Origin of the sequence: Rhodococcus sp. 21391, assembly GCF_016772255.1 — a bacterium.
Classification (GTDB): Bacteria; Actinomycetota; Actinomycetes; order Mycobacteriales; family Mycobacteriaceae; genus Rhodococcus_F; species Rhodococcus_F opacus.
The window spans coordinates 4,304,799-4,362,125 of the sequence record NZ_CP063781.1; the positions used below are offsets into that span (position 1 = coordinate 4,304,799).

The following is a 57,327-nucleotide window of genomic DNA, read 5'->3' on the forward strand; positions in this document are numbered from 1 at the left end:
ACACGCGGCGCGCAGTTCCTCGGCGAAGTTCGGGGACCGGTGGTCGACGGCGGCGTCGAATCCGAGTTCGTCCAGCAGGTAGGCACACTTCTCCGGTCCGCCTGCGATCCCGACGGCACGGGCGCCCTTCAGTTTCGCGATCTGCCCCACCGCCGAGCCGACCGGACCACTGGCCGCCGCGACGACCACCGTCTCACCCGCCTTCGGTTGCCCGATCTTCAACAGGCCGGAGTACGCGGTGAAGCCCGGCATGCCGAGAACTCCGACGGCGGTCGACAGCGGCGCGGCGTCGCGGTCGAGTGTGCGGAGTTGGTTGCCGTCGACCACGGCGTGCGACTGCCAGCCCGCATACCCGAGAACGTAGTCACCGGTTGCGAAATCCGGGTGCCGGGAATCGACCACCTGCCCGACGGTGCCACCGACCATGACCTCGTCGATCTCGACCGGGTCGGCGTAGGACTCCGCCGCACTCATCCGGCCGCGCATGTACGGGTCGAGGGACAGGTAGATGACGCGGACCAGCACCTGACCGTCGGCGGGTTCGGGCAGGTTCACCGCCTCGAGCCGGAAGTTGTCGGCGGTCGGCGCACCGTCCGGCCGTGACGCGAGGACGATTCGGGTGCTCTGAACGATGCTCTCCACACTCACTGTGCGCCTGCCAATCCGTGTCGGGCCGGTATCGTTCGCCAGCCTACCGATTTCAGAACAGTTGCTTCTTCTGCACCTTGCCCATCGCGTTGCGCGGAAGCGACTCGACGACGCGGATCTCGCGGGGCCGCTTGTGCACCGACAGTTCGGTGGCCACATGCTCGATCAGCTCGGATTCCGACACGTCGTCCCCCACGACGAACGCCACCAGCCGCTGCCCGAGGTCCGGGTCGGGAAGGCCGACCACCGCGGCTTCCCGCACACTCGGGTGGCCGAGAAGAGAGGTCTCCACCTCCCCCGCCCCGACCCGGAATCCGCCCGACTTGATGAGGTCCGTGGATTCGCGGCCGACGATGCGGTGGAACCCGTCCGGGTCGATGACGGCGACGTCGCCGGTCTTGAAGAAGCCGTCGTCCGTGAAGGATTCGGCCGTCGCGTCGGGCCGGCCCAGATAGCCGTCGAAGAGCATCGGGCCCCGCACCTGCAGACCGCCGATGGATTCGCCGTCGTGGGGGACGTCGCCGCCGCGCTCGTCGCGCAGCCGGGTCTCGACGCCGCGGACCGGCACACCGACCCACCCCGGGCGACGCTCGCCGTCGGCCCGGGTGCTGAGCGTGAGCATCGTCTCGCTCATGCCGTACCGCTCGATCGGTGCGAGCCCGGTCAGCTCGTGCAGCTTCTCGAACACCGGCACGGGCAACGGGGCGCTGCCCGACACCAGCAGTCGCGCACCCGACAACGCGCGCGCCGACTCGGGGTCGTCGGCGATGCGACTCCACACCGTGGGAACACCGAAGTACATCGTTCCCCGTGCCGCGGCGTAGGCCGCCGGGGTGGGCTTGACCGTGTGGACGAGACGGCTGCCGATACGCAACGGTCCCAGCACACCGAGGATGAGACCGTGGACGTGGAACAGCGGAAGTCCCTGCACCAGTGTGTCGTTGCCGGTCCACTGCCAGGCGTCCGCGAGGGCATCGAGGCCGGCGGCGACGGCCTTCCTGCTGATCAGAACCCCCTTGGGCGGCCCCGTGGTGCCGGAGGTGTAGAGCACGAACGCGATGTCCGACTCGGGCGGCTCCGGGTAGCTGTGCCACGACCGGGCGTGGACGCGGACCGGAACGACGGGCAGGCCCGCCGCGTCCGCGGGCGCCTCGCCCAGCCACGCCTGCGCGCCGGAATCGCGCAGGATGTGCTCGAGTTCGGCGGAGCCGGAATCGGGCGGCACCGGCACCGCGGTCACCCCGGCGATGAGGCAGCCCACGACGGCGAGGACGGTGGTGACGGTGGGGGTGGCGAGGATCGCGACCCGATCCGCGCGTGCCACACGTTCGGCCACGGACGTCGCCGCACCGAGCACGTCGCCGCGCGACAGGGTGGTGTCGCCGATCCGGATGGCGTCGGGAATGTCGGCGCCCTGGGCGACGGCCAGAGGGTTCAGAGATCGCAGCAGCACACGGTCAGCTTCTCACAGGGCCCGGACGTCACAGGGCCCGGACGCGGTCCGGTGGGTCTCCCGGTGGCGGACTGACGGTGGCCAGCGCCGCGCCCAGCAGCGCCCCGGTCAGAACAGCCAGTCCGTGGGCGTCGTCGACGACCACCAGCAGGACACCGGCGACGACGATGCTGCCGCTCGCGGCGAGTGCTCGCCGCTCCTTGGACTGCATCACCACCAGACCGGCGAGGGACGCGGCCAGCGCGAGCGTGGCACCCGAGTTGCCCGCGCCGGGCGACGGGAACAGGAACGCGGTGAACAGGCCGAAGATGATCTGGCTCGCCACGAACAGCAGTACGGCCCGCGCTCCACCCCAGACCCGGACCGCGAGCGGGGCCACCCAGGCGAGAACGAGCAGATTCACCACGGTTCCGGCCAGTCCCCCGTCCTGCACCGCAACCGAGGTGACGATCCGCCACCACTGGTGGTCCCGGATCTGGGTGGGGTCACGCTCGAGGGCGTCGAGGACTGCGGGGACGACGAACTGCAGCAGCGACGGCACCGCGATCAGCAACCACAACACCACCGCGGTGCGCGGCGGACGGGTGAGCCGGACCTCGCCGATGCGCGTCGAACCGAGCAGCGTCGCGAGTACGAGAACGACCGCGAAGAGGACCGCGCTGGTCCATCCCGCGCCAGAAGTCGTCACCGCGAAACTCTACAACGGCGCGCCCTCGCGGGAACCGAACCGCGACTGCACCGGTCAGTCCCGGGTGACCACCGAGCGCAGGAAGAACCGCAGGTTCGAGGGACGCTCGGCCAGCCGCCGCATGAAGTACGCGTACCACTGACTTCCGTACGGCACGTACACCCGAACCTGCTTGTCCTCGTTCGCGAGCCGACGCTGCTCGACGTCCCGGATCCCGAACAGCATCTGGTGCTCGTAGGCGTCCGCGGCGCGGCCGGTGCGCCCGACCAGCGGGGCGACCGCGTCGATGACGGCCGGATCGTGCGAGGCCACCATCGGGTACCCGGATCCGTCCATCAGGATCCCGAGGCAGCGCAGATACGACGCGTCCACGGCGGCGCGGTCCTGGAAGGCCACGGACTCGGGTTCCCGGTACGCCCCCTTGCAGAGCCGGACTCTCGAACCGGGGCCGGCGAGGGCACGGCAGTCGTCCTCGGTGCGTCGCAGGTACGACTGCACCACCGCACCGAGCCAGGGGTAGTCGCTGCGGAGTTCACGCACGATCGCCAGCGTCGAATCGGTGGTCGTGTGGTCTTCGGCGTCCACGGTCACCCACACCCCGGCCGCCTCCGCGGCGGCGCAGATCGTGCGGGCGTTGTCGGTGGCGATCCTGCGACCGTCGCCGGCGAGTGCCAGCCCGAGCGCCGACAGTTTCATCGACACCTCGAGGCGGCGAACACCCGAAGTCCCTTCCGCGGCTTCCGGTAGCGCTCCGAGATCGGCTACGAGCGCCAGATATTCGTCGACCGTCGCCTGGGCTCCGGCCGCGTCACGCGTGTCCTCACCGAGGAAGTCGATCGACACCGACCGGCCCGAATCGAGGATCTCCCGGACGGTTGCGAGCGCCGACTCCCGGTTCTCCCCGGCGACGAAGCGGTCGACGAGTTTCCGTGTGACGGGGGCGCCGGTGACCGCCCGTTTGACGCGGGAAGACCGGGCCGCCGCGAGGATCGCCGGGCGCAGCGGATTCGCCAGAACCGTGGGCGCTTTCATTCCGACCCCATGTGCGGATATCGGTAATCGGTGGCGGGGACGAACGTCTCCTTGATGGTGCGGGCCGACACCCACCGCAGCAGGTTGAGCTTGGACCCGGCCTTGTCGTTCGTGCCCGAGGCGCGGGCCCCACCGAACGGCTGTTGCCCGACGACGGCACCGGTCGGCTTGTCGTTGACGTAGAAGTTTCCGGCGGTGAACCGGAGAGCAGACGTTGCCTGCTCGACGGCCTGGCGGTCGTCGGCGATCACCGCACCGGTCAGCGCGTACGGGGCCGCCGAGTCGACCGTGGCGAGCACGTCGGCGAACGCGTTCGGCGCCGAGTCGTCGTACACGTGCACCGTCAGGATCGGACCGAAGTACTCGGTGGTCATCGCCTCGTCGGCTGGGTCGTCGGCGAGGAGCACGGTGGGGCGGACGAAGTAGCCGACGCTGTCGTCGTACTTGCCGCCGACGGCGATCTCGAGGCCAGTAGCGCTGCGGGCGCGTTCGATGGCCGCGACGTTCTTGTCGTACGCACGCCGGTCGATGAGGGCACCGCCGAAATTCTCCAGATCCGTCACGTCACCGTAGGTGAGGGCGTCGACTTCCGCGGTGAACGTGTCCCGCATCCGCCGCCACAGCGACTTCGGGACGTACGCACGGGAAGCGGCCGAACACTTCTGGCCCTGGTATTCGAACGCGCCGCGGATCAGTGCCGTCCGCAACACGTCCTCGTCGGCCGACGCGTGCGCGACCACGAAGTCCTTCCCGCCGGTCTCCCCCACCAGCCGGGGGTAGCCGGCGTACTTCCCGATGTTCGCGCCCACCTCGCTCCACAGATGCTGGAACGTCCGGGTCGACCCGGTGAAGTGGATACCCGCGAGGCGAGGATCGCTCAGCAGCACCTCCGAGACCGCCTGCCCGCTGCCGGTGAGCAGATTGATCACACCCGGAGGCATTCCCGCAGCCTCGAGCAGCTTGATGGTCCAGTACGCGGCGACGGTCTGCGTCGACGACGGCTTCCAGATCACCGTGTTGCCCATCAACGCGGGCGCGGTCGGCAGGTTGCCCGCGATCGCGCTGAAGTTGAACGGCGTGATGGCATAGACGAAGCCCTCGAGCGGACGGTATTCGAGCCGGTTCCACACACCCGGTGAGGAGATCGGCTGATCGGCGAGGATCTGGCGGGCGAAGTGAACGTTGAAGCGCCAGAAGTCGATCAGCTCGCACGGCGCGTCGATCTCCGCCTGCTGAACCGACTTCGACTGGCCGAGCATCGTCGCCGCGGCGAGCGTCTCGCGCCACGGCCCGGACAGCAGGTCAGCGGCGCGCAGGATGACCGCGGCCCGGTCGTCGAACGAGAGGGCCCGCCAGTGCGGTGCCGCGGCCGTGGCCGCCTCCACCGCCGCCGACGCGTCGTCGTGGGTGGCGCTGCGCAGTGTGCCGAGCACGGCGGCGTGCCGGTGGGGTTGCACGACGTCGACGCGCTCGCCGTTGCCGTGCCGGTGTTTCCCGCCGATCACGTGCGGGATGTCGACGGGATTGGTGGCGATGTCGGTGAGTGCCGATTGCACTCGGGAACGTTCGGGACTGCCCGGCGCGTACGTGTGGACCGGCTCGTTGGTGGGCACCGGAACCTGGGTGATGGCGTCCATGCTGCCTGCCTCCTGCCCTCAGATCGTGAGGAACTGCGACCGGGACCGCGGGCGGACGGGGACACCCGTCCGAGCGGAACCCTTGAGCCCAGGTTAGCGCCGGATGGGGGTACTCATCCGGTTTTGACGCGCGGGTCGGCTGGCTACCATCGGCACATGGCCGAACAGAATCGCGTGTCACCCCGATCCGAGATCGTCGCCATTCCACTCCGTGGCCGGTTCATGGGGAACCGGGGCTGCCTGCACCGCGCGCACACCGTCGTGCGCAACCATTCCGGCAAGCGGTGGATCATCTGCGTCACCGACTACCCGGCCCGCACCGTCGCCCAGTGGAGCGAGGGCCATTACACGGTCCTGTTCTTCCACGACGAGGCGGTGGCCCTCGCGGCCGGGCACCGGCCGTGCGCCCTGTGCCGACGCGAGCGGTACAACGACTTTCGCGCCGCCTGGCAGTCGGCACACGGGGGCGGGCAGCCCGGCGCGGACGAGATGGACGCCCGGTTGCACGCGGAACGGCTGGTCGGTTCCCACCAGCGCACGCACGAGGCCCCGTGGTCGTCGTTGCCCGACGGCGCCTTCGCACTGTTCGACGGCGGCCCCGCCCTCGTGCTGGGTGAGACCGTCGTTTCGTGGTCGGCCGAGGGATACGGGACTCCGGCGAACCGGCCGACCGGCACCGCCACCGTCCTGACACCGCCGCCCACCGTCGCCGTCCTCGCAGCCGGCTACCGCCCGGACGTCGCGTAGGACTGGTGGTGTGCGGTATTCGAAAGGTGCGGTATTCCTCCACCGTGGCACGTGGGTCAGCCCGGCGCATCTCATGCGTGACCCCGGCATAAGCGATCCGGTGTGACCGTCCACCCTGCGGCCGAGAGCCATCGTTGAACCGGCTCAGTCAGGTTGCCGTTCTTCGCTTGCTCGGCGAGTGTGCCGGCGAGGATGGGCCCGTCGCCGCAAATGCTGCAGGCGACATCGAATGAAGGTTGCCCGGGTTCGCAATACCGACAGTGGTGACGGCTGGCGACTGTCCCTCGGTGGTCGGGATCGGCGTGGAGCCAGGCCACCACGAGGTCCGCAGTTTGGTGCGCTACCTCGGCGCGAGTGGTGGGTTCATGTCCACAGGTCGGGCACGTCCGAGACGTCGGCAGCGGTGCAGGTGGATCGGCGACTACGCTGATCTCCTGCGTAACCGGCGCGATGTCCACGCGCTTGTTCAAATGCCCATACACCGTGGTGCGCGGCACTTTCAGCATGCCCGCCATCTGCGCGACGGTGTGTTCCCCCGCGTCGTACAGGCGTTGAGCGAGTTCGATCTGATCCGAGCTGAGCTTCGAGGGCCGGCCACCCTTCCGGCCGCGGGCAAGGGCGGCGGCCAGGCCGTCGCCGGTGTTAACCATGACCGGCCTGACGGCAGTGACGTTGTCGCCACCATCGACCCGGGCGGTTCGATTGTGACCAACCGCGGGGTGTTAGAAGTCGCACCTGAGGTGTCCGTTTGTTCACCCTAGGGCTGGTGCACCTTCCGGTGCGTGAGGACGAGGGTTGTCCGCAACCACGAGGGTGTTCCCAACCGAAGGGATGCTCCAGACGATAGAAGAAGAATCCCAATGACCGAGCCAGGAATACCCTGGGCAACAATCATCGAGAAACTGCGGTACGGGCAGATGACCGTGGCCGAAGCTGCCGCAGCGGCGAACACCACCGTCGCGACAGTCGAGGCGGAGCTTCAGACAGCAGCTTTCCTCGGAAAGCACGGCCCCGAAGCTGCGCAGATGGCCGAGAAGTTCTTTGAGATGCGCAAGTTCGTAGACGCTAAGAACGCCGCCCAGGCCGCTCGGGCGGTCCAGACACTCAGCCGGGGCGCCAGGCTCGCCAATAGTGCCGCCCAGGCGGCCCGACCCTTTGGTGTCGTGAAGAGGGCTCGGGAGGCACGGCTGCTCCTTGGCCTCAGCGGGCCCGCTGTGGTTCTCCTTGTCGTCGGCATCGCCGCGATCGGCCTGATCGGTGCCGTTTACGTGAACTACGGGAACACCCCGGTCCAACCCGGCCCGAAGATGTTGAACCGCCCGGCCGCCCAGATCGAGGCGCCCGATCCGGGGAGCGAGGTGGCCGCCCCGGTCGAGCCCGCACCGGGTCCGGAAGTGCCTCCTGAATCCGTATCCGATCCGCCCGCGCCGGTTCCCGTACCGGCTGCTGCGCCGGCGCCGCCAGCTCCCCCTGCCCCCGGCCCCGCAAATTCTGCACCCGGTGATCTACCTGCTGAGATCCCCGATCCTCCGGCGGATCCCGCGGCGGCGGCTCCTCCGGTGCCCATACCGGCCCCGGTGATAGCACCCGTCCCAGTGCCCTCGGCCACCGAACCGGGCCATGACGAGACGGCACCCGCGCCGCTCGCCCAGCCAGTTCCCGCACCCCCGGTCGAGGCCGCTCCCGAGCCCCCACCGCAGGGCCCTGTCCAAGGAGGGACAGCGCCAGCGCTCGTTGCACCGGCTCCGGTGCAACCGATGGCGGGCACGGACCAACACAGTGCGCCGGATCCCGGCACCACCTATGGCGGGACGGACCCCGGCACCACCTACGGCGGGACAGACCCCGGCACCACCTACGGCGGGACAGACCCCGGCACCACCTACGGCGGGACAGACCCCGGCACCACCTACGGCGGGACAGACCCCGGCACCACCTACGGCGGGACAGACCCCGGCACCACCTACGGCGGGACAGACCCCGGCACCACCTACGGCGGGACAGATCCCGGAACCTATGGCGCGACGGACCCCGTGAATCCGGGCTACACCTACACCCCGGACTGTGCTACGCCCGAGAAACCCTCCCCGGTGTGGTGCCACGGGCTTTGACCCGACGGCGACATCCCGAGCCTTACCCAAGGTTCGGGGATGTCGCATATGCGGCCAGGGTGCCGTTCAGGATTGGGCCGTTCCCAGCGCCCAGACACGGCTGCGCACGTCACACAGCACGGGGAGGCTGGCGAGGTTTTGCCGCCGCAGGTGGTACTCGGTGCGGTGGTCAGGGTTCTGGTCTGCGCTGGAGACCCGTGCGTAGCCAGCGCCGGGGCAGGGCGGGAGAATCCTACCGCCGACGCTCACCGCAGTTCCCGCGCGATCGCTCGGGCCGCGCGGCGAGCCTGCTTCGCCGCGAACCCGATCTGCGACGGCCTGGGCATGAGGTTGCCCCCTTGGAGTGGACACCCCTGACAATGGTTCTAGGAGAGCCAGGAGGGATGTCGAGGTGGGACGCCAGTCTCTGTACACAGAGGAATTCCGGAAAGACGCGGTCGCGTTGTACCGCGCGGCCGACGGTAAACGCACGTACGCGGATGTGGCCGCGGATGTGGGCGTCAGTGGCGAGACGCTACGGACGTGGGTCCGCAAGGACACCGCCCGTAACGCGCGGTCGCAGGACCGCAGTACCGGCGCCGACGGGACCGAGGCGGACGAGCTCGCGCGCCTGCGGGCGGAGAACGCCCGGCTACGGGGTGCGGAAAAGGAATGGCAGCTCGAACGCGAGATCCTGCGCCGGGCAGCCGCGTATTTCGCAAAGGAGGTGAAGTGAAGACCCGCCGCTGGGACTTCATCTCCGACCATCGCGCCGAGTTCGGCGTGCAGCGGCTGTGCCGGGTGCTCGGGACCTCCCGCTCCGGCTACTACAAGCACCTGGCCACCGAGGATGCTCGCGCCGACCGCCAGGCCGACGAGGCCACGACGGTCGCCGAGATCCGCGCCATCCATGCCAAGCACCGCAGCGCCTACGGCGCCCCGCGGGTGCACGCCGAACTCCGCTCCAGCGGGCGCAAGATCAACCGCAAGCGGGTGACTCGGCTGATGCGAATCAACCACGTCGTGGGCCGGCACCTGCGCCGCACCAAGCGCACGACCATCGTGGACAAGTCAGCTCCACCGGTCCCGGATCTGGTGATGCGGGACTTCACCGCTTCGGCTGTGGATACCAAGTGGTGTGGGGACGTCACCTACATTCCGGTGGGCTCGTCGTGGTTGTTTTTGGCGACGGTGATCGACATCTGTTCACGTCGGGTGGTGGGGTGGTCCATCGCCGACCATATGCGCACCGAGCTCGTCACGGACGCGATCGAGATGGCGGTGCGCACCCGCGGTGGTGATGTCCATGGGGTCGTATTCCATAGCGATCGCGGATCTCAGTACACCGCAAAGGCTTTCGGCGATGTATGCCGCCGTCATGGGATCCGCCCGAGTCGAGGCCGGGTCGGCTCGAGTTACGACAATGCTCTCGCCGAGTCGTTCTTCCAAGGACTCAAGAGGGAGTGGCTGCACGGACGGAGTTGGACGTCGAAGTCGCAGGCACGGCTGGAGCTGTTCGAGTGGCTCTCGTACTTCAATCGACGTCGCCGTCACTCCGCGCTGGGATACCTCTCCCCGGTGGAGTTCGAACAACGACTGATCGCGTCGTCTACGCTGTCAGTTGCCGCATGAAATCCGGTGTCCACTCTCAAGGGGCAACCTCAGGCACGAACCCGATGAAACGCAACCTCTCGGCGGCCGGCTTTTCACCGGTGGCGTGCGGCCAACCTCGCTCGTCCAGTACGCCGAGGTGCCCGACCAGCTTTTCGAGTTCCTGGCGGAACCCCGTCGCGCAGACCATCGCCTCCGGGTCGATTCGCACACCGTCCACCAGCCACACGCTGTCCGCGTCGAGTGACTCGACTCCGCGAACGACCTCGATGGACCTGTCTCGGATCGCGGCGATGAGCTCCTTGTCGACGATCGCCGGTGCCACGCCGAGGCGGGCGCTGCGGGCGAAGATCCCCTCGTCGGGGATCGGTAATCCGAACTCGCGCAGGTCGCCGATGCTCCTCTCCCGGCCGAACCGAGCGATTGCGTCCGCGATAGGGACCGGGGCATGGTAGAGCGGCGTCGCGATGAAGTCTCCCGGCATGCCACCAGGTCCCTGGCGGAGCATGATGTTCGGCGGCGTGCGAGCCGAAAGCCAGACCTTTGCCGCGCCTCCGGTGGCGAGGTCGTAGGCAATTTCCATGCCCGAGCAGCCCGCTCCCACCACGAGGACCCGTTTCCCGTTGTACTGCGAGGGATTCCGGTACTGCGAGGAATGAACCAGTGCACCCCGCCAGTCCCCGCGTCCGGGCCAGTCCGGGACGAAGGGCTCATGATCGAAGCCGGTCGCGACCACCACCTCGGCAGCGTCGACCGAACCGGCAGCGGTGGTCAACCGCCAGTGCCCGTCCGTTAGGTCGAGCCGTTCCACCGGGCAGCCCAGGCGCAGCTCGATCCCGTCCGCACGTGCGTGCCGCTCGAGATGCTCGATCACCTGTTCCCGCGTGGGAAAGGTCGGTGTGCCCTTGGGGTAGGGGCGGTTCGGCAGGTGGGAGAACTGCCTGCCGGTGTTCAGTCGCAGCCGGTCATAACGAGTGTGCCACGACGAACCGACTTGGTCGGCTCGGTCGATCAGCAACGGGTTGATGCCACGGTCGGCGAGGGCCACCGCCGCCGCGACCCCGGAGGTGCCGGCACCGACGATTGCGACTTGATGCTCGCTCATCGTGTGCTCCTTGGGTGTTGTCTTGTTTCATGCGGTTTCGGCGACAATGACGCTCATCGGGCCGGTGAGCGAGCGATGGTCGTGGTCGCGCCAGCCAGTGTCCTGCAGCCAGGCGATGCCTTCTCCGGCGCTGTAGACGTCGCCGTGTTCGAGGTGGACCGCGAATTCGCCCGCCATCAGGGCGGCCGCGACCGGGTGGGTGTGGGTGGGGTCGGTCCAGAAGTCGGCAATCAGCAGCGTGGCGCCGGGTGCGGCGACGTCGCGAATGCGTTGGAGCAGCGCACGATTCTGCTCCGGCGACCAGTAATGCACCAGGTTCGCGACCAGGAAGGCGTCGTATCCGGCGGGCAGCGGGTCGGCCATCGCGTCGCCGGCGCATACGTCGATTCGCCCCTCCAGCCCGACCGACGCGATGCGGTCCTGCGCGGTCTGGGCAACCGCCGGCAGCTCGAACACGGTCGCGCTCAGTTGCGGGCAGTGGCGGGCCACCGCGATGGACCAGGAGCCGGTGCCGCCGCCGATGTCGAGGAGTCGATGACTGCCGGACAGATCGACCGTGTCCGGCAGGGCGAGCGAGGGGCCGGCCGAAAACGCCTCGACACCGATCGAGGCGATGGGTTGCAGGGCGGCGTCGAGGTCGAAGATCTGGCGTTTCGGCCCGCGGGCGAGTGCGCCGGCCAGGTCTTCCCACGCCGGGAAGCTGATCTTGTCCCAGAACCGCAGCAGCGGACGCAGGTCGGCGGGCGATCCGCCGGCGAGGAACGCGGCCGCCGTCTCGGTATTGACATACTGTTCGCCTCGGCGTTCGAGCATACCCAGCGCGACCATGGCGTCGGCGCTGATCCGGGTGGCTCGGGCAGTAAGCCCGGTGCGGGCGGCCAGGCCATGCAGGTCGGTGGGGCCCTCGCCCAACGCCTCGAACAAACCGAGTTCGCTGGCGGCGAAGAGGTGTTTGGCGGCCATGAACCCGGACGCCAGCTGCATGATCGGCTCCGGGTTAGGCAGGTCGTGGTCGGTTTCGGCGGAGGTATGGGCTGTCATCGTCATGAAACCAGCGTCGTCGTTGTCGGTTCTGCGTCATATCCCTGAATCCTGGGGAATTCACCCAGATTTCTGGGGTAGGCAGCCCTAACCTGCTGCGATATACTCCGGACATGGCGCAGAGCTTGCTGCCACGCGTCCGCGATCAAATCTCGCGTGCCGCCGCCGACCAGCTGGACTGGGTGGGGTACAGCGCGCGAATGAGCGAGGCCCTGCGCACGGTGATTCCACATGAGCGCTGCTGCTGGCACACCGTCGACCCGGGCACCATCTTGTTCACCGGCAGCGTCAACCGGAACGTTGGGTGTTCCGGATCCTGGTTGGCGCACTACGAATACGAGGTCGAGGACGTCGGCAAGTGGGCGTTTCTTGCGCACAGTGGCCGCCTGGCGGGTGCACTGAGTCTGGATACCCACGGAGATTTGTCCCGCAGTGCACGGCACCGTTCGCATGAGGCGTACGGAATCGGCGACGAGCTGCGGGTCTCCCTGGTGTCGGACGGGGTCTATTGGGGTGCAGCGGCATTCCTGCGCGATGCGGGTGCGCCGTGGTACACCGCCGAGCACGTCCGCGCATTAGCCGCGCTGGCGCCCGCGCTCGCGACCGGTCTGCGACGGTCGATGCTCCACGAGGTCGAGGCCGCCGTGACGACCGTGGACTACGGCCCCGGCGTGGTGGTCTTCGACGCCGCGGGCAACCCGGAGTCGGTCTCACCCGCCGCGGAACGCTGGATCGACGAGATTGTCGAGGTTCCTGCGCCGTCGACGCCGTTCGAATCGAAGGTCGTGCAGGCCATCGCGGCCCGGGCGCGGGCGATCGAACCGGGCACCGATCCGCTGGAACTTGCCGCGCGCTCGCGAGTACGCACGCGATCCGGCGCCTGGCTGTTGCTGTACGGGACCAGGCTTTCCGGCGTCGAAGACGGACGCACCGCCGTCATCATCCAACCCGCGACGCCGCATGAGATCGCGCCCGTCATTGCCATGGCCTACGGACTGTCCCAACGCGAATGCCATCTCACTGCGCTGTGCATCCAAGGGCGATCGACAAAGGAGATGGCGCACGCAATGTCGTTATCCGTCTACACAATTCAAGACCACATGAAGTCGATCTTCGACAAGACCGGGGTGCGCAGCCGCGGGGAACTGGTGGGGCAGATATTCCTCGAGCACTACGCGCCACGCTGGGAGCTTGCGGCATCCCCGCCATCCGGATGGTGGGCGAAGGGCATCAACTGAATTCGCCGAACTCTCAGCTGTGCGTATCTGCTTCACCGCCAATGGCGCGCCAACCAAGAAGGTTCACCGCCCGAACCATCTCTCCTTCCACGACGCCGGCGCTCACCGACAGTTTGCCGTCGACCAGGAAGATGCCCCTCGCACATTCTGTCGCCGCCGCAGCGAACGGAGGTGGCCCCGATTCCCTCCGTTCGTCCTACAAGCCCAATCCCAATTCACACGACCAACGGCGGCTCCGCGAGTCCGGCAGGCAACGCCATATAAAGCCGCGAAATCAATGCCACTTAACTCCGTGAGTCACAGCCATCAGCTTGTCGAAACGTGCAGTGGGCTAGGGTTTTCGACATAGTTTCTCAACACAGGTTTTCGACGCCTCCGACGTGCCGAATCCGCCGGTCAGAGGCGGTGTCGAAAAAGGATCGATTACCGACAGTCACTTACCGATGTACCGCCACGGGCGAGGGCAGTCGGCAACCGTTCGGGAAGTAGGCGTGATGCGTGCGCGTCAGCCGGGGAGTTCCACGTCAAGCTGCTCGACCGACCGGTCTAGGAGGTGACCCGCGAGGTGTTGGTTTCGAGCTGTCGGCGGTCATGACGGCGGCGGCGTACCCGAGCCCGGCGGTAACAGCGCGGACAGAGTGGCCCGTCGTCAGTGATCGCGTGGGCGATCTGATTGGTGCGGCCACAGCCGCTGCAGGTGTGCCGCTAGCGTGGGCCGCAGCTCTGACAGAACGGTGCGCCGTCGATCCGGTAGGCGACCGGAGTGGTCTTGCCGCATCGGGCACACGATTCGTGTCGCGCCGGATCCGTCCTGGTGCAACGGATGCAGACGGTGCCGCCGCCGGGGTCGCGGACCGCGGGGTGTCCTTGCCGGCCGCATCGCGCGCACCCGATCAGGTGAGTACGGCCGTAGCAGCGTCCGCAGATCTTCGCCTCGTCGCGTCGGTACGGCAATGCCCGCACGTCGCCGCAGTTGGCACACCGCATCCGATGAACCTGGGGATACCGTTCGGCGAGTGCGGCGAGGAGCCGCTCCAGCCCGGCTGGCCCATCCGAGCTACCGGAGGTGAGACCGCCTGGATGCGCGCGGAGATGGTCGAGCACCGCCCGGGCCTGCGGTGTGGTCAGGTGTACGTCGCCGATCTGCTCGGTGAGCCCGTCGATATCGGCATCAGGCAGCCGCGACGTGAGGACTGCGGCGAGGTCGGCGACCGCCTCCTGCCGCTTCTCGGTGTCGGCGCCGGAGGTCACAGTCCTCGGGGTCGTCGGATGGTGGTGCGCCGCACGAGCGGCGGCGGTGCCGCGGCACCGGTGCCGGAGGCCTTCGTGCGGCCCGGCTCGTCGGTAACAGCAACTTCGATGAGGTCCTCGACTCCGACGTCGAAGATGTCGCAGAGCGCGGCGAGAGTGTCCAGGCTCAGCCGTTGCGGGGTTTTGGTGACGAGGCGGTAGACCTGTTCGCGGGACAGGTGCACGCCGCGCTCGGCAAGGACGGGAACGAGATCGGTGGTGGCGAACATGTCATGCTCGGCCATGACATTGCGCAGGTGCCAACGGCAGCCCAGTTTCTTGGTCACGTCTGCCCCCAGAGGTCGGGAGGTTTCGCCAGCGATCGTTGCAGCAGCCGGTTGCGGTACTCGTCGGAGACCCCGCTGTAGATCGCGGTGGACGCCGCGTAGGAATGCCCCACCTGGGCGGAAACGAACTTCTCCGGATAGTCGAACTCGATCAGGTGGGTGACGTAGGAGTGCCGCAGGCAATGCAGATCCAGGGAGGGGTCGAGGCCGGCGGCGTCGCGGGCAGCGGTGAACGCCTCGTTGATCCGGCGCAGCGACATCCGGTCGGCGCGTTCGGTCACCCCCACCGCGGGATGCGCGGTAGCGCCGAAACGCTGCCACACCTCGGTGCACCACTGCTCGAGCACGGGCACGATCCAGTCCATCTCCGGAACCGTCAGCACCGTCCGCCGTTTCGGTGGGCTACCCCGGGAGGACTTGCCCCAGCGCACGAACAGCGCGCCGAACCGGCCGAACTGGGGTGCCTTCGGGTTGTGCCGCAGATCCGTCAGGTCCAGTCCCCAAGCTTCGCGACGGCGAATCCCGAACGCGTAGATCGTCTTGAGTAGTGCGGCGTCCCGCATCGCGGCGGCCGCACCCTTGCGGTGGTGTGCGCGGATCTGCTCGACCCGAGCGTCGGCCGCGTCGAACAGGGCCTGGATCTCGTCGTAGGTCAACGGCCGCCGCCGCGGGTCACCCTCGTGTTCGGTGACATGCACGATCGAATTTTCTTCGTGCAGCAGTTGTCTCGGTGCGACACCGAAACGCTCCCGGCATTCGCTCGGCCACCCGTAGCGGGGATCGGTGACATAGGTGAGGAACTGGCGCAGCGTGATCTCATAGATCCGCGCCGTCGACACCACGATCGGTTTCGTGCCGCGACGACAGCTGGCGATGAACTCCTCGAGATCTGCGCACTGCCAGTTCCACGGATAGTCGTTGGTGAACTCGGCAAGTCGTCGTAACAAGGCGCGCCGCTGCTCGATCGTCGCGGGCTGGAGGAAGCGGGCACCCTGTTGCGCCGCCCACCCGTCCAACATCGCACCGAATACCGCCGTCTCCGGGTCCAAGTGTGCGACACCGGGTGCGAGGACCAAGTGGGCGACACCGGGGCGATCCGCCGTGTCGGCCACGATGCATCGAGTGCATCATTGCGGCATGTAAGACAACACCCAAAATGCTGGTGGAATGGGCGCCGCGTGACGGCGTTCCTCGGAGTCGGGCCTCGGACTACGCTGTGACTGCGTCTTACTTCGAAATCGTCGAATGCGTCATCGGATGCAACTCCGCCTAGTTTGCGCCTTACACGTCGCGGGCGTTCGACACGAGTTGATGAACGTCCTGGTCGGTGGCGCCGAGTCCGAAACTGATGATCCGTTCGGGGTGGATGCGAATGGTCGGTCCGCCGAGATCGTTCGCCTGGGCCGCATCGGCGTCGAGTGCCTCGGCGCGCCCGCGGATTTCGACGCAGCGGACCCGCCACGGGTCGACGGACGGCACGTCGTCCACGACGAACGCCACCTTCCCGCTGTCGGCGACGTTGCGGAACTTGTGGCTCGCCGCCATGTTGTAGCCCTGGATGTCGATCGTGGTCGTGGCGGCATTGCAGACCTCGAGTGAGCTGCAGGTCAAGGATCCGGGACGTCCTCAGCCGAGATCGTCGACCGCGCGCCGGGCTTCCTCGACGCGCCGCTCCGCCGCGTCGAGGTCTCGCTCCCCCCGATGCACCGCCTCCGCCGACGCCTTCTCCGCGTTCCGGGTGAACTGCCGCTCCTGCTCGGCATGTTCGAGTTCGGCGCGCAGTTCCTCGATCCGGTGGTCGATCTCCGTCAGCGTCGACCGCGCCTGCTCCAGTTCCGTTCTCGCGTCGTTCAGTTCGCCGCGGACCTCGTCGGCCCGGGACGTGGCGTCCGCCAGTTCGGCCCCGGCCGCCGCCCGTTCGGCGGCGCGGTCGCGCTCCGGCGACTTCTTCTTCGACGTCTTCCCCGACTTCTCGGCCGGATGCGTGGGGGTGGGTTCGGACTTCCCGCCTTTCTTCGCGGTCTTTCCCTGGACGACGGTGAGTCCGGCCGGACCGAAACCGCTGTAGCTCGCCGCCGTCACCACCCGGCCGCGCCGCACCTGTTCGGCGGTCTCGGCGTCGGCGAGAGCGGCGTGCAGCGTCTGACCGACATCCCGCAGCGCGTCCTCCCCGACTGTCCGGCCCCGCTCGGCAGCGAGTTCACCGGCCTTGCGCGCCAACGCGCGCACTACTTGCTGCCGTTGCGTGTTCAGTCGCCGAAGGTCCGAGCCGGACAGATGTCGCTGCGCATCGCGGAGAGCGTCACCGAGGGTGAGGAGCGCGTCGACCTCGTCGGGCAGCTCGCGGGCGAGCAGGTTGACGAGCCAGCCGACGACCGTCGGCTTCCGCAGCTTCCCGATCTCGGCTGCCAATGCGCGGTCCTTGTTCTCCCGCGCCGCGGTCACCTGCGCGGTGCGCGCCTCGACGAACTCACCGGGGTCCAGGCCGTACAGTTCGTCGGCGACGTCGTCGAGGGTCACGGCCCAATACTTTCACCGTGACCGCGCCGCTCGGGCCGACTCGGGTCAGACCAGTCGTTCGGCCGCGGCCGCGATTCGTTCGTCGCTGGCCGTGAGGGCGATGCGCACGTGGGTGCCGCCGCCGGGACCGTAGAACTCGCCCGGTGCCACGAGAATGCCCCTCTCGGCGAACCACTCGACGGTGTCCCGGCAGGCTTCGCCGCGGGTCGCCCACAGGTACAGCCCGGCTTCGGAGTTGTCGACGGTGAATTCGGCGCCGCGCACCGCTGCGAGAAGGATCTCGCGGCGACGGCGGTACCGCTCACGCTGCTCGTTCTCGTGGTCGTCGTCGCTGAGTGCAGCGGTCATCGCCGACTGGATCGGCAACGGCACCATCATGCCCGCGTGCTTGCGGACCTCGAGAAGTTCGGCCACCAACGCCCGATCACCGGTGACGAACCCCGCGCGGTAACTCGCGAGGTTGGACGTCTTCGACAGAGAGTGCACCGCGAGGAGCCCGGTGAGATCGCCGTCGTTCACCCGCTCATCGAGGATCGAGAGGGCTTCGCCCTCCCAGCTCAATCCCAGGTAGCACTCGTCGGACGCCACGATCGCGCCGCGGCGACGCGCCCAGTCGACCACCTTGCGCAGATGCTCGAGACCGAGCACCTTGCCGGTGGGGTTGGACGGCGAGTTCACGAAGATCAGCGACGCGCCCTCCGGGCCGAGCCGGTTGAGACCGTCGGCCCGGATCACCCGCGCACCGGCGAGGAGCGCACCGACCTCGTAGGTCGGGTACGCCAGCTCCGGAATGACGACGAGGTCGTCGGCGCCGAGCCCGAGAAGGCGTGGCAGCCAGGCGATGAGCTCCTTCGTGCCGATCGCGGGCAGCACCGTAGCCGGATCGATGCCGGTGATTCCGTAGCGGCGACGCAGCGCCTCCACCGCGGCGCTCCGCAGCTCTTCGGTGCCGTGCGTCGTCGGATATCCCGGAACCGCGGCGACCGCGGTCAGCGCGTCCTGGATGATCGGGGCGACCGGATCGACCGGGGTCCCCACCGAGAGGTTGACGATGCCACCCGGGTGGGCGAAGGCTTTCGCCTTCGCCGACTCGAGCGAGTCCCACGGAAAGTCGGGAAGTGCTTTTGCTACCGGGATTCGAGGCACATCTAGTCCTCGCCCATGGGGGGCAGAGCCTTGACGAACGGCGGGTCGTAGTCGACCTTGCCCAGCTTCGCCGCGCCACCGGGGGAACCGAGGTCGTCGAAGAAGTCGACGTTCGCGGCGATGTAGCCGTTCCACTGGTCCGGGACGTCGTCTTCGTAGAAGATGGCCTCGACGGGGCAGACGGGTTCACAGGCGCCGCAGTCCACGCATTCGTCCGGATGGATGTAGAGCATCCGTCCGCCCTCGTAGATGCAGTCGACAGGGCATTCCTCGATACACGCCTTGTCCAACACATCCACGCACGGTTCAGCAATCGTGTAGGGCACTGCCGCTCTCCCTGCCTTTCTGACACGAGTAAGCACGAGGTACGGGCCGCTTGTACCCCGCGGAAGAAACTATTATCGCCTGCCCGGCGGGCCTCTCTGCGGTGAGGGTTACCTGACCCGGCGCACCGCCGCGGTCAGCCGCGCCCGGGACGCGATCCACTGCTCGCCCGCTTTCGCAGCTCTCACCAGCGCGCCCCGTTCTCCGAGGTACCCGGCCACCACACCGACCACCGGGATGTTCCCCAGCAACGAGTAGGTCGAGCCCGGCCCAGGACGCTTGTCGAGTTCGTTACTGAGCGCGCGCACGGTGCGGGCGGTGCGCCACAGCGCGCCGATCAGCGCGAACGGGAGCCACACCGACTCGCTTTCCGCGGAATCGGATCGCGCCGTGTCGGCGAGCACCGCCGACGCATCCGTCTCACGCCGGCAGAGTACGGACGCCAGCAGGTCCACCTGGTCGAACCGGCTCGTCACGCCGTGTTCCCGGGCGACGGCGACGAGAACGACGGCCTGATTCGCGAACCCGAGCACGTCCTGGATCGGGAGCCGATTGAGCAGCACACCGAAGATGCCCGGGAACGCGACCGCGATCGTGTTCAGCGCACCGATCCGCGTCACCCACCACTGGGCCCGCTCGTCGTCGCTCGCCTTCTCCCACGACGCCGTCCCCGGGAACTGGACGGTGTCGAGAACCCAGGCGATGCCGTCGAGCAGCGCCTCCGCGGCGCTCCGGTCCTCCGCTGTCGGGGTGAACGTCCGGCTCTTGATGCCGAACGGATCCGCGAGAGCCAGATCGAGCACGGGGTTGATGCCCCGTGCGGCACGATCCAGGATGGTGACGACCTGGTCGTCGCCCAGCCGGTCCGTCTCGCTCATGCGGCCGGTGTCCTTCCCTCGCGTCGGGCGTGTGTCGTGGTTCGTTCGCGGGCCGGGCGGCCGATTCCCTCGGCGATTGCCCGCAGTTCGGCGACGGTCTTCTCGGATCCGTGCTCCGAACCCGCCATCCGGGAGATGGTCTCCTCCATCAGGGTGCCGCCGAGGTCGTTGGCGCCGCCCTGCAACATCACCTGGGTACCGGTGACACCCAGCTTGACCCAGCTGGTCTGGATGTTCGGGATCCGCCCGTGCAGCATGATCCGGGCCAGGGCGTGGACGGCCCGGTTGTCACGGTTGGTCGGGCCGGGACGCGACGCGCCCGCCAGATACAGCGGCGCACTCTGATGCACGAAGGGCAGGGGGACGAATTCGGTGAATCCGCCTGTCCGGTCCTGGATTCCGCGCAGCACCCGCAGATGCCCGACCCAGTGCTTCGGGTTGTCGACGTGGCCGTACATCATCGTCGAACTCGACCGCAGCCCCAGCTCGTGTGCGGTGGTCACCACCTCGATCCAGGTGGCGGTGGGCAGCTTGCCCTTGGTGAGCACCCAGCGCACCTCGTCGTCGAGGATTTCCGCGGCCGTGCCGGGAATGGTGTCGAGGCCGGCCTCGCGCAGTTCCGTCAACCAGTCCCGGATGCTCTGCCCGCCGCGGGAGGCGCCGTTGACGATCTCCATCGGGCTGAACGCGTGCACGTGCATCGACGGGACCCGCTTCTTCACCGCACGCACCAGATCGGCATAGCCGGTGACCGGGAGCTCCGGGTCGATGCCACCCTGCATGCAGACCTCGGTCGCGCCCGCGACGTGCGCCTCCCAGGCCCGGTCCGCGACCTCGCCGGTGGACAGCGTGAACGCATCCGCGTCGCCCTTGCGCTGCGCGAACGCGCAGAACCGGCACCCGGTGTAGCAGATGTTGGTGAAGTTGATGTTCCGGTTCACCACATAGGTCACCTCGTCGCCGACGGCGTCCTTGCGGAGCGCATCCGCCAGCGCCACCATCGCCTCGAGCCCCGGACCCTCGGCCGTCGCCAACGCCAGGTATTCGTCGTCGGTGCAGCCCGCCGGATCACGCTCGGCGCTGCGCAGCGCCGCAAGAACGTCCGTGTCCACCCGCACCGGGCCGCTCAGCTCCAGCACCTGCTCGCGGACGGTCTCCCAGTCCCCGAACGCGCTGCCGAGGTCGCTGCGCGTCTCGGTGTTGCGGCCCTCGGTGTCGATCTCGGTGTTCAGATCCACCCGGCCCGCCGACTCCCAGGACTCGTCCGGCTCCTGCCACGGCAACCCGACCGGCGCGGTGTCGCGCTTCGCCAGCCCGGTGTGCGGGTCCGCGAGGGCCTGCACGTGCCCGGTGATCCGCGGATCGATCCACGGCGAGCCGGCCAGCACGAACTGCGGCTGCGCCGCCGTGCGCTCGGTGAGCTCGAACCCGGCCTCGGCGGTGATCGCGGCCAGGGTGTCCAGGTTCGGCCACGGCCGCTCCGGGTTCACGTGGTCCGGGGTCAGTGGCGACACGCCGCCCCAGTCGTCGACACCCGCACCCAGCAGCGCCAGGCACTCGGTGTTCGACACCAGGTTGGGCGGCGACTGGATGCGCATCCCCGGGCCGAGCAGCAACCGGGACACGGCGATGGTCGCGAGAAACTCGCCGAGGCTCGCGTCCGGGGTGTCGCGCATCGCGGTGTCGGGCTTGGCGAGGAAGTTCTGGACGATCACTTCCTGAACGTGGCCGAACGCCTTGTGCGACTTGCGGATCGCCATGATCGATTCCGCCCGTTCCCGGACGGTCTCGCCGATGCCCACCAGGATGCCCGTCGTGAACGGCACACTCAGCCTGCCGGCGTCGGTGAGTGTGCGCAACCGCACCGCCGGATCCTTGTCGGGGCTGCCGTAGTGGCACTCGCCCTTGTCGGTGAACAACCGGGTGGACGTCGTCTCGAGCATCATGCCCATCGACGGGGCCACCGGCTTGAGGCGGGAGATCTCCTCCCAGCTCATCACACCCGGGTTCAGGTGCGGCAGCAGCCCGGTCTCCTCGAGGACCCGGATCGACATCGCACGCAGGTAGTCGAGTGTCGAATCGTAGCCGCGCTCGTCCAGCCACTGCTTGGCCTCCGGCCACCGATCCTCGGGACGGTCGCCCAGGGTGAAGAGGGCTTCCTTGCAGCCCAATTCGGCGCCCTGCCGGGCGATCTCCAGCACCTCGTCCGGTTCCAGATACGCGCCGCGCCCCTCGGCCCGCAGTTTGCCGGGCACGGTGACGAACGTGCAGTAGTGGCACTTGTCCCGGCACAACCGCGTCAGGGGAATGAACACCTTACGCGAGTACGTGACAGCCTTGGGCCTGCCCGCCGCCAGCAACCCGGCGTCCCGAACCTTCGCCGCCGACGAACACAGGTCGGCCAGGTCGTCGCCGCGGGCCTGCAGCAGGGTCGTCGCCTCGTCCACGTTCAGAGTGGCACCGTCACGGGCACGCCGCAGCACCCGCCGCATGGCGGAGGCGGTGGGGGCCACTTCCTGCGCGGATGCGCCGGACGGAGCCGGTGCCGGAACACCGGGCATGGGAAGCATCGTGGGCCGGCCGGATTCTTCACCTGAATGGGTCACCCAGCGATCATGCGCCATCGACGACGACCACTGCCACCCAGACTCCCGCGAACGCGCGGATCGCTATTCGCGGGGGTAGTCCTCGTCGACCGGAACCGCCCGGCTCTGCTCGGCCACGTCCGCCTCGTTCACCTCCAGTGACGACACTTCTTCGACCTCGTCGGAACTGTCGTCGTCCACGGCGAGTTCCTGCTCGAGCCGGTCTGCCTCGGGAACCTCCGGAGAATCGGCCGCATCGAATGACGTCATGTCTGCGCTCCTTTCACTTCGGGGGGGGTTCTCTTACGATAGGTCGGTTCTCGACAGAATGCCGGGGCACGGCCAAAGTAGGGGCATGAGTGTGCCCACCACCGTCACGATGGCGGACCCGCTGTGGCGGCCCAGCCCCAAGGCCAAGCAACTGTGGGCGATCAACGCCGCCCTTCTCTGGCTTCCGCTCTTCGTCGCGCAAGCGGTCGCTCTCGTCTTCCACTGGTGGCCCGTGTGGGTGCACGTCACGGTCCTCGCGATCACCGTCGTGCTCGCGATCCTCCACGTCGCCGTCGTACCGCTCTGGCGGTACCGGGTGCACCGCTGGGAGATCAGCGACACCGCGGTCTACACCCGCAGCGGCTGGTTCACTCAGGAACGACGCATCGCGCCCATCTCCCGCATCCAGACCGTCGACACCGAACGCGGACCCATCGACCGCATGCTGGGGCTGGCGACCGTCACCGTCACGACGGCGTCGTCCGCCGGTGCCGTCAAGATCTCCGCCCTCGATCAGGACACCGCCGATCGCACCGTCGCCCGGCTCACCGAGATCGCGGGCACCAATGTCGGTGACGCCACATGAGTGCGGCACCGGAACCGGGAATCGCTCCCCCCATCGCGCACGGCGAGGCCGCGGCCGCCGCCGAGGAGGAACAGCCCTGGTTGCGCCTGGACCGCCGGATGCTGCTCGTCCACCCGGTCGACGAGATCGTCAAACTTCTGCCCGTGTTGCTGATTTCGCTGGTGATCGGCACCCAGAGCGGCAACCACGTGTGGAGTCTCGTCGCCATCGTCGTGTTCGTGGTGTTCGGCGTCTCGCGCTGGTTCACGACGAGCTACCGCATCGGTCCGGTCCACGTGCAACTGCGGCAGGGCCTGTTCCGCAAACGCCTGCTGTCGGTACCACGCAACCGCATCCGATCCGTCGACGTCGAGGCGGGGGTCCTGCATCGCCTGCTCGGGCTGTCGATCGTGCGCATCGGCACCGGCCAGCAGGTCGGTTCCAAACCCGACGCGGCGAAGTTCGAACTCAACGCCCTCTCCACCGGGCTGGTTCCCGGCCTGCGGGCCGCACTGCTCGCCCGGCAGCCCTTGCCCGACGTCGAACAGACCGCGGTCACACAGGAGCCCGCAGTGACCGAGATCGGCCACTGGACACCGGCCTGGGTCCGCTACGCCCCGTTCTCGGTGACCGGCGTGGTGACCATCGCGGCGATCGTCGGTCTCGCGTTCCAGTACGGAATCGGCGCGAAGATCGCCCGCTCGTCGACGGTGGCCGAGGGCATCGAATCCGCCGAGCGCGTCGGGATCGCCATCGCCGTCGTCGTCGGGATCGTCGTCCTCCTGATCGCCGCCAGCGCCCTGGCCTGCATCCGGTACCTCCTCACGTACGGCAACATGACGCTGATGGACAACGGCCGCACCCTGCACGTCAGCCACGGGCTGCTGAAGACCCGCCAGACCACCCTGGATCGCGCCCGCCTCCGCGGGACGACCCTCAAGGAACCGCTCCTCCTCCGTCTCGCCGGCGGTGCCCGACTGGATGCCGTCATGACCGGCGTCAGCGCCGAGAGGCGGGAGTCCTCGCTCCTGCTCCCCCAGGCGCCGCGTGCGGAAGCGGAGCGGGTGATGGCCACCGTCATCAGCGACCACCGTCAGGCCGCGGTCCCGCTCACCCCGCACGGCCCGGTCGCCCAGCGGCGGCGCTACACGCGGGCCCTGATCCCCGCCGAGATCGCGCTCGCCGTCGCCCTGGTCTTCGTGATCCTCGACCGGCCGGTGTTCTGGGCCGCGTGGGCCGCGATCGTCGCGCTCGCCGTCGGCGGCGTGGTCCTGGCGTGGGATCGGTACCGCGGCCTCGGCCATGCGGTGCTGCCCGGGTGGCTGATCACCCGCAGCGGCTCCCTCGACCGCGCCCGGGACAGCCTCGAGGCCGACGGGATCATCGGGTGGACCATCCGTCAAACGTTCTTCCAACGGCGGGCGGGTGTGGCGACCGTCATCGCCGCCACACCCGCAGGCACCGGGAAGTACCTGGTGATCGATCTGCCTGCCGATCAGGCGTGGTCGCTCGTCGAGTCGGTGACACCCGGCGGAGGTGACTTGTGGGCGCGGCGCTGACCGACATCGCCGGTCTCGACGCCCAGCTGATCGAATGCCGAGCCTGCCCCCGCCTCGTCGAGTGGCGGGAGAAGGTCGCACGCGAGAAGCGCGCGTCGTTCCGTGACGAAACCTATTGGGGTCGCCCGGTCCCCGGATTCGGTCCACCCGATGCGTCCCTGCTGATCGTCGGTCTCGCCCCCGCCGCCCACGGCGCGAACCGGACCGGGCGCATGTTCACCGGCGACCGCAGCGGCGACTTCCTCTACGCCGCACTCCACGCTGTGGGACTCGCGAGCCAGCCCACCGCCACCCACATCGGCGACGGCCTCGAACTGTTCGGCGTCCGCATCACATCCCCGGTGCACTGCGCGCCGCCCGCGAACAAGCCCACCCCGGACGAACGCGACAACTGCCGCCGCTGGCTCGACGCCGAACTGCGCATCCTGCAACCCCACCTGCGGTCGGTGATCGTGCTCGGCGGATTCGGCTGGCAGTCGCTGCTCCCCGTCCTCGACGACGCCGGGTGGGCCGTCCCCCGGCCGCGACCCAAGTTCGGGCACGGCGCGCACGTCGAACTCCCCGGCGCCGAACGTCCCCTGCACCTGTTCGGCTGCTACCACGTCAGCCAGCAGAACACCTTCACCGGCCGGCTCACCCCCGCCATGCTCGAGTCGGTGCTGTCCGGCGCCGCCCGCGCGGCCGGGCTGATCGGGTGATGCCGGCGAACGGTACATCCGCCTTATCTGAGGCGCCGAAAGTGCCGTTCACCCCACATGCCGCCGGTCCGGGAGTTCCTCGATGATGTATTTGGCCATGCTACCGAGCCGGGGACGGGCCGGTTGCATGGTGTCGACGCCGAGGGCGGTGAGGGGTGAGGCCGTCACCGAGCCCACGCAGACGGGTGCGACCGGACCGTGGAACGCGTGCAGGAGGGCCTCGACGCGGTCGGTGTCCTTCGCGGTGCTGAGGAGGGACGAGACGGCGGGTGCGCTGGTGAAGGTGACGGCGTCGACCTCGGCTCGGATGATCTGGTCGAGCAGCGTCAGCAGCGGCTGCTGGTTCTCGGGTCTGATCCACCGGTACACCGACACGGCCGTCGTCTCGGCCCCGGCGCCGGCGAGGGAGACGCTCAGGTCGGTCATCGGCTCCCATTCGGTGATGGTGCCGTGCAACTGGACCGCGACGCGCAGACCGCGCACACCCTCGGCGACGAGGTGTTCGTGCACCTCTTCGGACGATTCCGTCTCCGGCGACCACTCCTCGCGCAGGCCGGCGCCGCGGACGGCGCCCTTCGCCTTGGGACCGCGGGTGATGATCCGCGCCGATTGCAGGGCGGCGAGCAGTGCGTCTTCCTCCTCCCAGGCCCGGGCCGCATCCAGCCATCCCCGGAAGCCGACGGCGGTGCTGACGACGAGGAGGTCCGGCGGCGACGCGATGATGTCGGCCGTGCGGGACCGCAGATCGGAGTCGTCGACGAGCGGCAGCACGTGAATGGCCGGCGTGTGGACGATGGCGGCCCCGTGCCGTTCGAGGAGCGTGATGAACTCGGCGGCCCGGCGTTCGGCGGTGACGGCGATGGTCAGCCCGGAAAGTTCGTCGTTCGACATTCTCCCAGTGTGACGGACGAATCGCACTAAGCTGCCCACATGATCACTGCCGTGCACACACTGGTCTACGCCGACGACGCCGAGGCGGCCCGCGACTTCTTCCGCGACGTGCTCGGCTGGTCACACGTCGACGCCGGCGGCGGGTGGCTGATTTTCCGCACCGGACCGTCCGAGATGGGTGTGCACCCCACCTCGGACGATCGGAGCGGTGAGCCGTGGTCGACTCGGCCGCATCACGAGATCTCCCTGATGTGCGACGACATCGAATCGACCGTCGCGGAACTCGAGGCCAAGGGCGCCGAGTTCACCCGCGGAATCCGCGACGACGGGTACGGCCTCACCACGTCCCTGAAGATTCCCGATGCGGGCGAGATGATGCTGTACCAGCCTCGGCACCCGGTGGCGTTCGAGCGTTAGGCCTTCGCCTGCGCGCTGCTCCGCGCCGCATTGGCCTGTTCGCCCGCCTTCGGGTCGGTCTCCGCCTGTTTCTTCCCGACACCGTCGGCGATCCGATCGCCGAGGGTCTTGTCGACGTTGCGCCAGTACTCGAACGCCTTCGCCAGAACCGGTTCGCTGACACCGTTCAGCAGATGGCCGACGATGTTGTCCACCAGGCGGTCCCGGGCGGCGTCGTCGAGCACTTCACGGACCATCGTCCCGGCCTGACCCCAGTCGTCGTCGTCCCTGTGCAGCGCGTACGGCGAGCGGACCATGTCGCCGGCGCTGTACCAGGTGGCGGTCGCCCCCACCTGCGACGGGTCGGCGTGCGGGCCGCCCTTGGAGTTCGGCACGTAGACCGGATCCCCGGGGTTGTGGTGGCGCATGTTGCCGTCCTTCGAGTACGAGCGGACGGGCACGTGCGGCCGGTTGACGGGCAACTCCTTGTAGTTGGCGCCGATCCGGTAGCGGTGGGCGTCCGGGTAGGAGAACAGCCGGCCGATCAGCATCTTGTCCGGGCTCGGGCCGATGCCGGGGACCAGGTTGCTGGGCTCGAACGCGGCCTGTTCGATCTCACAGTGGTAGTCCGTGGGGTTGCGGTCGAGCGTCATCCTGCCGACGGGGATCAGCGGGTAGTCGCTGTGCGGCCACACCTTGGTGAGGTCGAACGGGTTGAACCGGTAGTCGTCGGCATCCTCGAACGGCATGATCTGCATGTTCAAGGTCCAGCTCGGGTAGTCGCCGCCTTCGATGTGCTCCCACAGGTCTCGCGTGTGGTAATCGGTGTCCATGGACGCCATCTGGTCGCCCTCGTGCTGCGTGAAGAACTCGATGCCCTGGTCGGTCTTGAAGTGGTACTTCACCCAGAACTTGTCTCCGGCGGCGTTCACCCACATGTACGTGTGGCTGGAGTACCCGTTCATGTGCCGCCAGGTGCGCGGGATGCCGCGGTCGCCCATGAGCCACGTGACCTGGTGCGCCGACTCCGGGGACAACGTCCAGAAGTCCCACTGCATATCGTGGTCGCGGAGGTTGTTGTCGGCACGTCGTTTCTGCGAGCGGATGAAGTCCTGGAACTTCATCGGGTCGCGCATGAAGAAGACGGGTGTGTTGTTCCCGACCATGTCGTAGTTGCCCTGGTCGGTGTAGAACTTGACGGCGAATCCGCGTGGGTCGCGCCACGTGTCCGGGCTGCCGCGCTCGCCGGCCACGGACGAGAACCTGATCAGCAGGTCCGTCTTCTTGCCGGGTTGGAATAGATCGGCTTTCGTGTAGGCGGAGACATCTTCGGTAACTTCGAACCGTCCGAATGCCCCGCCCCCCTTGGCGTGCGGTTGGCGCTCCGCAACGCGTTCGCGGTTGAACTGGGCCATCTTCTCGATCAGATAGTGATCCTGGAGCAGGATCGGCCCGTCCGTCCCGATCGTGAGCGAGTGCTCGTCGCTCGACACCGGGATGCCGGCGTCGTCGGTCGTGAAGTTCTGATCTGTCATTGCGGTGCTCCTTCAGCAGACTGCTGGTCGCTACCGCGTACCCTCGCCCACCGTCGGTGAAACAGATCCGAACGCCGCCTTCGCGCTGACTTTCCACAGGTAGACCGCCGCGGGAACCAGTGAACCGATCAGGAGCAGGAGCGTCCAGACGGAGGCGAGCATGAGCACGTCGCCGCCCGGACCGCCGAACATGCAGAGCAGGAATCCGAATCCCCATCCCGCGAGCGGCAGCATTCCCGTCCCCACCCTGCCGGTCGTGGACCGCGCTGCGATCACCAGCGCCAGGTTGGCGACCGCGGCGGCGAGGATGCTGATCGGGAACGGGGTGGCCCCGAGGTAGGTGGGCAGGAAGAGCACCGAGAGGACGGCGCACAGAAAACCGTCGAACACCAGCAGCGCGAGGGTGACCCTCCCCAGAACATCGAGGTGTCCGGGTTTCGCTGCGGTGCCGACGGTCATGTGTCAATAGTGGATCAGGCGACGGGCGGGTAGCCCAGCAGGGTCAGCAAATGACTCTGCATGTCGGCGAATCCGTACAGCACGCTGTAGTACAGGTCGTGCTGGGCCGGCCACGAAGGCCGAAGCGTATCGACGAACGCGACGATGGCGTTCTGAACATCCCAGTTGTACATCTATCGCCTCTCCTGACGGGGGTCACGCGGACTCGACCTAGGCCGCTGCGTGACCTGGGCCACAGTGTAATACGTAACCCTCGTCACAGATACCGGCGGTCAGTGACCGACGCCACCGAAGAGGTCCCGTTCCCTGCCGTCGGCGTCCCGATCCCCGACGGCGCCGCGGACCAGCACGAAATGTTCCTCCGCCAGAATCGGCTGCGCGATGTCGTTGGAGAGCGCGTACTCGGTTCCGCTCGGCGCAACCGTCACCTGGGTGGCGTGCGCCGACAACGCTTCCCCCTTCGCGGCGAGCACGCTCCGCACGTCGATCACCGTCGTCACGTCGGCGTCCGGGACACTCGGCAATTCGCCGGGCTCCGGCAGTCGCCAGCCGTCGGGGATGTCGCCGATGCGGCAGATTCCCGACTCGAGCGCACTCGCCTCGGTCACCGTCCAGTACAGCTTCGCGACCTCCCACGGTTCGCCGCAGTCCGGGTACTTCGCCGAACCCGCCGCCTCGACGGCCGCGGTGGTGATCGTGTGCACCTGGATGTGGTCGGGGTGCCCGTACCCGCCGTCCGGGTCGTAGGTGACCACGACGTGCGGCCGCAGCTCCCGGATGACCGCCACCATCGCGGCGGTCACGGAGTCGCGGTCGGCGTTGACGAAGGCGCGCGGATCGGCCGCCGACGCCGTGCCCGCCATGCCGGAATCACGGAAATGCCCCGCCCCCAGGAGGAACCGCGGCCTTCCCGCACCGAGACACGACAGCGCGGACGTCAGTTCGCCGATCCGGAACCCACCGAGCTGATCGGCGGCGTCGGCGATCAGCTGCGCCCACTCCTCGCCGATGACCTCGCCTTCCTCGCCGAGCGTGCACGTCAGGACGTGAACGTCGGCACCCTCGGCGGCGTAGCGCGCGATGGTGCCGCCGGTGGTGAGGGTCTCGTCGTCGGGATGGGCATGGACCAGCAGAAGCCGCCGCTCACTCATTCCTTGATCCTGCTCCAGTCCGCTGCGTCACTGAATATTCCGACCGGCACGGCGCCCGACAACGACACCCCGTCGACGCCGGGGCCCGCCGCGACCAGTGTGCGGTCCTGCATGATCGGCAGCACCGCAGCCAGATCCCAGAGTGCGCGGTCGGCGTCGGCGAGAGCCTGCGGCACATCACCGACCCCCCGCAGCGCGGCGTCGATGGACGGCTGCAGGGTGGGGTCGCAGACTCCCGACAGGTTCGACGGGGCCTTGGCCTCCGCGACCGAGTCACGTTCGGGGCCGGTGGTTTCGGTGTTCGGTTGGGTTGCCGCGACCACCGCGGGCGGGCAGCTGTGACGGGAGGCCAGTGCCGTCGCCGGGTCGGACCCGGCGCGCGACCATCCGACGACCGCTCCGATGTCGCCCTTGCCGAGCGACTCCCCGTACAACTCCTCGGCAGGCAGGGACGTCACAGTGGCGTCGACGCCGGCGCCGCGCAACTGGTCGGCGGCCGTGTTGGCGACCGCGCTCGCGGTGTCGTCACCCTCGGGTGTCCCGATAACGAGCGTCAGCGGGACGCCGTCGCGGACGAGCTGGGTCGACGGCGCCGCTCCTGCGGGAACGACGGTGTCCGTCGGTGTTTCGGCGACATATCCGTACTCCGCCAGCTTCGCCAGCACCTGTTCGCGGCTCGGCCGCGCGGGTGCGGTCGCGGTGTAACCGGGATCGGAAGGGGCGTAGACCTGCGAGCGCGCCGGGACCGCCGACGCCTCGCTGCCGGCGCCGACGACGGCGAGCAGTTCGGTGTCCAGCAACTCCAGAAGGCTCTTCCGCACCCGGACGTCCGCGAGTTCGGGAACCCGGCCGTTCAGCGTGAGGTCGAGTCCGCGCGGCTGGAACGACGAACCCGTCCGCACCGTGGGGATCGCCGCGAGCTGGGCGGAAGTGGCTGTGCCCCCGTGAATCTGGACGACCTGCGTGTCGTTGTTGCGCATCGAGTCGGCGAGCTGCGACGGGGTGCCGTCGCGGCGCATCAGGATCTGGTCGGGCGTCGCCGGCTTGTCCCAGAACCGGTCGTTGCGTTCGAGCAGGATCTCGTCACGTCCGCGGTCGATCGACTTGATGTGGAAGTGCCCGCCCGACACCGGGATGTTCTCGGACAGTCCGGTCGCGAAGCCACCGGGGGAATCCTTGATGAGATGCGACGGCAGCAGGTCGGTGAAGAGTTCACGCCACGCCGGGTAGGCGGCCCTCATGACGACGCTGACCGTCTTGCCGCCACCGGACGACCTGACGTCCTCGATCAACTCGTAGCCGGCGGGGTCGACCACGCCGGGGGCACTGATCATCTGCTGCCACAGGTAGCGGAAGTCCTCGGCGGCGATGGGCGCGCCGTCGGACCACTGCGCCTCGTTCCGCAGCTGGTAGGTGACGGTGAACGGTTCCTGCGACGCGACGTCCGCGGAGATCACGAGCGAGGAGTCGGGAATCCAGTTGGTGCCGCCCGGGTGGGCGGGATCGGGCACCGGCCGGAACGGGCTCGGCAGCACGAGGGCGCTGACCGCGGAATTCGCCGGCGACTGGTCCGACATGAGGTGCGGGTTGAACCCGCTGCCCACGTCGTCGATGGCCACGACGACGGGCTGCTTCTCGGTCGGCGACGCCGTCGGCTTGGGGCTGTCGGTGCTCTCGACCGGCGGGGGCGGATCGGCGGTGCACGACGTGAGTATCGCCGTCGACACTGCCAGCAGGAGCGCGGTCACTGCCACACCGTTCCCACGCCTTCGGCCCCGCACTCCTCGAACTCTCTCGAGTCGACCCCCAGCAACCACCGCGCCGCCTTTCCTCAGAGATACCGGAAGGCTCCGGAAACCCTCGAGCGAATGTACCTTCGGTCGCCGATCGACCGAAGGTACATCCGCCCGGTTGTGTCTGATGTGGTCGGACGTGCCGACTACAGGGCCGCCTTGTCGCGGGCCTTGGAACGCGAACGCTCACGGGCACGGTCGGTGGCCGACAGGTGCACCTTGCGCACGCGCACGACCTCCGGGGTGACCTCGACGCACTCGTCGCCGGCGCAGAACTCCATCGCGCCTTCGAGCTCGAGCTTGATGGGCTTGGCGAGGGTCTCCATCACGTCGGCGGAGGACTGACGCATGTTGGTCAGCTTCTTCTCGCGGGTGACGTTGATGTCGAGGTCCTCCTGGCGCGGGTTGATGCCCACGACCATGCCCTCGTAGGTGTCGGCGCCGGGCTCGACGAAGAACGTTCCGCGATCGGCGAGCTGGATCATCGCGAACGGGGTGACCGAACCGGTGCGGTCCGAGACGAGCGAGCCGGTGTGGCGGGCGCGGATCTCGCCCGCCCACGGCGCGTAGCCGTGGAACACGGCGTTCGCGATGCCGGTGCCGCGGGTCTCGGTGAGGAAGTCGGTGCGGAAGCCGATCAGGCCGCGCGAGGGAACGATGAACTCCATCCGGACCCAGCCCGCGCCGTGGTTGGCCATCTGGACCATCTTGCCCTTGCGGTTGGCGAGGAGCTGGGTGATGGCGCCGAGGTACTCCTCGGGGCTGTCGATGGTCAGCTCCTCGAACGGCTCGTGCACCTTGCCGTCGACCTGACGGGTGACCACCTGCGGCTTGCCGACGGTCAGCTCGAAGCCCTCGCGGCGCATCTGCTCGACCAGGATGGCGAGCGCGAGCTCACCACGGCCCTGGACCTCCCAGGCGTCGGGGCGACCGATGTCGAGGACCTTGAGCGAGACGTTGCCGACGAGTTCCTGGTCGAGGCGCGACTTCACCATGCGGGCGGTCAGCTTGTGTCCGCTGACCCGGCCGACGAGCGGCGAGGTGTTGGTGCCGATGGTCACCGAGATGGCGGGCTGGTCGACGGTGATCCGCGGCAGCGGGACCGGGTTCTCCAGGTCGGCGAGGGTGTCGCCGATCATGATGTCGGGGAAACCGGCGACGGCGACGATGTCACCGGCGACGGCCTTCTCGGCGGGCTGACGCTCGACACCCTTGGTGGCGAGCAGTTCGGTGATCTTGGCCTTGGTGACGACGGGCTCGCCGTCCACCTCGCGGCACCAGGAGACGGTCTGCCCCTTGGTCAGCTCGCCGTTGTGGATACGGACCAGCGCGAGGCGGCCGAGGAACGCGGACGCGTCGAGGTTGGTGACGTGAGCCTGCAGCGGCGCGTCGACGTTGCCCTTGGGCGCGGGCACGTAGTTGAGGAGCACCTCGAACAGGGCGTCGAGGTTCTCGGCGTCCGGTGCGTGACCGTTCTCGGGCTGAACCTTGGACGCCTTGCCCTCGCGGCCGGAGGCGTACAGAACGGGGAGGTCGAGGGCGAGCTCGGCGGCTTCGGCGGCCTCGTCGTCGAGGTCGGAGGCCAGGTCGAGCAGCAGGTCGTGGCTCTCGGAGACAACCTCTTCGATGCGGGCGTCGGGACGGTCGGTCTTGTTGACCACGAGGATGACGGGCAGCGACGCGGCGAGCGCCTTGCGCAGCACGAAGCGGGTCTGCGGCAGCGGGCCCTCGGACGCGTCGACGAGCAAGACGACACCGTCGACCATGGACAGGCCGCGCTCGACCTCGCCACCGAAGTCGGCGTGACCGGGGGTGTCGATGACGTTGATGACCGTGACACTGCCGTCGCCGTGATGCTTGTGGACGGCGGTGTTCTTCGCGAGGATGGTGATGCCCTTCTCGCGTTCGAGGTCGCCGGAGTCCATGACGCGATCGACCAGTTCGGCGCGCTCCTCGAATGCCCCCGACTGGCGCAACATGGCGTCGACGAGAGTGGTCTTGCCGTGGTCGACGTGTGCGACGATGGCAACGTTACGGAAGCTGGTGATGGTCACGCGGTGGCTCTCCTGGCTGAGTTGATTCGGCCACGCGAAAGTTCCCTCGCACGGCTTTCTGGCGGCCGCCTTGTCATCTCGATTCAGAATCCTCGTCGAGGCGATGGTAAATCGCCCAGTGCAGGCATCGCGGCCACGTGAATACTACCCGCCCGAGCGGCTACTTCGCGCATCGCCGACTGCCCGGGGCCTGCCCGACCAGCGTAAAGTGATCTGCGCCACGTCGAATTCGGCCTGTCTCGGGTGTGGATCGGAGCCGAAAGCTGAGGGGACGCTAACCTGGGTGTAGCCGGCGGATACCGGTGTTCACCGAAGTAGGAAGGCCGAGCCGAGTATGGGCAAGGTGAAGGCCAGCAAGGTCTCGGGTCTCAAACCGAAGAAGAAGTGCTGCCGCAGCAAGACGCGCTGCATCAAGTGCCCGGTGGTCATCATGCGCATGAAGAAGCTCGAGAACGAGGGCGCTTCCAAGAAGGAACTGAAGAAGGGGCTCAAGAAGGCCCGCGCGGCCTGAGGTCAGCCCCACCCGTTCAGATGCACTCGCAGGTCCGGCACCCACCCGCGGTCGTTGCCGACGAGGTCGATGTCCCCCAGTTCCCGTCCGTCCACCCACCTCAGTTCCGCGTGGTCGAGCGCGACGGGTGTTCCCGACACCAGTTCGACCCGGTACGCGCGGAGCACCCGGCCGTCGGACAGCGGCACGTCGTCACCGATCCGGTCGCCGCCCGACACCTCGACCCCGAGTTCTTCCCGCAGTTCGCGGCGCAGCGCGTCCTCGGCGGTCTCCCCGGCCTCCGCCTTGCCGCCGGGCAGCTCCCACAGTCCCGCGAGTTCCGGAGGCCGGGTCCGCTGGGCGAGCAACAGCCGGCCGTCGACGATGATCGCGGCCGCCACCACCTCTCCGGCGTGGTCGACAGGCCTTGCACGTTCCACTGGCACCGCACCATCATGGGGTATGGCCGAGTTGCTGTCAGACGGAGAGATCGACACCGCGCTCGCAGAACTGCCCGGGTGGCGGCGGGCCGGTGATTCCCTCGTCCGCACCGTCGAGTCGCCGAGTTTCCCCGAAGCCGTGGAGCTGGTCCGGAAGGTCGCGGAGGCGGCGGAGGCGGCGAACCACCATCCGGACATCGACATCAGGTGGCGCAAGGTCACCTACACACTGTCGACGCATTCCGCCGGCGGGCTCACGCAGCTGGATCTGGATCTTGCTGCGCGGATCGACTCACTGGCGGGCTGACCGTGGCGGCGGCCGCGGCGCGCTTCGTGCGGCGGCCGGCGTAGGCGACCCAGGCGTAGACACCGAATGCGCCGACGACGTCGACCGTGCCCAGCCACGCGAGCACCGCGGGCCGGGAGATCAGCCAGATCGAGTCCTGGAAGAAGCTGAGCACCCACGGCACGCCGATGAGGGTGGTGACGAGCCAGTACCCGGCGAGGATCCGGGTGCCCAGCATCGATCCGTAGGGGCCGTGCAGCAGCCAGATCAGCATCGGGATGACCCACACCCAGTGGTGTGACCACGAGATCGGTGAGACGAGCAGCCCCAGCAACTCGACGATGACAAGGGTGCCGAGCCGATCGTCCCGGGCGATTGCCCGCCAGGCCAGGACGGCGAGGACCGCCGTGACCGCCACGGCCAGCAACCAGAGGGCGCCCGTCTCGACGTCGTACCCGAGCAGCCGCGACAACGCGCCGCGCAGGGACTGATTCCACACCGAGCCGACCGGGCCGATGCGATCGGCGTCACCGAGCAGGTGGGTGAAGTACTCCCGAGCCTCCGAGCCGATCAGGAGATAGCTGACTCCGACGGTCGCGGCGAACGCGACGCCCGAGAAGACCGCGGCCTTCCACCGGCGCTGCATCAGGAAGTAGAGGCCGGTGATCGCCGGGGTCAGTTTGATTCCGGCGGCGAAACCGACGAGCGCGCCGGACAGCCACCACCGGGAGCTGCGGACCGCGGTCATCACGAGCAGCGCGAGGAAGACGTTGATCTGGCCGTAGTCCAGCGTGGTGCGCACCGGTTCCACCCACACCCCCACGGTGGTCCAGAGCACCGCGACCGCCCGCCAGTGCGGGCTGCGCGCGGCGTCACCGAGCACGAGCCCGAGGCTCATTCGCGCCAGCGCGTACAGGGCGAGGATGGTGAGCAGTTGCCAGCCGACCCCGACCAGGGGGAACGGCAGGAAATGCAGGGGAAAGAAGACCAGCGCGGCGAACGGCGGGTAGGTGAACGGCAGCGGAAAGTCCGGCGTCACTTCCGAATAGGTGAAGTCGTAGAGACTGCCACCGCGGAGGGCCTCGGAACCGTCGACGTAAACGTGCAGGTCGACGAGGTTCATCCCGTTGGGACTCAACAGCGTCCACGCCATGCGCCCGAGCACCGACAGCACGAGAAAAACGGGCGCGCACCGCAACAGGCCGTGCAGGGCGGACGCTCCCGGGGACGACGTGGGAGAACGCTCGGATGACGGGTCGTCGGAGGCTGCTCCGTCGTCGGACGCTGCATGGTCGGACACAGTGTGGTGCTCTCCCCGTGAGGTGTGTAGATGTCTCAGCCGATCCCGAAACGGTCCCGCACAGCGTAGACGGCGGCCTCCGCGGGCCCCGAGGTGTCCGTAGCCGCGCGTAACAGTTGCATCACCAATCACACAAACCACACGTGCCACAAGCTATGGTCACCGGAAGATCACCGTCGGGGTCTGTATGCCATACACTCCCACCGGGATGCCACAGCTATCGGTGAACGAACTCGTGAGCTGTACAACCCGGGGGCGCTGTACATAGAGTGACCCCCCGAGCCGTCAGACGTGGATTGAGTTGTCGTTCACGCTGTTATGACTAAGGATGGGGAGACTGTGCTTCGAACCCGAGGTATGCGCAGAGCAGTGACTGCTCTCGCTGTTGCCGCAGCAGCCGCTATGGCAGTGCCGTCCCAGGCGAATGCGCAGCCGACGCCGCCGCCCGTGCCCGAAGGCATCCCCGTGGAGATGCTCGCCTCGTTCGCGCCCGCGATCATCGGCGCAGCAGCTGGTACCGAAGACGTCGCCGCAGGACCTCAGGACGCGATCCTGGACCAGGCCCGCATCCTTCTCGAGTCCCCCGGCATCCCGCCGGAACTCAAGTCCACCCTCGAGCGCATCATCACGTTCCTCGACGGCAGCGGCGGCGGCGGTCCCGAGATCCCGCAGGAGAACGCACCGGTCATCGCGCAGTTCCTCTACCCGACCATCGGCAAGGGCTGCATCGGAGAGGGCGCCGACTCGGTGGGCACCGCACTCGCGGTTCCCGGTCCGGCCCAGCTGCCCCCGCCCGGACCCAAGGCAGGTCAGGCCGGTTTCGTGTTCACCGCCCTCGGAACCAGTTCCGTTGCCGCCGAACAGCCCAATCCGCTGACCGTGACGTGGATCAACCTGGACAACCAGCGGCGCGCCACCCAGAACCTCACCGACGAGGCCAAGATCAACCCCGATGGACCGGCAACCCTGTCGGCGATCGCGGACACCGGCCCGGGCCGCGTCCTCGCGGTCGTGTCGGGCGGACTGACCACGCAGAAAGAGGGCGCCGCGCCGATCACGTGCAGCTTCCTCCCGACCGTCGGCATGTTCCAGGTCGCGTAACTCTTCACAGCTGACGAGCAAAGGGCCCTCCGGATCTTCCGGAGGGCCCTTCGCTCATGTCTGCACCGCTTCACTGTTGCCGACGTCACCACCGTGGTAGACCGAGGAATGCCCTCGACGCATCACACCCCACACCACTCACTGCGATCGCGACACGCCCGGCGGTCCATACTGTCGATCCGTTCGGAGGGGTCGATCCTCTCGATCGGTTCCGCCTACTCCATCCTGTCCATCGGGAGTGTCGGCTCGGTGCTCTCCATCGGGTCGGTCGGGTCGGCCGGCTCGGCACTGAGCACCGCCTCGTTCGCCAGCCTCGGGTCTGCGCTGTCGGGGCTCTCGCGGTGGTCTCTGATGTCGTGGAAGGGGTGGCACGCCTCTCCGCCGGAGCACCCCCACCTCACGGTCATCGCGGAGGAACCCGACCTCGCCCGGGACGCGACCGCGCACGTCCAGTCCTGACGCGGTCCGGTCAGGGCGTCCGTCCGGCGCGCGGCCAGGAGTTGCCGTCGTACTTCTCGATCTCGCCGTTGAACTTCGTCAGCAGCCGGCGCAGCTCGCCCCGGTCGTGGTCGCTCCACTCGGCGATGATGCGCTCGACGCCATTTCGGCCCAGCGCCCGGTCGGCGTGAAGTTGTTCGAGCCCCAGCGCGGTGGCCTCGACCTTGCGGGCCATTCCGCCGTCCGGGTCGGGAACGCGTTCGACGAGGCCGCGCCTCAGCAACGCGCCGATCTGCCGGTTGATCGTCGAGATGTCGAGCCGGAATGCCTCGGCGAGCTGTTTCAGGCTGAGCGGATGTTCCAGTTCCAGGCGTCCGAGGAGGAGGTAGGCGGAGCGGTCGAGTTGGAATCCCGCCCGTTGTGCATGCGCGTGATAGCGCGACAGCAATGTCAATTCGTTCTCGACATCTGCCGCCACCTCGTCACGATCGGACACCGACACCTCCAGTAGTTACCGTCATTCTGCCCGAGGCATTATTGTGCACCCTACACACTGTGTGTAGTGTGCACAGCTTCATCAGGATCCGTTGACGAACAGCGCGGTGTAGAGAACCGAGGCGACGGTGTACACGAAATTGAGAAGCAGCTCCATGGAGAACCTCCGGGTTCCAGAGTGAAAAGAGTGACACCAGGTAATCGGAGTTCCCCCGAGGAGCGTTTCACGCCGTCCCATCCACCGGAAAACACCCCACACGAGAACTGAAACGTGTTCTCATCTTCCGGGGGCGCTCACATTCGGGTGCCGGACGAGAAGGGGATGCACACATGCCGTGGAGTCGTGCCGAGCTGGAAGAGGCCTTCGCGCACTACCAGCGAACCGTCAGCCGCTGCGTCGAACTCGGAGACTGGAACGGCTTCGCCGACCTCTTCACGGAGGACGCCACGTACGTCGAGCACGCCTTCGGACACTTCGATGGACGCGAGCCCATTCGGCAATGGGTCACGCGCACCATGTCGGCCTTCCCCGGAAGCCGGATGACCGCGTTCCCGGCAAACTGGTACGTGATCGACGAAGACCGCGGATGGGTCATCTGCGAGATCGACAACCCGATGGAGGATCCCGGCGACGGCTCGGAGCACGCAGCCGCGAACATCACGATCCTGCACTACGCCGGCGATAACCTGTGGTCACGCGAGGAAGACGCGTACAACCCGATGAATTTTCTCGCCGCGGCCAAGAAGTGGTGCCGCGCAGCGGAAGCCGCAGGAAAGCTACCCGACGACGCCCGGGAGTGGCTTGCCCGGATGGGCGGGCAACCGGCGGCCTAGCCCGGTCACCACTGCCCGTAGTCGGGCTTGAGAATGTCATTGAGGTCGATGCCGACCCCGTCCACGTTGCTCGCGTCGATCTCGTACTGGTGCAGGTGCGCCGACGGGTGGACGTACCCCTCGGGTGTGCCCCAGTCATGCTGCCAGTACCACGATCCGAGTCCGGCGAGGACCGCCAGATCCAACGTCGTGGAGTTGGCGTAGATGCCGGTGTTGGCCTTGCCGACCACCGACTCCCACCCGGCGAGATACGGGGCGATCATGGTGAGGAAATCGGCGGGCGTGGGATTGTCGTCGATGGACGCGTAGATGGGCCGGTCCTCGGAACCGCCTGCGGCGAGGTGCAATTCGAGTCCGCGCTCCGCGTGCCGCTTGCCCGCCTCGAGACCGCCGCGCCAATCGGCCGTCGGCCCCTTGCCGAACTGGTAGCACGAGACGACCGACAGTCCGGCGTCGAGCAACGCCTGCGCCTCGTCGGCGAGCATCGGCTTGCCTTCCATCCATTCGGCGCCGGGACGGCGGTCGGACAAGTAGCGGATGGCGCCGGCATAGCCTGCCTCGAGGATGGCGTCCGCCGACGGCACGCCACCCGCGTAGTCGATCAGGATGCCGAGGCTGTCTGCCTTCGCGACGGCGACCGAGGACGTGGTGGACGTGAGCGCCGCGATCCCGGCCACGGCGGATCCCGCTGCCGCGTACCGGAACAGGTCTCTCCGAGAAATCTGCACTGTGGCCCCCGTATCCGATCGGTCGCGCTCCGGCGTGTCTCCGACCTTCACTCTCGCTCAGTCGGTATCTTGTCCGGTTTGCATTCCACCACACTCACACGGGTCCCGCCAGCCACTTGGACGACATCCGTCACATCGAACACTCGCGACCCGCGCCGAACCGGCAGCGGCCCGAGTCAGCGGAAGAACACCGCGGACTGGTCGGCCAGATCGAGTGCCCCCTGCGGCAGGATTCCGAGCACCACCGTCACCACCACTCCGACCGCGATGGCCGCGGCGGTGAACATGCTGGGCACCACGATCGTCGGGGCGTCGCTCTGCGGCTCCGAGAAGAACATCAGGACGATGACCCGGACGTAGAAGAACGCCGCGATCGCGCTGCTGACGACACCGACGAGAACGAGCGGAACGGCGCCGCCCTCGATGGCGGCCTGGAAGACCGCGAACTTGCTGACGAACCCACTCGTCAAGGGGATTCCGGCGAACGCCAGCAGGAACAGCGCGAAGACCCCACCGACCAGGGGCGAGCGCCGGCCCAGCCCCGCCCAGCGGGACAGGTCCGTCGCCTCGCCCCGGCTGTCCCGCACCAGGGTGACGACGGCGAACGCGCCGAGCGTGCTGAATCCGTAGGCCAGGAGATAGAACATCGTGGACGACAGACCGGCCCGGTTTGCCGCGACCAGACCGGTGAGGATGAATCCGGCGTGCGCGACCGACGAATACGCGAGCATCCGCTTGACATCGTTCTGCGTGACCGCCATGACCGCACCGACCACCATGGTGAGGATGGCGACGCCCCACATCACGGGCCGCCAGTCCGCCCGCAGGTCGGGCAGTGCCACGTAGAAGATGCGCAGCATCGCGCCGACGGCCGCGACCTTGGTGGCCGCCGCCATGAACGCGGTGATCGGGGTCGGTGCACCCTGATAGACGTCGGGGATCCAGGAGTGGAACGGGACGGCGCCGATCTTGAACAACAGGCCCACCGACAGCAACGCGGTACCGATCAGCGCCAGCGTCGTGTCGTCGGTGCCCCGGGCGAGCGCGTCGGCGATCCTCGGCAACTCGACGGTGCCGGCGTAGCCGTACAGCAAGGCCACCCCGAACAGGAAGAACGCCGACGAGAACGCCCCCAGCAGAAAGTATTTGAGGGCCGCCTCCTGCGACAGGAGACGGCGACGGCGCGCCAGCCCGCACAGCAGGTACAGGGGCAGCGAGAGGACCTCGAGCGCCACGAACATGGTGAGGAGGTCGTTGGACGCCGGGAACAGGAGCATCCCACCGACCGCGAACAGGGCGAGGGGAAAGACCTCGGTGTGACCCGGGGCGTTCTTGGTGGCCTCCCGTTCGGCGACGCTGCCGGGGACGGCGAATGCCTGCGGGGTGAAGGCATCGGTTCCGCCTTCCGGCTCGGCTGCACTCGCGGCCGTGACCTCCGCGGTCGCGGCGGCGACCCCGCTGTCGACGCTCCGCTCGGCGATGAGCAGGATCGCGGGGATCGAGATCAGCAGGATCGTCCCCTGGAGGAACAGCGTCGGACCGTCGACGGCGACCGCGCCCCCGACGGCGGAGTCGCGGGTTCCGGCGAGCATGACGACGGCCACGAACGCGGCGGTGAGTCCGCCGAGCGCGAGGACGAGATGGCTCGAGTAGCGGCCGCGCCGGGGCAGGAACGCCTCGACGAGCACACCGGCGACAGCCACACCGAACACGATCAACATGGGTGCCAGCTGACCGTATTCGATGTCCGGCGCGCGCAACGTCGAGGACTGGGCGAGTACGAGTTCGGAGGTACTCATCGGTGTGTGCCTCCCTCTGGGTCCGGTCCGGCGACGGTGGGTGCTGGATCGTGCTGACCGACGGTGACGAGGACGTGGCTCACCGCGGGGGTGATGACGTCCAGCACGGGCTTGGGGTAGACGCCGAGGACGAGCAGCAGGGCGATCAGCGGCGCCACGACCGCGATCTCACGGCGCACGAGATCGCGGACGGTCTCGTTGCCCTCCTTCAGCGGCCCGGTCATCATCCGCTGGTAGAGCCACAGCACGTAGATCGCGGCGAGGACGAGCGCGAAAGTCGCCACCACGGCTGCGATCTGGTAGCGCGAGAACGTGCCGACCAGGACGAGGAACTCGCTGATGAACGGCGCCAGGCCGGGCAGCGACAGCGTGGCCAGCCCTGCCACGAGGAACGTCCCTGCCATCACCGGCGCGACCTTCTGCACGCCGCCGTAGTCGGCGATGAGGCGGGTGCCGCGCCGGGACACCAGGAACCCCGCAATCAGGAACAGCGCCGCGGTGGAGATGCCGTGGTTGACCATGTACAGCGTCGATCCGGCCTGTCCCTGGCTCGTCATAGCGAAGATGCCGAGAATGATGAACCCGAAGTGCGAGATCGACGTGTAGGCGATCAAGCGCATCACGTCGGTCTGGCCGATGGCCAGCACCGCGCCGTAGATGATGCCGATCACCGCCAGCACCGTGACGAACGGTGCGAAGTACGCGGACGCCTCGGGGAACATCTGCAGGCAGTAGCGCAGCATGCCGAACGTCCCGACTTTGTCGACGACGGCCATCATGAGCACCGCGCTGGCCGGGGTGGCTTCCACCGCGGCGCCCGGCAGCCACGTGTGGAACGGCCACAACGGCGCCTTGACCGCGAACGCGAACAGGAAACCGAGGAACAGCGCCTTCAGCACGCCGGGGTCGGCGTCCAGCCCTTCGGCGACGATCACCCGGAAGTCGAAAGTGCCGCCGCCGAAGACGTCCTGACGCGCCGTCACCACGTACACCCCGATGACCGCGGCCAGCATGATCAGGCCGCCGAACAGGTTGTAGAGCAGGAACTTCACCGCGGCGTACGTTCTCCCCACCCCGCCGAATGCTCCGATCAGGAAGTACATCGGGATGAGCATGGCCTCGAAGAAGATGTAGAAGAGCAGGACGTCGAGGGCGGTGAACGACACGATCACCATCGCCTCGACCATCAACGTCAGCGCCACGTACGTGTGGGCCATTCGCCGGTGCCCGTAGTCGGGCGCGGTGTCACCGTCGTTCCACCCCGCCAGCAACAGCAGCGGCACCAGAACGGCGGTGAGGAGCACCAGGACGAGCGCGATGCCGTCGAGGCCGAGGATGTACCGGGTGCCGAACGCCGGGATCCAGGCGTGCGATTCCACGAACTGGTACTGCTCGCCGGTCGGGTCGAAGCGGATTGCCAGCACGACCGCCAGGCACAGCACCACCACGGACACGCCCACGGCAACGGATTTCGCGAGCGCGCGCTTGTGGACGGGCAGAGCCAGGACCACCCCGGCACCGACGAGTGGCAGCACCCAGAGGGCGGTCAGCCACGGGAAGCCGCTCACCACAGCCTCACCAGCATCGTGGCGACCAGAAGTGCCGCACCGGCGAACATGAACAGCGCGTACGACCGGACGAATCCCGTCTGCAGACGCCGCACCCGCATCGACGTTCCGCCGACGAGCGCGGCGAACCCGTTGACGGCACCGTCGACTCCCCTGCCGTCGACGGTCACGAGTGTTCGCGTCAGTTCCTGCCCGGGACGCATCAGTGCCGCCTCGTTGAACGCGTCGCCGTACAGGTCCTTCCGGGCCGCGGCGGTGAATGCGGTGACCTTCGCCGGCGCGACCTCGGGGATCGGCTGCCGGGCGTACTGCCGGTAGGCCACCGCGACTCCTGCGAGCACCACCACCAGTGTGAGTGCGGTGATCGCCCACACGGGCAGGGCGGGCTCGCCGTGGTGGGCGCCGACGACCGGTTCCAGCCAGTGCTGCAGGGAGGAGCCGACCGCGAGTAGGGCGCCGGCAGCGACCGAACCGACCGCGAGCAGAATCATCGGCACCGTCATCACCCCTGGCGATTCGTGTGGGTCGGCGACGGGAACATCGCCCCTCGCGTCGCTCGCCCCGGAAGCCCAGCGTGGTTGTCCGAAGAAGGTCATCAGCATCACCCTGGTCATGTAGAAGGCGGTGAGTCCCGCACCGAGCAGCGTGACCGTTCCGAGGACGACGCCCTGGACGCCCTCGGCGGCGAACGCCGCTTCGATGATCTTGTCTTTGGAGAAGAAGCCGGAGAACGGCGGAATCCCGATGATGGCCAGGTATCCCAGCCCGAACGTGACGAACGTGATCGGCATGACGGTGCGCAGACCGCCGTAGCGGCGCATGTTCACCTCGTCGTTCATGCCGTGCATCACCGAGCCTGCGCCGAGGAACAGGCCGGCCTTGAAGAAGCCGTGGGTGAGCAGCAGCATGATGGCGAACGCGTACCCGGCCGGTCCCAGACCGGCGGCCAGCACCATGTACCCGATCTGGCTCATCGTGGATGCCGCCAGCGCCTTCTTGATGTCGTCCTTCGCGCAGCCGATGATCGCGCCGAACAGCAGGGTCACCGCGCCGACGATCACGACGGCGAGCTGGGCATTCGGGGCCAGGTCGAAGATCGCGTTTGACCGGACGATCAGATACACACCCGCCGTGACCATGGTCGCGGCGTGGATGAGCGCCGACACCGGTGTCGGGCCTTCCATGGCATCACCGAGCCAGGACTGCAACGGGACCTGCGCCGATTTGCCGCACGCGGCGAGCAGCAGCGCGAGCCCGATCGCGGTCAGCACCCCCTCGCTGGCGGCGTCGGCACGAGTGAACACGTCGGCGAACTCGATCGAGCCGAAAGTCGAGAACATGATCATGATCGCGAGAACCAGACCCATGTCACCGACGCGGTTGACCACGAACGCCTTCTTCGCGGCCGCCGCCGCGGACGGCTTGTACTGCCAGAACCCGATGAGCAGGTACGAGGCGAGACCGACACCCTCCCAGCCGACGTACAGGCCGAGGAAGTTGTCGGCCAGCACCAGCAGCAGCATCGCCGCGAGGAACAGATTGAGGTAGGCGAAGAAACGCCGTCGTTCCGGGTCGTGCGCCATGTAGCCGACCGAATAGATGTGGATCAGCGAACCCACCCCGGTGATCAGCAGTACGAAGCACACGGACAGCTGGTCGAGTTGGAGACCGAAATCCACCTGGAGTTCGCCGACGGGCACCCAGCTGAACAGGGTCTGGTGCACAACCCGCTCGGCGGCGTCCCGGCCCAGCATGTCGACGAAGAAGACGACGCCGAGCGCGAAGGAGACCAGTGCCGTCGCGCAGCCGAGGAGATGGCCCCACGCATCGCTGCGCCGGCCCGCCAGCAGGAGCACGGCGGCTCCGAGGAGCGGCAGAACCGGCAGCAGCCACACGGCCGACGAGAGCGTTCCGCTCATGCCGCACCGCCGATCGGGGAGTCGTCGTCGGGCAAAGTCACCTTCTCGAGGATGTGCGTCATCGGGGACCCGTCAGTTCTTGAGGAGGTTGGCGTCGTCGACGGAAGCCGAACGGCGGGAACGGAAGATGGTCATGATGATCGCCAGACCGACGACGACCTCGGCGGCCGCGACGACCATGGTGAAGAACGCGAAGACCTGGCCGTCGAGGTTGCCGTGCATCCGGGCGAACGTCACGAACGCCAGATTCGAGGCGTTGAGCATCAGTTCGATGCACATGAACACGATGATCGCGTTGCGGCGGATCAGCACGCCGGCCGCGCCGATCGTGAACAGCAGCGCCGACAGGTAGAGGTAGTTCTCGGGGTTCATCGCCGACTCCCCTCGTCGGTGGCACCGGGTTCGGGGGTCGCGACGTCCGCGGTGCCCAGCGCCCGGGCGGGCAGGCTCGGCCGCCGTTCGAGCGACCGGCTGACCGACAGCTCGGAGAACGTGCCGTCGGGCAGCAACGCCGGTATGTCGACGGCGTTGTGTCGCGCGTAGACACCCGGACTGGGCAGCGGTGTGACACGGGCACCCTCGCGGACGCGGTCCTGGGACAGCTCGCGCTGGTCCTTCCGCCGCTCGAAACGCTCCCGGTGGGCGAGCACCATCGCACCGATGGTTGCGGTGATCAGCAACGCACCGGTCAGTTCGAAAGCCCACACGTACCGGAGGAACACGAGTTCGGCCAGTCCCTCGACGTTGCCGCCCGCGTTGGCCTGATCGAGACCGGTGAACGCGGAGACGGACGCACTCCCGATGCCGCCGATCAGCAGGAGGCCGAATCCCAGTCCCGCCGCGATCGCGGCCACCCGCTGACCGCGGAGGTTCTCGACGAGGGATTCGGAGGAGTCGACGCCGATGAGCATGAGCACGAACAGGAACAGCATCATGACCGCGCCGGTGTACACCACGATCTGCACGACGCCGAGGAAGAGTGCGCCCTGGGCGATGTAGAAGACGGCCAGGATGATCATGGTCGTCGCGAGGAAGATCGCCGAGTACACGGCCTTGGTTGCGCTGACCACTCCGAGCGCGCCGATCACGGCCACGGTCGCGAGGACCCAGAACTGCACACCCTCGCCCGTCGAGGTCTGGGTGAAGGGTTCCGCGACCAGCTGGACCGCGGACGGCATCGTGTTCACCACGTCGGCTCTCCTCCCTCGATCACGGCCTGTCCCCCGCCGTGTCCTCGACCTCGGACTCGTCCTGCGCCGCGGCCGCCGCTCCCCCGGTCACCGTGCCGCGGTAGTAGTCCTCAGCGGTGGTGCCCGGGGCCATCGGGTGCGGCGACGCGACCATGCCGGACTCGAGCGGGGCCAGCAGCCGGTCCTTCTCGTAGATCAGACCGGCCCGGTTGTCGTCGGCCATCTCGTACTCGTTGGTCATGGTCAGCGCCCGCGTCGGGCACGCCTCGATACACAGCCCGCACCCGATGCAGCGCAGGTAGTTGATCTGATACACCTGGCCGTACCGCTCGCCGGGCGAGAAGCGTTCCTCGTCGGTGTTGTCGGCGCCCTCCACGTAGATGGCGTCGGCGGGGCACGCCCAGGCACACAGTTCGCACCCGATGCACTTCTCCAACCCGTCCGCGTAACGGTTGAGCTGATGCCTGCCGTGGTAGCGGGCCGCCGTCGGCACCTTCTCCTCGGGGTAGAACTCGGTGTTCGATTTCTTGAACATCGTCGAGAAGGTCACGCCGAAACCCGCTATGGGGCCGAGGAATTTAGTCATCGCTGTTCTCCTGGGTGGGACCGGTGGAGTGCGCGCCGGTGACGGAGACGGGCGTGCGCCGGAACGCAGGCAGCGTCTGACCCGGCATCGGCGGAACCGGGTATCCACCGGCCATGGGGTCGAACGGTTCGAGTGTCTCCGGGGCCGGTTCGGCACGTCCCCGCGGCTCGACCGGCTTCTCGGGTGCGCGAACGCCGCCCGGGCGCAGGCGCTTCCACAGCAGCACCACCACGACGAGGGCAATGACGAGGCCCGCGACGACGAGCGCGATCGTCCGGGCGTCGTAGCCCTCGTTGCGGAAGGCCCGGACGGTGGCGACGATCATGACCCACACCAGCGAGATCGGGATCAGGATCTTCCAGCCGAGACCCATGAACTGGTCGTACCGCAGCCGGGGCAGCGTGGCGCGCAGCCAGACGAACACGAACAGGAAGCCCCAGACCTTCAGCGTGAACCAGAGCACCGGCCACCAGCCGGAATTCGCGCCGTCCCACAGGCTGAGCGGGAACGGGGCGTGCCAGCCGCCGAGGAACAGTGTGGTGGCGAGCGCCGAGACCGTCACCATGTTCACGTATTCGGCGAGCATGAACATCGCGAAGCTCAGCGAGGAGTACTCGGTGTGGAACCCGCCGACCAGTTCGCCTTCGGCCTCGGGCAGGTCGAAGGGCGCCCGGTTGGTCTCGCCGACCATCGACGTGACGTAGATGAGGAACGACGGCAGCAGCAGGAAGACGTACCAGGTGTGTTCCTGGGCGGCGACGATGCCCGACGTGGACATCGTTCCGGCGTCCAGGAAGACGGCCGCGAACGACAACGCCATCGCGATCTCGTACGAGATCACCTGCGCAGTCGAGCGCAGCCCGCCCAGCAACGGGTACGTGGAGCCGGACGCCCAGCCGGCGAGCACGATGCCGTAGACGCCGATCGACGTGGCCGCGAGGACGTAGAGGACGGCCACCGGCAGGTCCGTCAGCTGCAATGGCGTGTAGTGCCCGAAAATCGACACCACCGGGCCGAACGGGATCACGGCGAACGCCATGAACGCAGGTACCGCGGCGATGATCGGCGCCAGGATGTAGATCGGCTTGTCCACACCCTTCGGGACGATCCCCTCCTTCAGTGCGAGCTTGATGCCGTCGGCGAGGCTCTGCAGCATGCCCCGCGGGCCCACCCGGTTCGGGCCGACGCGCATCTGCATCCAGGCCATGACCTTGCGTTCGGCCAGGATCGTCAGAAGCGGGGTGAGGACGAGGAACACGAAGATGGCCAGGGCCTTGCCGAGCACCAGCCACCACGGGTCGTGGCCGAACAGCGCCGGGTCGGGGTAGACGGCCTCGATCGTCACAGCGCACCTCCCGCGACCATCCCGTTGGTGCCGGCCGCGCGGCGGACGTTCACGACGCTCCCCGCCCGGGCGGCCAGTTGCCGGTAGACGGCGGATCCAGGCGAGTTGAGGGGCAGCCACACCACTCGATCCGGCATGTCGGTGATCACCAACGGCAGGGTGACCGCGCCCCGTTCCGTCGTCACGGTGACCGGATCTCCGTCACCGGCACCCGACTCTGCAGCCGAGGCCGCGGACATCCGCACGACCGGAGTGCGGGCAGTGCCTGCCAGGTGCGGCTCCCCGTCCTGCAGCCGTCCCGAGTCGAGCAGCATCCGCCAGGTGGCGAGCACCGCCTCCCCCGGCCCGGGTTCCCGCCGTGGCGGTTGCGGATGGTCGGGCGGATCCGGGAAGTCACCGTCCCAGGCGCCGAGCCTCTCGAGTTCGCGCCGTGCGGTGGCGGCGTCCGGAAGACCCAGCGGGACCCCCATTTCGCCGGCGATCGCGTGGAGCACCCGCTGATCGGGCATCGACCCGGTGGCGCGGAGGGCGGCGTCGAAATCGCGTGTGCGCCCTTCCCAGTCGAGGAAGGTGCCCGGCTTCTCCATGACCGGTGCGATGGGGAACACCACGTCCGCGCGCTCGCTGATCGCACTGTGGCGCAGTTCCAGACTCACGACGAACCCTGCCGCCTCGACCGCGGCCAGCGCGGCCTGCGGGTCGGGGAGGTCGTCGGCCTCGACACCGCCGATCACCAGCGCCCCGAGCGTCTTCGCCTCGGCTGCGGCGAGGATGCCCGCGGTGTCCCGGCCTGCGGTGTCCGGCAGATCCGCGGCGTTCCACACCGACGCGACCTGCCGCCGCGCCTCCGGATCGTCCACCGGTCTGCCACCCGGGAGCAGTCCGGGCAGCGCGCCCGCCTCGAGCGCGCCGCGTTCGCCGGCCCGTCGCGGCACCCAGGCCAGCCGGGCCCCCGTCTCGTCGGCCAGCCGGACCGCCGCGGACAACGCCCCCGGCACCCCGGCGAGTCTCTCCCCGACCACGATGACCGCACCCGGCCGGCGCAGCAGTTCGGTGACGCCTGGGTCCAGATCACCCGTGCGGAGTCCGTCGAGGACCTCCGCCTCCGCATTCGGCGCGGACCGCAGCAACCGGCCGGACATCTTCTCCAGGCCACGGGACGCGTACGGGGCGATCGAGTAGACCGGAACGGCCTTCGCGCGCGCGGCCTTGCGCAGCCGGAGGAAGACGATCGGCGATTCCTCCTCCGGCTCGAACGCGGCGAGAAGGACGACCGGCGCGGCGTCGAGGTCCTCGTACGTGACCGCGAGTCGCTGCCCCGCCACCCGGGCGGCCAGGAACTCGGCCTCCTCGCCGGAGTGCGTGCGACTGCGGAAGTCGATGTCGTTGGTGCCGAGCGCTGTTCGCGCGAACTTCGCGTAGGCGTAGGCGTCCTCCCACGTGGACCGGCCCCCGACGAGAACACCCGCGTTCCCCCGCGCGGCGGCCAATCCCCGCGCCGCGACGGCCAGGGCCTCGGACCAGGACGCGGGCGCCAGAATTCCGTCGTCGCCGCGGACCAACGGGGCGGTGATCCGGTCGCGCTCGGTGGCGTAGGCGAACGCCCACCGCCCCTTGTCGCAATTCCACTCCTCGTTGACCTCCGGATCGTCGCCCGCCAGCCGGCGCAGCACTTTGCCCCGCCGGTGGTCGGTGCGCTGGGCGCACCCGCTCGCACAGTGCTCGCACACACTGGGGCTGGAAACCAGGTCGAACGGGCGGGCCCGGAAACGGTACGCGGAACCCGTCAGCGCACCCACCGGGCAGATCTGGACGGTGTTGCCGGAGAAGTACGACTCGAACGGTTCCTTCGCGTAGATCCCGACCTGCTGCAGCGCGCCGCGTTCCATGAGTTCGATGAACGGGTCGCCGGCGACCTGCTGGGAGAACCGGGTACACCGCGCGCACAACACGCACCGCTCACGGTCCAGCAGGACCTCCGTGGACAGCGGAATCGGTTTGGGGAACGTGCGCTTGACCTCACCGAAACGCGATTCCGCGCGCCCGTTCGACATCGCCTGGTTCTGCAGGGGGCACTCGCCGCCCTTGTCGCACACCGGGCAGTCCAGGGGATGGTTGATCAGCAGCAACTCCATCACACCCTTCTGCGCCTTGTCGGCGACGGGCGACGTGAGCTGGGTGTGGACGACCATGCCGTCGGTGACAGTCGTGGTACAGGAGGCGAGCGGCTTGCGCTGCCCCTCCACGTCGACGAGGCACTGGCGGCAGGCACCGACCGGATCGAGCAGCGGGTGATCGCAGAACCGCGGGATCTGGATGCCGATCATCTCCGCGGCACGAATTACCAACGTGCCCTTGGGGACACTGACCTCGACACCGTCGATGACGACGCTCACTGCGTCAGGGCTCGTATCATGGCTCGCTATGCTCGCTGGCGCGGAGCCCTTCACGCGCGCCCTTCCCTCATCGCTCACTCGCTGCGCTCCCTCGCTCCTCGGTCCAGAACGCGCGGCCTCCGCGCCGAAACATCGCTCGCTACACTCGCTGGCTTCATGCATGCACTCCCGCCATGAGCGTGGACTGATGCGGGTCGAACGGACAGCCACCCTGCTCGAAGTGTGCAAGGTATTCGTCGCGGAAGTACTTGATGGAGGACATGATCGGACTGGCCGCACCGTCACCGAGAGCGCAGAACGACTTGCCGAGGATGTTGTCGGCGATGTCGAGCAGCTTCTCCAGATCGGCGTCGGTCCCCTCCCCTCGCTCGAGCCGCTCCAGGATCTGCACCAGCCAATAGGTGCCTTCCCGGCAGGGCGTGCACTTGCCGCACGACTCGTGCGCATAGAACTCGGTCCAGCGGAGCACGGCACGCACCACGCACGTGGTCTCGTCGAAGATCTGCAAGGCCTTGGTGCCCAGCATCGATCCGGCGGCGCCGACACCCTCGTAGTCGAGGGCGACGTCGAGATGCTCGTCGGTGAAGATCGGTGTCGAGGAACCGCCCGGGGTCCAGAACTTCAATCGGTGCCCTGCGCGGACTCCACCCGCGTACTCGAGCAACTCCCGCAGGGAGATTCCGAGCGGGGCCTCGTACTGTCCGGGCTTCGTCACGTGCCCGGACAGGGAGTACAGGGTGAAGCCGGGCGACTTCTCGCTGCCCATCGACCGGAACCACTCGATGCCGTTCACGATGATCGGCGGGACGCTCGCAATCGACTCGACGTTGTTGACGACGGTCGGTGACGCGTAGAGACCGGCCACCGCGGGGAACGGCGGACGCAACCGAGGCTGGCCGCGGCGACCCTCCAGCGAATCGAGCAGCGCCGTCTCCTCGCCGCAGATGTACGCCCCTGCACCCGCATGCACGACCAGTTCGAGGTCGAAACCGGTGCCCAGGATGTTCTTGCCGAGGTAGCCCGCCGCATACGCCTCCGCGACCGCGGCGTGCAGCCGGCGCAGCACCGGCACCACCTCGCCGCGCACATAGATGAAGGCGTGCCCGGCGCGGATCGCGTACGCCGCGATGATGACGCCCTCGACGAGCGCGTGCGGCGTGGCCAGCAGGAGCGGCATGTCCTTGCAGGTGCCCGGTTCGGACTCGTCCGCGTTGACCACGAGGTAGTGCGGCTTGTCGTCGCCCTGCGGGATGAACGACCACTTCATCCCGGTCGGGAACCCGGCACCACCGCGACCGCGCAGTCCGGCCTCCTTGACCGTCGAAATGACCTCGTCCGGCTCCATGCGCAGCGCCTTCTGCAGGCCCTCGTACCCGTCGTGGCGACGGTACGTGTCGAGGGTCCAGGACTCGGGCTCGTCCCAGTAGCGGCTGAGGACAGGGGTCAGCGGCATGTCAGTCTCCCTTTCGACCCGGGTCGGTGGCCGCCGGATCCGTCTCTGAGGTGGACCGATCCGGAGGGACCGTCGCGGACGGGGCAGGCGACGGCTGGTCCTTCGCCGATTCCTCCGCGACCGGCTCGGTGTCCCGCGACGGCGGCTCCGGGATCAGCGACGTCTCCGCGGGATCCGGCGCCGCCATGCCCCGTTCGTGCGCCACGCGCAGGCCGGCCAGTGTGGCGTCACCCGCGGTACCGCCCTCCGCCAGCGCACCGGGACGCTCGTCGGGGAACCCGGCGAGAATGCGGGCGGTCTCCCGGAACGTGCACAGCGTCGCGCCGCGACTCGGCGACACCCGCTCACCAGAACGCAGGGAATCGACGAGTGAGCGAGCCGACTCCGGGGTCTGGTTGTCGAAGAACTCCCAGTTGACCATCACCACCGGGGCGTAATCGCACGCCGCATTGCACTCGATGTGCTCCAGCGTGACCTTGCCGTCCGCGGACGTGCCCCCGTGCGGCAGGTCGAGGTGGTCCTCCAGGGCGGCGAGGATCGCGTCGCCGCCCATGATCGCGCACAACGTGTTGGTGCACACTCCGACGTAGTAGTCGCCCGTCGGGTCGCGCCGGTACATCGAGTAGAAGGTGGCCACCGCGGCCACCTCGGCGCCGGTCAATCCGAGCCGGCCGGCACAGAACTCGATTCCCGCCGGCGTGATGCACCCGTCCTCCGCCTGCACCAGATGCAGCAGCGGTAGCAGCGCGGAACGCGAATTCGGGTAACGCGCGACGACGACGTCGGCATCGGCGTCCAGCCGCGCACGGACCTCCGGCGGATACTCCTCACGCGCACCCGGCCGCACCAGCAGCCCGTGCTCCTCCGGCCGGGGCCCGAACTCGATGAAGACTTGTGCGCTTTGGCTCGCTGCGCTCGCGGGTGCCTGGGCTTGGTCGTGCGCTCTTCCCTCGATACTCACTCGCTGCGCTCCCTCGCTCCTCGGTCCAGACCACACGGCCCAGACACCGAGCTCCTTGGCAGGGGCCTCATCGGTCCACGCCCCCCATCACCGGATCGATGCTCGCGACCGCCGCAATGACATCCGCAACCATGCCGCCCTCACACGTGGCCGCCACCGACTGCAGGTTCGTGAACGACGGATCCCGGAAATGCACCCGGTACGGGCGGGTGCCGCCATCGCTCACCATGTGCACACCGAGCTCACCCCGCGGCGACTCCACCGCCACATACACCTGACCCGGCGGCACCCGGAAACCCTCCGTCACCAACTTGAAGTGATGGATCAGCGACTCCATCGACGAATCCATGATCTCGCGGACGTGCCCGGGCGAATTGCCCAGACCGTCGGGGCCCAATGTCAGATCCGCCGGCCACGCGATCTTCTTGTCCTCCGCCATGATCGGGCCCGGCCGCAACTTGTCGAGGCACTGCTCGACGATCTTCAGCGACTCCTTCATCTCGTCGACCCGGATCAGGTAGCGGCCATACGCGTCACACCCCGTGTCGGTGCTGACGTCGAACTCGTAATTCTCGTAACCGCAATACGGCTGCGACTTGCGCAGATCGTGCGGCAGACCCGTCGCACGCAGCATCGGACCCGTGATGCCGAGCGCCATGCACCCCGTGAGGTCGAGATACCCGATGCCCTGCGTACGCCCCTTCCAGATGCGGTTGTCGTTGAGAAGATTCTCCATGTCCCGCAGCCGTTCCGGCATCAACGTGAGCAACTCGCGCACCTTCTCCACGGCACCCTCCGGCAGGTCCTGCGACAAACCGCCCGGCCGGATGTACGCGTGATTCATGCGCAGTCCCGTGATCATCTCGAACACGTCCAGAACCAGCTCGCGTTCCCGGAAACCGAACAGCATCGCCGTGACCGCCCCCAACTCCATACCACCCGTGGCCAACGCCACCAGATGCGAGGAGATGCGGTTGAGCTCCATCAACATGACCCGGATGACGCTCGCCCGCTCCGGCACCTGATCCGTGATGTCGAGCAACTTCTCCACACCGAGGCAATACGCCGTCTCGTTGAAGAACGGCGACAGGTAATCCATCCGCGTCACGAACGTCACGCCCTGCGTCCACGTCCGGTACTCGAGGTTCTTCTCGATCCCCGTATGCAGGTAACCGATACCGCACCGGGCCTCCGTGACCGTCTCACCCTCGATCTCCAAGATGAGCCGCAACACCCCGTGCGTCGACGGATGCTGCGGACCCATATTGACGACGATCCGCTCCTCGGCGCCCTCGAAACCCGCATCACCCGACGACGCCTTCACCGCATCGACGACCTCGTCCCAGTCCTGACCGGCGACAGTGAAAACCGTGTCCTCGCTCATCAGTTGTACCCCCGCCGCTCGTCGGGCGGCGCGATCTCCGCGCCCTTGTACTCGACGGGAATGCCGCCGAGCGGATAGTCCTTCCGCTGCGGATGACCCGGCCAGTCATCCGGCATCTCGATCCGGGTCAACGACGGATGGCCATCGAACACGATCCCGAAGAAGTCGTACGTCTCCCGCTCGTGCCAATCGTTCGTCGGATACACCTCGTACAACGACGGGATGTGCGGATCCGCATCCGGTGCCGCAACCTCCAGACGAATCCGACGATTGTGCGTGATCGACAACAACGGATACACCGCATGCAACTCCCGGCCCGCATCCTGCGGGAAATGCACACCATTCACACCCAGACACATCTCGAACCGCAGATCCGGCTCATCACGCAACGCCCGCGCCACCAACGGCAAAAACTCCCGCCGCACACCGAACGTCACCTCACCCCGAAACACCACAACCGACTCGATCGCCACCTCGAACCCCACACCCGAGTCCGCCAACGCCGCCCCCAGCCCATCCGCGACCTCGTCGAAATATCCGCCATACGGCCGCGGCGTACTCCCCGGCAACAACACCGGACGCACCAACCGCCCATACCCCGACGTATCCCCACTACCCCGCACCCCGAACAGCCCCTTGCGCACACCGATCTGTTCTGGGACACGGCTCGCGGGGACATGGCTCGCTTCGCTCGCGGGCGTCTGGGCTTCTACGTCCGGCCTTCCCTCGTCACTCACTCGCTACGCTCCCTCGCTCCTCAGTCCAGACCGCACGGCCCAGACGCCGGATCTCGGTTCCTCGACCTGGCTCAGCCCACCGATCCACGCCACTCATCTCAGAAGGCCCTTCATCTGGATGGTGGGGGTGGCGGCCAGCGCCGCCTGCTCCGCCGCCCGCGCCACCTCCTCGCGATGAACGCCGAGCGGCATCTGCTGGATCTTCTCGTGCAGGGTGAGGATCGCGTTCAGCAGCATCTCGGGCCTCGGCGGGCACCCCGGCAGATAGATGTCCACCGGCACGATGTGGTCGACGCCCTGCACGATCGCGTAGTTGTTGAACATGCCGCCCGACGACGCGCAGACGCCCATCGCCAGCACCCACTTCGGCTCGACCATCTGGTCGTAGATCTGCCGCAGCACCGGTGCCATCTTCTGGCTCACCCGGCCGGCCACGATCATCAGGTCCGCCTGCCGCGGCGACGCCCGGAATGCCTCCATGCCGAAACGGGCGATGTCGAAGCGTCCGCCTGCGGTCGCCATCATCTCGATCGCGCAACAGGCGAGCCCGAAACTCGCCGGCCACAGCGAGCCCTTGCGGACGTAACCCGCAAGCCCTTCGACCGTGGTCAGCAGGAAGCCGCTCGGCAGCTTCTCCTCGATGCCCATATCCGACTCTTCTCTTCCGACTTAGCTTTTGGATCGCTGACGGGACCGATCAGTCCCAACTGAGACCGCCGCGCCGCCACTCGTACGCGTAGGCGACGGAGACGTTGAAGATGAACAGGGCCATGGCCCCGAGACCGAAGAAACCGAGAGCATCGAAATGAACAGCCCACGGATAGAGGAAGACGATCTCGATGTCGAAGATGATGAAGAGCATGGCCGTCAGGTAGTACTTCACCGGGATGCGGCCCGCACCCAGAGGCGAGAGTGTCGGCTCGATGCCGCACTCGTAGGCGTCGAGCTTGGCACGGTTGTAGCGCCTCGGACCGACGATCCTCGCCACGATCACGGAGAAGACCGCGAACGCGACCGCAATCGCCCCGAGCACGAGGATCGGCACGTAGACATTCAATCCGTCTCAGCTCCCCTCTTTCCCGAGCCTGTCCGCCCGATTCCCGGACGGTCGTTTCCGAAGCTACGCTCTTGTGAGTTATGCCACAGCGTACAAGGGAAGTCGTCGAGCCCGGTCGATTTGACCGTGCGAGTTCCAGGCGATCTCGAAGTACGGAAAACCCCTGCGGCACAGGCGCTCGATGCACCTTCACGCGGCGGAAATCGGAGTCAGGAGAGCCTAAGCTGAGCGGCGGGTGCGCAGCAGCGCTATGACCGCTTCGGACAACCGGATCGGGTCGAGCGGATGCGGCACCGCGGCCTCGGCCCGCGACCAAGTGGCCAGCCAGGCGTCGTCGGGGCGCCCGGTCAGAACCAGGATCGGGGGGCAGTCGTCGATCTCGTCCTTCAACTGCTTCGCGATCCCCATCCCGCCCGCGGGCACCGCCTCCCCGTCCAGAACGGCCAGGTCGACACCGCCGGCATCCATCTGCCGGATCACCACGGGCGCGGTCGCCACCTCGACGTACTCCAACTCCGGAAGGTCGGGGTGTGGACGCGTCCCCAGCGCCAGCACAACCTTCTGGCGGGTGTTCGCATCGTCGCTGTAGACGAGGACACGCAACCGATCAGGACGGCTGGTGTGGGCGGTCGCGTCGGTCACGGACACGATGCTACCGGTCCCCCGCTCTCCAGACCTGCGGCTCGCGACGATCGAAAAACGGCGCGTCGAAATCGAATTGGTTCGCCGGCGGCCGGAACTGCTCGGCTACAGCCGCTCGGCGATGGCGAGCGCCGTCGAGCCGAGCTTCGGCAGGCGGAGGTCGGCGATGGGGGTCAGCATGTTGCCGAGCCGGTTGGTGACGAAGGCGATCGACAGCCCGCTGTCGGCGTCGGCGAACGCGCCCGACCCACCCAAGCCGTAGTGCCCGAAGGTATTCGACGGCTGCCTGCGGCGTGCCACCATTCCCGCGTGGTAGCCGAGCCGCCAGTTCATCTGTATGCCCAGGACGTAGTCGCGGGCCGTCGTCTGCACCTGGCTCAGTTGCGCCACGACGTCCGGCGGGAGGAACTCCACACCGCCGACGGTTCCGCCGTTCGCCAGCGCCCCGTACATCCGCGCCAGCGCGCGGGCACTGAACACGCCGTTC

58 protein-coding genes (2 of these 58 running past the window's edge) are annotated in these 57,327 nt (G+C 67.9%); 13 read left to right on the plus strand and 45 right to left on the minus strand.

Translation table 11 applies throughout. The features are described 5' to 3' along the window. The 5 genes in view from GO592_RS19955 to pruA are tightly spaced (at most 54 nt apart) and all read right to left on the minus strand, a layout consistent with a single transcriptional unit that may run on beyond the window. On the minus strand, nt 1-648 hold the 5' portion of the coding sequence (locus GO592_RS19955; protein WP_039951972.1) for an NADP-dependent oxidoreductase. 393 nt of this gene lie to the left of the window's left edge; the window shows 648 of its 1,041 coding nt (coding positions 1-648); it begins with the start codon at nt 646-648; its stop codon lies beyond the left edge, outside the window. 52 nt (nt 649-700) lie between these two features. Further along, complete coding sequence (locus GO592_RS19960; protein WP_007298748.1) at nt 701-2,101, minus strand: acyl-CoA synthetase; 1,401 nt, start codon at nt 2,099-2,101, stop codon at nt 701-703. Nucleotides 2,102-2,129: 28 nt separating this feature from the next. Beyond that, nucleotides 2,130-2,789, minus strand: coding sequence for a rhomboid family intramembrane serine protease (locus tag GO592_RS19965; protein ID WP_007298749.1), 660 nt, complete (start codon nt 2,787-2,789; stop codon nt 2,130-2,132). Between the two features lie 54 nt (nt 2,790-2,843). Beyond that, nucleotides 2,844-3,821: a proline dehydrogenase family protein gene (locus GO592_RS19970; RefSeq protein ID WP_005565396.1), complete on the minus strand. Its 978-nt coding sequence runs from the start codon at nt 3,819-3,821 to the stop codon at nt 2,844-2,846. Continuing rightward, nucleotides 3,818-5,458, minus strand: a complete 1,641-nt coding sequence (gene pruA / locus GO592_RS19975) for an L-glutamate gamma-semialdehyde dehydrogenase (RefSeq protein ID WP_005263015.1) — start codon at nt 5,456-5,458, stop codon at nt 3,818-3,820. The genes GO592_RS19970 and pruA overlap by 4 nt, the downstream gene beginning before the upstream one ends. A 156-nt stretch (nt 5,459-5,614) precedes the next feature. On the opposite strand from pruA, the gene GO592_RS19980 reads away from it, so the two are divergent. Then, nucleotides 5,615-6,205, plus strand: a complete 591-nt coding sequence (locus GO592_RS19980) for a hypothetical protein (RefSeq protein WP_007298750.1) — start codon at nt 5,615-5,617, stop codon at nt 6,203-6,205. A 71-nt stretch (nt 6,206-6,276) separates the two neighbouring features. On the opposite strand, the gene GO592_RS19985 is transcribed toward GO592_RS19980, so the two are convergent. After that, nucleotides 6,277-6,855: a helix-turn-helix domain-containing protein gene (locus GO592_RS19985; protein WP_007298751.1), complete on the minus strand. Its 579-nt coding sequence runs from the start codon at nt 6,853-6,855 to the stop codon at nt 6,277-6,279. 210 nt (nt 6,856-7,065) lie between these two features. On the opposite strand from GO592_RS19985, the gene GO592_RS19990 reads away from it, so the two are divergent. Both GO592_RS19990 and GO592_RS19995 read left to right on the plus strand, forming a co-directional pair. Next, on the plus strand, nt 7,066-8,316 hold the full coding sequence (locus GO592_RS19990; protein WP_172650334.1) for a hypothetical protein: 1,251 nt from the start codon (nt 7,066-7,068) through the stop codon (nt 8,314-8,316). 391 nt (nt 8,317-8,707) lie between these two features. Further along, a protein-coding gene (locus tag GO592_RS19995) for an IS3 family transposase (protein ID WP_202714945.1) occupies nt 8,708-9,927 on the plus strand; the annotation gives its coding sequence in 2 pieces (ribosomal slippage) (nt 8,708-8,960 and nt 8,960-9,927; 1,221 coding nt in all). Nucleotides 9,928-9,943: 16 nt separating this feature from the next. On the opposite strand, the gene GO592_RS20000 is transcribed toward GO592_RS19995, so the two are convergent. Both GO592_RS20000 and GO592_RS20005 read right to left on the minus strand, forming a co-directional pair. Then, nucleotides 9,944-11,011 (minus strand): flavin-containing monooxygenase, encoded by a 1,068-nt coding sequence (locus tag GO592_RS20000; protein WP_007300273.1) that lies wholly within the window; start codon nt 11,009-11,011, stop codon nt 9,944-9,946. Between the two features lie 27 nt (nt 11,012-11,038). Continuing rightward, nucleotides 11,039-12,058, minus strand: coding sequence for a methyltransferase (locus GO592_RS20005; protein ID WP_007300272.1), 1,020 nt, complete (start codon nt 12,056-12,058; stop codon nt 11,039-11,041). Nucleotides 12,059-12,165: 107 nt separating this feature from the next. Between GO592_RS20005 and GO592_RS20010 the strand changes: the two genes are divergently transcribed. Beyond that, the gene (locus tag GO592_RS20010) at nt 12,166-13,290 is read left to right on the plus strand and encodes a helix-turn-helix transcriptional regulator (RefSeq protein WP_007300271.1); all 1,125 of its coding nucleotides are present in this window, start codon (nt 12,166-12,168) and stop codon (nt 13,288-13,290) included. A gap of 705 nt (nt 13,291-13,995) precedes the next feature. Here the strand turns inward: GO592_RS20010 and GO592_RS20015 are convergent. The 10 genes from GO592_RS20015 to GO592_RS20060 all read right to left on the minus strand — a co-directional run bounded on the left by GO592_RS20015 (nt 13,996) and on the right by GO592_RS20060 (nt 22,590). Then, nucleotides 13,996-14,541, minus strand: coding sequence for a hypothetical protein (locus tag GO592_RS20015; RefSeq protein ID WP_007300270.1), 546 nt, complete (start codon nt 14,539-14,541; stop codon nt 13,996-13,998). Next, a complete protein-coding gene (locus GO592_RS20020) occupies nt 14,538-14,867 on the minus strand; it encodes a helix-turn-helix domain-containing protein (protein ID WP_007300269.1) in 330 nt (109 codons plus the stop codon). The genes GO592_RS20015 and GO592_RS20020 overlap by 4 nt, the downstream gene beginning before the upstream one ends. Further along, the gene (locus GO592_RS20025; protein WP_007300268.1) at nt 14,864-15,979 is read right to left on the minus strand and encodes a tyrosine-type recombinase/integrase; all 1,116 of its coding nucleotides are present in this window, start codon (nt 15,977-15,979) and stop codon (nt 14,864-14,866) included. The genes GO592_RS20020 and GO592_RS20025 overlap by 4 nt, the downstream gene beginning before the upstream one ends. A 169-nt stretch (nt 15,980-16,148) precedes the next feature. Beyond that, nucleotides 16,149-16,478, minus strand: coding sequence for a PPOX class F420-dependent oxidoreductase (locus GO592_RS20030; protein ID WP_007300267.1), 330 nt, complete (start codon nt 16,476-16,478; stop codon nt 16,149-16,151). Between the two features lie 15 nt (nt 16,479-16,493). Then, nucleotides 16,494-17,387 (minus strand): hypothetical protein, encoded by an 894-nt coding sequence (locus GO592_RS20035; protein ID WP_007300266.1) that lies wholly within the window; start codon nt 17,385-17,387, stop codon nt 16,494-16,496. A gap of 45 nt (nt 17,388-17,432) precedes the next feature. Beyond that, nucleotides 17,433-18,533: a succinyldiaminopimelate transaminase gene (dapC, locus tag GO592_RS20040; RefSeq protein ID WP_007300265.1), complete on the minus strand. Its 1,101-nt coding sequence runs from the start codon at nt 18,531-18,533 to the stop codon at nt 17,433-17,435. A 2-nt stretch (nt 18,534-18,535) separates the two neighbouring features. After that, complete coding sequence (fdxA, locus tag GO592_RS20045) at nt 18,536-18,859, minus strand: ferredoxin (protein WP_005263360.1); 324 nt, start codon at nt 18,857-18,859, stop codon at nt 18,536-18,538. A 108-nt stretch (nt 18,860-18,967) separates the two neighbouring features. Further along, complete coding sequence (locus GO592_RS20050) at nt 18,968-19,735, minus strand: hypothetical protein (protein ID WP_007300264.1); 768 nt, start codon at nt 19,733-19,735, stop codon at nt 18,968-18,970. Next, nucleotides 19,732-22,359, minus strand: coding sequence for a bifunctional FO biosynthesis protein CofGH (locus tag GO592_RS20055; RefSeq protein WP_039952733.1), 2,628 nt, complete (start codon nt 22,357-22,359; stop codon nt 19,732-19,734). The genes GO592_RS20050 and GO592_RS20055 overlap by 4 nt, the downstream gene beginning before the upstream one ends. 45 nt (nt 22,360-22,404) lie before the next feature. Further along, complete coding sequence (locus GO592_RS20060) at nt 22,405-22,590, minus strand: hypothetical protein (RefSeq protein ID WP_005566848.1); 186 nt, start codon at nt 22,588-22,590, stop codon at nt 22,405-22,407. Nucleotides 22,591-22,675: 85 nt separating this feature from the next. On the opposite strand from GO592_RS20060, the gene GO592_RS20065 reads away from it, so the two are divergent. Genes GO592_RS20065 through GO592_RS20075 form a run of 3 tightly spaced genes read left to right on the plus strand, consistent with a single transcriptional unit; the run spans nt 22,676 to nt 25,412 of the window. Then, complete coding sequence (locus tag GO592_RS20065; protein ID WP_005253640.1) at nt 22,676-23,176, plus strand: PH domain-containing protein; 501 nt, start codon at nt 22,676-22,678, stop codon at nt 23,174-23,176. Next, nucleotides 23,173-24,714 carry a PH domain-containing protein gene (locus GO592_RS20070; protein WP_007300262.1) on the plus strand — a complete coding sequence of 514 codons (1,542 nt, stop codon included), beginning with the start codon at nt 23,173-23,175 and terminating at the stop codon, nt 24,712-24,714. Before GO592_RS20065 ends, GO592_RS20070 begins: the two co-directional genes overlap by 4 nt. Next, on the plus strand, nt 24,699-25,412 hold the full coding sequence (locus GO592_RS20075; protein ID WP_007300261.1) for a uracil-DNA glycosylase: 714 nt from the start codon (nt 24,699-24,701) through the stop codon (nt 25,410-25,412). Before GO592_RS20070 ends, GO592_RS20075 begins: the two co-directional genes overlap by 16 nt. Before the next feature lie 48 nt (nt 25,413-25,460). On the opposite strand, the gene GO592_RS20080 is transcribed toward GO592_RS20075, so the two are convergent. Next, nucleotides 25,461-26,303: a uroporphyrinogen-III synthase gene (locus tag GO592_RS20080; protein ID WP_007300260.1), complete on the minus strand. Its 843-nt coding sequence runs from the start codon at nt 26,301-26,303 to the stop codon at nt 25,461-25,463. 39 nt (nt 26,304-26,342) lie between these two features. Here GO592_RS20080 and GO592_RS20085 point away from each other — a divergent pair, with 39 nt between their 5' ends. Next, nucleotides 26,343-26,720, plus strand: coding sequence for a VOC family protein (locus GO592_RS20085; RefSeq protein ID WP_007300259.1), 378 nt, complete (start codon nt 26,343-26,345; stop codon nt 26,718-26,720). On the opposite strand, the gene GO592_RS20090 is transcribed toward GO592_RS20085, so the two are convergent. The 6 genes from GO592_RS20090 to typA all read right to left on the minus strand — a co-directional run bounded on the left by GO592_RS20090 (nt 26,717) and on the right by typA (nt 33,691). Further along, nucleotides 26,717-28,234, minus strand: coding sequence for a catalase (locus tag GO592_RS20090; RefSeq protein ID WP_007300258.1), 1,518 nt, complete (start codon nt 28,232-28,234; stop codon nt 26,717-26,719). The genes GO592_RS20085 and GO592_RS20090 overlap by 4 nt on opposite strands. Before the next feature lie 30 nt (nt 28,235-28,264). Further along, nucleotides 28,265-28,693, minus strand: coding sequence for a hypothetical protein (locus tag GO592_RS20095; protein ID WP_005253646.1), 429 nt, complete (start codon nt 28,691-28,693; stop codon nt 28,265-28,267). A 14-nt stretch (nt 28,694-28,707) separates the two neighbouring features. Continuing rightward, nucleotides 28,708-28,866, minus strand: coding sequence for a hypothetical protein (locus GO592_RS20100; protein ID WP_005239161.1), 159 nt, complete (start codon nt 28,864-28,866; stop codon nt 28,708-28,710). A gap of 99 nt (nt 28,867-28,965) precedes the next feature. Further along, on the minus strand, nt 28,966-29,844 hold the full coding sequence (gene mshB, locus GO592_RS20105) for an N-acetyl-1-D-myo-inositol-2-amino-2-deoxy-alpha-D-glucopyranoside deacetylase (RefSeq protein WP_007300257.1): 879 nt from the start codon (nt 29,842-29,844) through the stop codon (nt 28,966-28,968). After that, a complete protein-coding gene (locus GO592_RS20110; protein ID WP_272943295.1) occupies nt 29,841-31,661 on the minus strand; it encodes an ABC transporter family substrate-binding protein in 1,821 nt (606 codons plus the stop codon). Before GO592_RS20110 ends, mshB begins: the two co-directional genes overlap by 4 nt. 122 nt (nt 31,662-31,783) lie before the next feature. Then, a complete protein-coding gene (typA, locus tag GO592_RS20115; RefSeq protein ID WP_005239154.1) occupies nt 31,784-33,691 on the minus strand; it encodes a translational GTPase TypA in 1,908 nt (635 codons plus the stop codon). 343 nt (nt 33,692-34,034) lie between these two features. Between typA and GO592_RS20120 the strand changes: the two genes are divergently transcribed. Further along, nucleotides 34,035-34,202, plus strand: coding sequence for a hypothetical protein (locus GO592_RS20120; protein WP_162130660.1), 168 nt, complete (start codon nt 34,035-34,037; stop codon nt 34,200-34,202). Between the two features lie 2 nt (nt 34,203-34,204). Here GO592_RS20120 and GO592_RS20125 read toward each other — a convergent pair whose 3' ends face one another. Next, nucleotides 34,205-34,585 carry a (deoxy)nucleoside triphosphate pyrophosphohydrolase gene (locus GO592_RS20125; RefSeq protein WP_007300254.1) on the minus strand — a complete coding sequence of 127 codons (381 nt, stop codon included), beginning with the start codon at nt 34,583-34,585 and terminating at the stop codon, nt 34,205-34,207. A 58-nt stretch (nt 34,586-34,643) separates the two neighbouring features. On the opposite strand from GO592_RS20125, the gene GO592_RS20130 reads away from it, so the two are divergent. Further along, on the plus strand, nt 34,644-34,928 hold the full coding sequence (locus GO592_RS20130; protein WP_007300253.1) for a 4a-hydroxytetrahydrobiopterin dehydratase: 285 nt from the start codon (nt 34,644-34,646) through the stop codon (nt 34,926-34,928). Here GO592_RS20130 and GO592_RS20135 read toward each other — a convergent pair. Then, complete coding sequence (locus tag GO592_RS20135; RefSeq protein ID WP_007300252.1) at nt 34,876-36,207, minus strand: mannosyltransferase; 1,332 nt, start codon at nt 36,205-36,207, stop codon at nt 34,876-34,878. The two genes, GO592_RS20130 and GO592_RS20135, sit on opposite strands and share 53 nt — an antisense overlap. 318 nt (nt 36,208-36,525) lie before the next feature. On the opposite strand from GO592_RS20135, the gene GO592_RS20140 reads away from it, so the two are divergent. Together GO592_RS20140 and GO592_RS20145 are read left to right on the plus strand one after the other, a co-directional pair. Beyond that, entirely contained in the window at nt 36,526-37,308 is a 783-nt protein-coding gene (locus GO592_RS20140; RefSeq protein ID WP_193385504.1) for an Rv1157c family protein, read from the plus strand. A gap of 108 nt (nt 37,309-37,416) precedes the next feature. Further along, nucleotides 37,417-37,767 carry a hypothetical protein gene (locus GO592_RS20145; RefSeq protein WP_005566831.1) on the plus strand — a complete coding sequence of 117 codons (351 nt, stop codon included), beginning with the start codon at nt 37,417-37,419 and terminating at the stop codon, nt 37,765-37,767. A gap of 10 nt (nt 37,768-37,777) precedes the next feature. On the opposite strand, the gene GO592_RS20150 is transcribed toward GO592_RS20145, so the two are convergent. Further along, nucleotides 37,778-38,248, minus strand: a complete 471-nt coding sequence (locus GO592_RS20150; RefSeq protein WP_005253654.1) for a MarR family winged helix-turn-helix transcriptional regulator — start codon at nt 38,246-38,248, stop codon at nt 37,778-37,780. 323 nt (nt 38,249-38,571) lie between these two features. On the opposite strand from GO592_RS20150, the gene GO592_RS20155 reads away from it, so the two are divergent. Next, nucleotides 38,572-39,075, plus strand: coding sequence for a nuclear transport factor 2 family protein (locus GO592_RS20155; RefSeq protein WP_007300250.1), 504 nt, complete (start codon nt 38,572-38,574; stop codon nt 39,073-39,075). A 5-nt stretch (nt 39,076-39,080) separates the two neighbouring features. On the opposite strand, the gene GO592_RS20160 is transcribed toward GO592_RS20155, so the two are convergent. The 17 genes from GO592_RS20160 to GO592_RS20240 all read right to left on the minus strand — a co-directional run. Next, complete coding sequence (locus GO592_RS20160; protein ID WP_039952765.1) at nt 39,081-39,803, minus strand: DUF1906 domain-containing protein; 723 nt, start codon at nt 39,801-39,803, stop codon at nt 39,081-39,083. Between the two features lie 176 nt (nt 39,804-39,979). Beyond that, on the minus strand, nt 39,980-41,602 hold the full coding sequence (gene nuoN, locus GO592_RS20165) for an NADH-quinone oxidoreductase subunit NuoN (RefSeq protein WP_007300248.1): 1,623 nt from the start codon (nt 41,600-41,602) through the stop codon (nt 39,980-39,982). Next, nucleotides 41,599-43,170 (minus strand): NADH-quinone oxidoreductase subunit M, encoded by a 1,572-nt coding sequence (locus GO592_RS20170; protein WP_193385503.1) that lies wholly within the window; start codon nt 43,168-43,170, stop codon nt 41,599-41,601. Before GO592_RS20170 ends, nuoN begins: the two co-directional genes overlap by 4 nt. After that, a complete protein-coding gene (gene nuoL / locus GO592_RS20175; RefSeq protein WP_005253660.1) occupies nt 43,167-45,089 on the minus strand; it encodes an NADH-quinone oxidoreductase subunit L in 1,923 nt (640 codons plus the stop codon). The genes GO592_RS20170 and nuoL overlap by 4 nt, the downstream gene beginning before the upstream one ends. A gap of 72 nt (nt 45,090-45,161) precedes the next feature. After that, nucleotides 45,162-45,461 carry an NADH-quinone oxidoreductase subunit NuoK gene (gene nuoK / locus GO592_RS20180; RefSeq protein ID WP_005239116.1) on the minus strand — a complete coding sequence of 100 codons (300 nt, stop codon included), beginning with the start codon at nt 45,459-45,461 and terminating at the stop codon, nt 45,162-45,164. Then, nucleotides 45,458-46,267, minus strand: coding sequence for an NADH-quinone oxidoreductase subunit J (locus GO592_RS20185; protein ID WP_166680703.1), 810 nt, complete (start codon nt 46,265-46,267; stop codon nt 45,458-45,460). The genes nuoK and GO592_RS20185 overlap by 4 nt, the downstream gene beginning before the upstream one ends. Nucleotides 46,268-46,298: 31 nt before the next feature. Next, nucleotides 46,299-46,865 carry an NADH-quinone oxidoreductase subunit NuoI gene (nuoI, locus tag GO592_RS20190; protein ID WP_007300246.1) on the minus strand — a complete coding sequence of 189 codons (567 nt, stop codon included), beginning with the start codon at nt 46,863-46,865 and terminating at the stop codon, nt 46,299-46,301. Further along, nucleotides 46,858-48,210, minus strand: a complete 1,353-nt coding sequence (gene nuoH / locus GO592_RS20195) for an NADH-quinone oxidoreductase subunit NuoH (protein WP_007300245.1) — start codon at nt 48,208-48,210, stop codon at nt 46,858-46,860. The genes nuoI and nuoH overlap by 8 nt, the downstream gene beginning before the upstream one ends. Beyond that, nucleotides 48,207-50,684 (minus strand): NADH-quinone oxidoreductase subunit G, encoded by a 2,478-nt coding sequence (locus tag GO592_RS20200; protein WP_371737066.1) that lies wholly within the window; start codon nt 50,682-50,684, stop codon nt 48,207-48,209. Before GO592_RS20200 ends, nuoH begins: the two co-directional genes overlap by 4 nt. 76 nt (nt 50,685-50,760) lie before the next feature. Continuing rightward, nucleotides 50,761-52,059, minus strand: a complete 1,299-nt coding sequence (nuoF, locus tag GO592_RS20205) for an NADH-quinone oxidoreductase subunit NuoF (RefSeq protein WP_007300243.1) — start codon at nt 52,057-52,059, stop codon at nt 50,761-50,763. 1 nt (nt 52,060) lies between these two features. Next, nucleotides 52,061-53,020 carry an NADH-quinone oxidoreductase subunit NuoE gene (nuoE, locus tag GO592_RS20210; RefSeq protein ID WP_007300242.1) on the minus strand — a complete coding sequence of 320 codons (960 nt, stop codon included), beginning with the start codon at nt 53,018-53,020 and terminating at the stop codon, nt 52,061-52,063. 67 nt (nt 53,021-53,087) lie between these two features. Beyond that, entirely contained in the window at nt 53,088-54,404 is a 1,317-nt protein-coding gene (nuoD, locus tag GO592_RS20215) for an NADH dehydrogenase (quinone) subunit D (protein WP_007300241.1), read from the minus strand. Then, entirely contained in the window at nt 54,404-55,141 is a 738-nt protein-coding gene (locus tag GO592_RS20220) for an NADH-quinone oxidoreductase subunit C (protein ID WP_039952729.1), read from the minus strand. The genes nuoD and GO592_RS20220 overlap by 1 nt, the downstream gene beginning before the upstream one ends. A gap of 93 nt (nt 55,142-55,234) precedes the next feature. Next, nucleotides 55,235-55,789, minus strand: a complete 555-nt coding sequence (locus GO592_RS20225; protein ID WP_005239105.1) for a NuoB/complex I 20 kDa subunit family protein — start codon at nt 55,787-55,789, stop codon at nt 55,235-55,237. A gap of 49 nt (nt 55,790-55,838) precedes the next feature. Further along, complete coding sequence (locus GO592_RS20230; RefSeq protein WP_005239104.1) at nt 55,839-56,198, minus strand: NADH-quinone oxidoreductase subunit A; 360 nt, start codon at nt 56,196-56,198, stop codon at nt 55,839-55,841. 219 nt (nt 56,199-56,417) lie between these two features. Continuing rightward, nucleotides 56,418-56,840 carry an Rv3143 family two-component system response regulator gene (locus GO592_RS20235; RefSeq protein ID WP_037202955.1) on the minus strand — a complete coding sequence of 141 codons (423 nt, stop codon included), beginning with the start codon at nt 56,838-56,840 and terminating at the stop codon, nt 56,418-56,420. 105 nt (nt 56,841-56,945) lie between these two features. Continuing rightward, nucleotides 56,946-57,327, minus strand: partial view of a serine hydrolase domain-containing protein gene (locus GO592_RS20240; RefSeq protein WP_007300240.1) — the 3' end only. The gene runs 827 nt beyond the window's last position; the window shows 382 of its 1,209 coding nt (coding positions 828-1,209); its start codon lies beyond the right edge, outside the window — the gene reads right to left on this strand; its stop codon occupies nt 56,946-56,948.

Coding starts and splice junctions, on each gene's coding strand:
- GO592_RS19970 (WP_005565396.1), bottom strand. CDS start 3,821: ATGAAAGCGCCCACGGTTCTGGCGAATCCGCTGCGCCCGGCGATCCTC.
- pruA (WP_005263015.1), bottom strand. CDS start 5,458: ATGGACGCCATCACCCAGGTTCCGGTGCCCACCAACGAGCCGGTCCAC.
- GO592_RS19980 (WP_007298750.1), top strand. CDS start 5,615: ATGGCCGAACAGAATCGCGTGTCACCCCGATCCGAGATCGTCGCCATT.
- GO592_RS19985 (WP_007298751.1), bottom strand. CDS start 6,855: ATGGTTAACACCGGCGACGGCCTGGCCGCCGCCCTTGCCCGCGGCCGG.
- GO592_RS19990 (WP_172650334.1), top strand. CDS start 7,066: ATGACCGAGCCAGGAATACCCTGGGCAACAATCATCGAGAAACTGCGG.
- GO592_RS20000 (WP_007300273.1), bottom strand. CDS start 11,011: ATGAGCGAGCATCAAGTCGCAATCGTCGGTGCCGGCACCTCCGGGGTC.
- GO592_RS20005 (WP_007300272.1), bottom strand. CDS start 12,058: ATGACGATGACAGCCCATACCTCCGCCGAAACCGACCACGACCTGCCT.
- GO592_RS20010 (WP_007300271.1), top strand. CDS start 12,166: ATGGCGCAGAGCTTGCTGCCACGCGTCCGCGATCAAATCTCGCGTGCC.
- GO592_RS20050 (WP_007300264.1), bottom strand. CDS start 19,735: ATGAGCGAGACGGACCGGCTGGGCGACGACCAGGTCGTCACCATCCTG.
- GO592_RS20055 (WP_039952733.1), bottom strand. CDS start 22,359: ATGGCGCATGATCGCTGGGTGACCCATTCAGGTGAAGAATCCGGCCGG.
- GO592_RS20060 (WP_005566848.1), bottom strand. CDS start 22,590: ATGACGTCATTCGATGCGGCCGATTCTCCGGAGGTTCCCGAGGCAGAC.
- GO592_RS20065 (WP_005253640.1), top strand. CDS start 22,676: ATGAGTGTGCCCACCACCGTCACGATGGCGGACCCGCTGTGGCGGCCC.
- GO592_RS20070 (WP_007300262.1), top strand. CDS start 23,173: ATGAGTGCGGCACCGGAACCGGGAATCGCTCCCCCCATCGCGCACGGC.
- GO592_RS20080 (WP_007300260.1), bottom strand. CDS start 26,303: ATGTCGAACGACGAACTTTCCGGGCTGACCATCGCCGTCACCGCCGAA.
- GO592_RS20085 (WP_007300259.1), top strand. CDS start 26,343: ATGATCACTGCCGTGCACACACTGGTCTACGCCGACGACGCCGAGGCG.
- GO592_RS20090 (WP_007300258.1), bottom strand. CDS start 28,234: ATGACAGATCAGAACTTCACGACCGACGACGCCGGCATCCCGGTGTCG.
- GO592_RS20095 (WP_005253646.1), bottom strand. CDS start 28,693: ATGACCGTCGGCACCGCAGCGAAACCCGGACACCTCGATGTTCTGGGG.
- GO592_RS20100 (WP_005239161.1), bottom strand. CDS start 28,866: ATGTACAACTGGGATGTTCAGAACGCCATCGTCGCGTTCGTCGATACG.
- mshB (WP_007300257.1), bottom strand. CDS start 29,844: ATGAGTGAGCGGCGGCTTCTGCTGGTCCATGCCCATCCCGACGACGAG.
- GO592_RS20130 (WP_007300253.1), top strand. CDS start 34,644: ATGGCCGAGTTGCTGTCAGACGGAGAGATCGACACCGCGCTCGCAGAA.
- GO592_RS20140 (WP_193385504.1), top strand. CDS start 36,526: ATGACTAAGGATGGGGAGACTGTGCTTCGAACCCGAGGTATGCGCAGA.
- GO592_RS20145 (WP_005566831.1), top strand. CDS start 37,417: ATGCCCTCGACGCATCACACCCCACACCACTCACTGCGATCGCGACAC.
- GO592_RS20155 (WP_007300250.1), top strand. CDS start 38,572: ATGCCGTGGAGTCGTGCCGAGCTGGAAGAGGCCTTCGCGCACTACCAG.
- nuoN (WP_007300248.1), bottom strand. CDS start 41,602: ATGAGTACCTCCGAACTCGTACTCGCCCAGTCCTCGACGTTGCGCGCG.
- nuoL (WP_005253660.1), bottom strand. CDS start 45,089: ATGAGCGGAACGCTCTCGTCGGCCGTGTGGCTGCTGCCGGTTCTGCCG.
- nuoK (WP_005239116.1), bottom strand. CDS start 45,461: ATGAACCCCGAGAACTACCTCTACCTGTCGGCGCTGCTGTTCACGATC.
- GO592_RS20185 (WP_166680703.1), bottom strand. CDS start 46,267: ATGCCGTCCGCGGTCCAGCTGGTCGCGGAACCCTTCACCCAGACCTCG.
- nuoI (WP_007300246.1), bottom strand. CDS start 46,865: ATGACTAAATTCCTCGGCCCCATAGCGGGTTTCGGCGTGACCTTCTCG.
- nuoF (WP_007300243.1), bottom strand. CDS start 52,059: ATGCCGCTGACCCCTGTCCTCAGCCGCTACTGGGACGAGCCCGAGTCC.
- nuoD (WP_007300241.1), bottom strand. CDS start 54,404: ATGAGCGAGGACACGGTTTTCACTGTCGCCGGTCAGGACTGGGACGAG.
- GO592_RS20225 (WP_005239105.1), bottom strand. CDS start 55,789: ATGGGCATCGAGGAGAAGCTGCCGAGCGGCTTCCTGCTGACCACGGTC.